Source organism: Rhodanobacter aciditrophus (assembly GCF_042679525.1).
GTDB lineage: Bacteria > Pseudomonadota > Gammaproteobacteria > Pseudomonadales > Marinomonadaceae > Marinomonas > Marinomonas aciditrophus.
This window is the reverse complement of the sequence record NZ_JBHTMN010000007.1, coordinates 167,401-225,071: the sequence shown is the minus strand read 5'-3', so window position 1 is coordinate 225,071 and position 57,671 is coordinate 167,401. Positions and strand designations below refer to the sequence as shown.

Annotated in this window: 52 protein-coding genes (2 of these 52 only partly in view); 31 read left to right on the top strand and 21 right to left on the bottom strand. The window is 48.8% G+C overall.

Annotated elements, in window-relative coordinates; translation table 11 throughout:
* Nucleotides 1-912, bottom strand: partial view of a nitric oxide reductase transcriptional regulator NorR gene (gene norR / locus ACFQ45_RS06400; protein ID WP_377366164.1) — the 5' portion only. Its footprint begins 666 nt before the window's first position; only the first 912 of its 1,578 coding nucleotides appear in the window; its start codon is at nt 910-912; its stop codon lies off the left edge, out of view.
* A gap of 218 nt (nt 913-1,130) precedes the next feature.
* Between norR and hmpA the strand changes: the two genes are divergently transcribed.
* A complete protein-coding gene (hmpA, locus tag ACFQ45_RS06395) occupies nt 1,131-2,324 on the top strand; it encodes an NO-inducible flavohemoprotein (RefSeq protein WP_377366163.1) in 1,194 nt (397 codons plus the stop codon).
* Between the two features lie 39 nt (nt 2,325-2,363).
* Here the strand turns inward: hmpA and ACFQ45_RS06390 are convergent, their stop codons facing one another.
* The 4 genes from ACFQ45_RS06390 to ACFQ45_RS06375 form a co-directional block, all read right to left on the bottom strand.
* Complete coding sequence (locus ACFQ45_RS06390; RefSeq protein WP_377366162.1) at nt 2,364-3,521, bottom strand: GNAT family N-acetyltransferase; 1,158 nt, start codon at nt 3,519-3,521, stop codon at nt 2,364-2,366.
* Nucleotides 3,522-3,543: 22 nt separating this feature from the next.
* Complete coding sequence (aroE, locus tag ACFQ45_RS06385; RefSeq protein WP_377366161.1) at nt 3,544-4,347, bottom strand: shikimate dehydrogenase; 804 nt, start codon at nt 4,345-4,347, stop codon at nt 3,544-3,546.
* 41 nt (nt 4,348-4,388) lie between these two features.
* A complete protein-coding gene (gene hemF, locus ACFQ45_RS06380) occupies nt 4,389-5,312 on the bottom strand; it encodes an oxygen-dependent coproporphyrinogen oxidase (protein WP_377366478.1) in 924 nt (307 codons plus the stop codon).
* Nucleotides 5,313-5,386: 74 nt separating this feature from the next.
* Nucleotides 5,387-5,989 (bottom strand): TetR/AcrR family transcriptional regulator, encoded by a 603-nt coding sequence (locus ACFQ45_RS06375; RefSeq protein ID WP_377366160.1) that lies wholly within the window; start codon nt 5,987-5,989, stop codon nt 5,387-5,389.
* Between the two features lie 139 nt (nt 5,990-6,128).
* On the opposite strand from ACFQ45_RS06375, the gene lpdA reads away from it, so the two are divergent.
* Nucleotides 6,129-7,550 (top strand): dihydrolipoyl dehydrogenase, encoded by a 1,422-nt coding sequence (gene lpdA, locus ACFQ45_RS06370; protein ID WP_377366159.1) that lies wholly within the window; start codon nt 6,129-6,131, stop codon nt 7,548-7,550.
* A gap of 21 nt (nt 7,551-7,571) precedes the next feature.
* Here the strand turns inward: lpdA and ACFQ45_RS06365 are convergent, their stop codons facing one another.
* Nucleotides 7,572-7,928, bottom strand: a complete 357-nt coding sequence (locus ACFQ45_RS06365; protein ID WP_377366158.1) for a hypothetical protein — start codon at nt 7,926-7,928, stop codon at nt 7,572-7,574.
* Nucleotides 7,929-8,136: 208 nt separating this feature from the next.
* On the opposite strand from ACFQ45_RS06365, the gene ACFQ45_RS06360 reads away from it, so the two are divergent.
* From ACFQ45_RS06360 to ACFQ45_RS06345, 4 genes are read left to right on the top strand one after another with little or no spacing between them, the layout of a single operon-like run.
* Entirely contained in the window at nt 8,137-9,108 is a 972-nt protein-coding gene (locus ACFQ45_RS06360) for a dihydrodipicolinate synthase family protein (protein WP_377366157.1), read from the top strand.
* Nucleotides 9,102-10,040, top strand: coding sequence for a 4-hydroxyproline epimerase (locus ACFQ45_RS06355; protein ID WP_377366156.1), 939 nt, complete (start codon nt 9,102-9,104; stop codon nt 10,038-10,040). Before ACFQ45_RS06360 ends, ACFQ45_RS06355 begins: the two co-directional genes overlap by 7 nt.
* Nucleotides 10,037-11,281, top strand: coding sequence for an NAD(P)/FAD-dependent oxidoreductase (locus tag ACFQ45_RS06350; protein ID WP_377366155.1), 1,245 nt, complete (start codon nt 10,037-10,039; stop codon nt 11,279-11,281). Before ACFQ45_RS06355 ends, ACFQ45_RS06350 begins: the two co-directional genes overlap by 4 nt.
* 28 nt (nt 11,282-11,309) lie before the next feature.
* Nucleotides 11,310-12,332: an Ldh family oxidoreductase gene (locus ACFQ45_RS06345; protein ID WP_377366154.1), complete on the top strand. Its 1,023-nt coding sequence runs from the start codon at nt 11,310-11,312 to the stop codon at nt 12,330-12,332.
* Nucleotides 12,333-12,462: 130 nt separating this feature from the next.
* Here the strand turns inward: ACFQ45_RS06345 and ACFQ45_RS06340 are convergent, their stop codons facing one another.
* Nucleotides 12,463-13,986, bottom strand: coding sequence for an aldehyde dehydrogenase (NADP(+)) (locus tag ACFQ45_RS06340; protein ID WP_377366153.1), 1,524 nt, complete (start codon nt 13,984-13,986; stop codon nt 12,463-12,465).
* A 174-nt stretch (nt 13,987-14,160) separates the two neighbouring features.
* Nucleotides 14,161-14,835: a GntR family transcriptional regulator gene (locus tag ACFQ45_RS06335; RefSeq protein ID WP_377366152.1), complete on the bottom strand. Its 675-nt coding sequence runs from the start codon at nt 14,833-14,835 to the stop codon at nt 14,161-14,163.
* A gap of 274 nt (nt 14,836-15,109) precedes the next feature.
* On the opposite strand from ACFQ45_RS06335, the gene ACFQ45_RS06330 reads away from it, so the two are divergent.
* The 4 genes from ACFQ45_RS06330 (at nt 15,110) to ACFQ45_RS06315 (ending at nt 18,900) form a co-directional block, all read left to right on the top strand.
* Complete coding sequence (locus ACFQ45_RS06330) at nt 15,110-16,576, top strand: NAD-dependent succinate-semialdehyde dehydrogenase (protein WP_377366151.1); 1,467 nt, start codon at nt 15,110-15,112, stop codon at nt 16,574-16,576.
* A gap of 73 nt (nt 16,577-16,649) precedes the next feature.
* Entirely contained in the window at nt 16,650-17,930 is a 1,281-nt protein-coding gene (gene gabT / locus ACFQ45_RS06325; RefSeq protein ID WP_377366150.1) for a 4-aminobutyrate--2-oxoglutarate transaminase, read from the top strand.
* A gap of 188 nt (nt 17,931-18,118) precedes the next feature.
* Nucleotides 18,119-18,298, top strand: a complete 180-nt coding sequence (locus tag ACFQ45_RS06320) for a YhfG family protein (protein ID WP_377366149.1) — start codon at nt 18,119-18,121, stop codon at nt 18,296-18,298.
* Entirely contained in the window at nt 18,298-18,900 is a 603-nt protein-coding gene (locus ACFQ45_RS06315; protein ID WP_377366148.1) for a putative adenosine monophosphate-protein transferase Fic, read from the top strand. Before ACFQ45_RS06320 ends, ACFQ45_RS06315 begins: the two co-directional genes overlap by 1 nt.
* Nucleotides 18,901-18,936: 36 nt before the next feature.
* On the opposite strand, the gene ACFQ45_RS06310 is transcribed toward ACFQ45_RS06315, so the two are convergent.
* A complete protein-coding gene (locus ACFQ45_RS06310) occupies nt 18,937-19,881 on the bottom strand; it encodes a LysR family transcriptional regulator (protein ID WP_377366147.1) in 945 nt (314 codons plus the stop codon).
* 366 nt (nt 19,882-20,247) lie between these two features.
* Between ACFQ45_RS06310 and ACFQ45_RS06305 the strand changes: the two genes are divergently transcribed.
* From ACFQ45_RS06305 to ACFQ45_RS06290, 4 genes are all read left to right on the top strand, one after another.
* A complete protein-coding gene (locus tag ACFQ45_RS06305; protein WP_377366146.1) occupies nt 20,248-22,134 on the top strand; it encodes a methyl-accepting chemotaxis protein in 1,887 nt (628 codons plus the stop codon).
* 441 nt (nt 22,135-22,575) lie between these two features.
* Nucleotides 22,576-23,601 carry a TRAP transporter substrate-binding protein gene (locus ACFQ45_RS06300; protein WP_377366145.1) on the top strand — a complete coding sequence of 342 codons (1,026 nt, stop codon included), beginning with the start codon at nt 22,576-22,578 and terminating at the stop codon, nt 23,599-23,601.
* Between the two features lie 68 nt (nt 23,602-23,669).
* Nucleotides 23,670-24,221 (top strand): TRAP transporter small permease subunit, encoded by a 552-nt coding sequence (locus ACFQ45_RS06295; RefSeq protein WP_377366144.1) that lies wholly within the window; start codon nt 23,670-23,672, stop codon nt 24,219-24,221.
* Entirely contained in the window at nt 24,221-25,540 is a 1,320-nt protein-coding gene (locus ACFQ45_RS06290; protein ID WP_377366143.1) for a TRAP transporter large permease, read from the top strand. The genes ACFQ45_RS06295 and ACFQ45_RS06290 overlap by 1 nt, the downstream gene beginning before the upstream one ends.
* Nucleotides 25,541-25,621: 81 nt before the next feature.
* On the opposite strand, the gene fabF is transcribed toward ACFQ45_RS06290, so the two are convergent.
* Nucleotides 25,622-26,893, bottom strand: coding sequence for a beta-ketoacyl-ACP synthase II (gene fabF, locus ACFQ45_RS06285; RefSeq protein WP_377366142.1), 1,272 nt, complete (start codon nt 26,891-26,893; stop codon nt 25,622-25,624).
* A gap of 134 nt (nt 26,894-27,027) precedes the next feature.
* Between fabF and ACFQ45_RS06280 the strand changes: the two genes are divergently transcribed.
* Complete coding sequence (locus ACFQ45_RS06280) at nt 27,028-27,627, top strand: TetR/AcrR family transcriptional regulator (RefSeq protein WP_377366141.1); 600 nt, start codon at nt 27,028-27,030, stop codon at nt 27,625-27,627.
* Nucleotides 27,628-27,629: 2 nt separating this feature from the next.
* Here the strand turns inward: ACFQ45_RS06280 and cysQ are convergent, their stop codons facing one another.
* Nucleotides 27,630-28,478: a 3'(2'),5'-bisphosphate nucleotidase CysQ gene (gene cysQ, locus ACFQ45_RS06275; RefSeq protein ID WP_377366140.1), complete on the bottom strand. Its 849-nt coding sequence runs from the start codon at nt 28,476-28,478 to the stop codon at nt 27,630-27,632.
* Between the two features lie 43 nt (nt 28,479-28,521).
* Between cysQ and ACFQ45_RS06270 the strand changes: the two genes are divergently transcribed.
* The gene (locus ACFQ45_RS06270) at nt 28,522-28,938 is read left to right on the top strand and encodes an RNA-binding S4 domain-containing protein (RefSeq protein ID WP_377366139.1); all 417 of its coding nucleotides are present in this window, start codon (nt 28,522-28,524) and stop codon (nt 28,936-28,938) included.
* An 11-nt stretch (nt 28,939-28,949) separates the two neighbouring features.
* Here ACFQ45_RS06270 and dprA read toward each other — a convergent pair whose 3' ends face one another.
* Entirely contained in the window at nt 28,950-30,143 is a 1,194-nt protein-coding gene (gene dprA, locus ACFQ45_RS06265; RefSeq protein ID WP_377366138.1) for a DNA-processing protein DprA, read from the bottom strand.
* A 203-nt stretch (nt 30,144-30,346) separates the two neighbouring features.
* Here dprA and def point away from each other — a divergent pair, with 203 nt between their 5' ends.
* From def to ybaK, 6 genes are all read left to right on the top strand, one after another.
* Nucleotides 30,347-30,856 (top strand): peptide deformylase, encoded by a 510-nt coding sequence (gene def, locus ACFQ45_RS06260; protein ID WP_377366137.1) that lies wholly within the window; start codon nt 30,347-30,349, stop codon nt 30,854-30,856.
* Nucleotides 30,857-30,960: 104 nt separating this feature from the next.
* Nucleotides 30,961-31,956 (top strand): methionyl-tRNA formyltransferase, encoded by a 996-nt coding sequence (gene fmt, locus ACFQ45_RS06255; protein WP_377366136.1) that lies wholly within the window; start codon nt 30,961-30,963, stop codon nt 31,954-31,956.
* Nucleotides 31,953-33,275: a 16S rRNA (cytosine(967)-C(5))-methyltransferase RsmB gene (rsmB, locus tag ACFQ45_RS06250; protein WP_377366135.1), complete on the top strand. Its 1,323-nt coding sequence runs from the start codon at nt 31,953-31,955 to the stop codon at nt 33,273-33,275. Before fmt ends, rsmB begins: the two co-directional genes overlap by 4 nt.
* A gap of 385 nt (nt 33,276-33,660) precedes the next feature.
* The gene (gene trkA, locus ACFQ45_RS06245) at nt 33,661-35,034 is read left to right on the top strand and encodes a Trk system potassium transporter TrkA (protein ID WP_377366134.1); all 1,374 of its coding nucleotides are present in this window, start codon (nt 33,661-33,663) and stop codon (nt 35,032-35,034) included.
* 80 nt (nt 35,035-35,114) lie between these two features.
* A complete protein-coding gene (locus tag ACFQ45_RS06240) occupies nt 35,115-36,563 on the top strand; it encodes a TrkH family potassium uptake protein (RefSeq protein WP_377366133.1) in 1,449 nt (482 codons plus the stop codon).
* Nucleotides 36,564-36,600: 37 nt separating this feature from the next.
* A complete protein-coding gene (gene ybaK / locus ACFQ45_RS06235; RefSeq protein ID WP_377366132.1) occupies nt 36,601-37,071 on the top strand; it encodes a Cys-tRNA(Pro) deacylase in 471 nt (156 codons plus the stop codon).
* Between the two features lie 38 nt (nt 37,072-37,109).
* Here ybaK and ACFQ45_RS06230 read toward each other — a convergent pair whose 3' ends face one another.
* Nucleotides 37,110-38,009 carry a lysophospholipid acyltransferase family protein gene (locus ACFQ45_RS06230; RefSeq protein ID WP_377366131.1) on the bottom strand — a complete coding sequence of 300 codons (900 nt, stop codon included), beginning with the start codon at nt 38,007-38,009 and terminating at the stop codon, nt 37,110-37,112.
* A 163-nt stretch (nt 38,010-38,172) separates the two neighbouring features.
* Between ACFQ45_RS06230 and gmhB the strand changes: the two genes are divergently transcribed.
* The gene (gene gmhB / locus ACFQ45_RS06225; RefSeq protein ID WP_377366130.1) at nt 38,173-38,730 is read left to right on the top strand and encodes a D-glycero-beta-D-manno-heptose 1,7-bisphosphate 7-phosphatase; all 558 of its coding nucleotides are present in this window, start codon (nt 38,173-38,175) and stop codon (nt 38,728-38,730) included.
* A gap of 102 nt (nt 38,731-38,832) precedes the next feature.
* On the opposite strand, the gene ACFQ45_RS06220 is transcribed toward gmhB, so the two are convergent.
* Complete coding sequence (locus ACFQ45_RS06220; protein ID WP_377366129.1) at nt 38,833-39,972, bottom strand: MFS transporter; 1,140 nt, start codon at nt 39,970-39,972, stop codon at nt 38,833-38,835.
* 160 nt (nt 39,973-40,132) lie between these two features.
* A complete protein-coding gene (locus ACFQ45_RS06215; RefSeq protein WP_377366128.1) occupies nt 40,133-40,522 on the bottom strand; it encodes a winged helix-turn-helix transcriptional regulator in 390 nt (129 codons plus the stop codon).
* 98 nt (nt 40,523-40,620) lie between these two features.
* On the opposite strand from ACFQ45_RS06215, the gene ACFQ45_RS06210 reads away from it, so the two are divergent.
* A complete protein-coding gene (locus ACFQ45_RS06210) occupies nt 40,621-41,475 on the top strand; it encodes an SDR family oxidoreductase (RefSeq protein WP_377366127.1) in 855 nt (284 codons plus the stop codon).
* 182 nt (nt 41,476-41,657) lie between these two features.
* Nucleotides 41,658-42,392 carry a siderophore ferric iron reductase gene (locus ACFQ45_RS06205; RefSeq protein ID WP_377366126.1) on the top strand — a complete coding sequence of 245 codons (735 nt, stop codon included), beginning with the start codon at nt 41,658-41,660 and terminating at the stop codon, nt 42,390-42,392.
* A 38-nt stretch (nt 42,393-42,430) separates the two neighbouring features.
* Here the strand turns inward: ACFQ45_RS06205 and gyrB are convergent, their stop codons facing one another.
* Genes gyrB through dnaA form a run of 4 tightly spaced genes read right to left on the bottom strand, consistent with a single transcriptional unit; the run spans nt 42,431 to nt 48,686 of the window.
* Nucleotides 42,431-44,854 (bottom strand): DNA topoisomerase (ATP-hydrolyzing) subunit B, encoded by a 2,424-nt coding sequence (gene gyrB / locus ACFQ45_RS06200; RefSeq protein ID WP_377366125.1) that lies wholly within the window; start codon nt 44,852-44,854, stop codon nt 42,431-42,433.
* Nucleotides 44,855-45,958: a DNA replication/repair protein RecF gene (recF, locus tag ACFQ45_RS06195; RefSeq protein ID WP_377366124.1), complete on the bottom strand. Its 1,104-nt coding sequence runs from the start codon at nt 45,956-45,958 to the stop codon at nt 44,855-44,857. It abuts the gene before it with no gap.
* 55 nt (nt 45,959-46,013) lie between these two features.
* Nucleotides 46,014-47,111, bottom strand: coding sequence for a DNA polymerase III subunit beta (gene dnaN, locus ACFQ45_RS06190; RefSeq protein WP_377366123.1), 1,098 nt, complete (start codon nt 47,109-47,111; stop codon nt 46,014-46,016).
* Nucleotides 47,112-47,144: 33 nt separating this feature from the next.
* The gene (gene dnaA / locus ACFQ45_RS06185; RefSeq protein WP_377366477.1) at nt 47,145-48,686 is read right to left on the bottom strand and encodes a chromosomal replication initiator protein DnaA; all 1,542 of its coding nucleotides are present in this window, start codon (nt 48,684-48,686) and stop codon (nt 47,145-47,147) included.
* Between the two features lie 529 nt (nt 48,687-49,215).
* Here dnaA and rpmH point away from each other — a divergent pair.
* The 4 genes from rpmH to mnmE all read left to right on the top strand — a co-directional run bounded on the left by rpmH (nt 49,216) and on the right by mnmE (nt 52,996).
* The gene (gene rpmH, locus ACFQ45_RS06180; RefSeq protein WP_452600449.1) at nt 49,216-49,356 is read left to right on the top strand and encodes a 50S ribosomal protein L34; all 141 of its coding nucleotides are present in this window, start codon (nt 49,216-49,218) and stop codon (nt 49,354-49,356) included.
* Between the two features lie 7 nt (nt 49,357-49,363).
* Nucleotides 49,364-49,759 carry a ribonuclease P protein component gene (gene rnpA / locus ACFQ45_RS06175; RefSeq protein ID WP_377366122.1) on the top strand — a complete coding sequence of 132 codons (396 nt, stop codon included), beginning with the start codon at nt 49,364-49,366 and terminating at the stop codon, nt 49,757-49,759.
* Nucleotides 49,760-49,853: 94 nt separating this feature from the next.
* The gene (gene yidC / locus ACFQ45_RS06170) at nt 49,854-51,509 is read left to right on the top strand and encodes a membrane protein insertase YidC (protein WP_377366121.1); all 1,656 of its coding nucleotides are present in this window, start codon (nt 49,854-49,856) and stop codon (nt 51,507-51,509) included.
* Between the two features lie 107 nt (nt 51,510-51,616).
* Nucleotides 51,617-52,996 carry a tRNA uridine-5-carboxymethylaminomethyl(34) synthesis GTPase MnmE gene (mnmE, locus tag ACFQ45_RS06165; protein WP_377366120.1) on the top strand — a complete coding sequence of 460 codons (1,380 nt, stop codon included), beginning with the start codon at nt 51,617-51,619 and terminating at the stop codon, nt 52,994-52,996.
* 62 nt (nt 52,997-53,058) lie between these two features.
* On the opposite strand, the gene acuI is transcribed toward mnmE, so the two are convergent.
* Nucleotides 53,059-54,048, bottom strand: a complete 990-nt coding sequence (acuI, locus tag ACFQ45_RS06160; RefSeq protein ID WP_377366119.1) for an acrylyl-CoA reductase (NADPH) — start codon at nt 54,046-54,048, stop codon at nt 53,059-53,061.
* A gap of 42 nt (nt 54,049-54,090) precedes the next feature.
* A complete protein-coding gene (gene acuR / locus ACFQ45_RS06155; RefSeq protein WP_377366118.1) occupies nt 54,091-54,717 on the bottom strand; it encodes an acrylate utilization transcriptional regulator AcuR in 627 nt (208 codons plus the stop codon).
* 706 nt (nt 54,718-55,423) lie between these two features.
* Here acuR and mnmG point away from each other — a divergent pair.
* Both mnmG and rsmG read left to right on the top strand, forming a co-directional pair.
* Nucleotides 55,424-57,313, top strand: coding sequence for a tRNA uridine-5-carboxymethylaminomethyl(34) synthesis enzyme MnmG (gene mnmG, locus ACFQ45_RS06150; protein ID WP_377366117.1), 1,890 nt, complete (start codon nt 55,424-55,426; stop codon nt 57,311-57,313).
* A 37-nt stretch (nt 57,314-57,350) separates the two neighbouring features.
* Nucleotides 57,351-57,671: the 5' portion of a 16S rRNA (guanine(527)-N(7))-methyltransferase RsmG gene (gene rsmG, locus ACFQ45_RS06145; RefSeq protein WP_377366116.1), read on the top strand. The gene runs 306 nt beyond the window's last position; 321 of the gene's 627 nt are visible here — the first part of the coding sequence; it begins with the start codon at nt 57,351-57,353; the stop codon falls past the right edge of the window.

Below are 57,671 nucleotides of genomic sequence, written 5' to 3'. Positions count from 1 at the left end.
AAGACTGCCTTGCGCTTCTAATGGCAATTCACCGACCTCATCCAAAAACAGAGTGCCTCCATGGGCCAAGGTAAACTTACCTACGCGGTCACGATCCGCACCGGTAAACGCCCCTTTCACATGACCAAACAATTCACTCTCAATCAAATTTTCAGGAATGGCGGCGCAGTTAACATACACCATGGGGGCCTGAGCTCGTTTGGAAGCTCGGTGGAGAGTGCGCGCCACCAGCTCCTTACCAACGCCCGTCTCACCTTCAATCAACACTGCTAAATCAGCAGGCGCGACCAGCTCCAAATGCTGCTTTAACGTTTGCATCGTTTGGCTTTCGCCGATCATGTCCATTGCATCTTTGTTCAACGCTTCTTCATTAAGCTCTACAAGCAGTTCTTCCGCGTGTTTCGACTTGGTTTCCAACCGAGCCAGCAACATAGCCGTATTTAAGCTCATTGCAGCCATGGTGCCGACAATTTCCAAGGCACGGGAGTCAATCGAGTCAAACGCACCAGGCGTCATACTGTCGAGGGTCACTACCCCAAGCATAGTGCCTTGAACGTACAAAGGAATGCCCATGCAGGCATGGACAGGCAGACCATCATCAAAGCCAGACACCATGCCATCGTATGGATCAGGCAAGTGACAGCCTGTAGGAAAGCGCACGGGCTGGTATGCAGCACAGATTTCAGTAAAACGCGGGTGCTCACGGATGGTAAAACGACGCCCCATGACATCGTCCATCAAACCTTGCTGAGCCAGTGGCAGTAGTTGATCACCTTTGCGCTCCAGTAACACCACCGCATCACACTCCACAGTTGCACGAATGGCATGAATAAGTCGTTCAAAACGATCTTCTAGGGTCACAGCACTGGCTAAATCTAGGGCAAAACGCAGCAGAGCGTCAGTAGAAATCATGCCTTCAGTCTCATTTATTCAATATGGGTCATTATGACTCGAAGACATAAAAATGACATTCTTTAAAACATGTCATTTTGACCTAAATCAGTTTGGATAAAAATTTAACTATATGTTTATTAAGGATTTTTATTCTTGGCATCCATTTCGCTATAAGCAGGACAACCGACTTAAATCACCGAGTCAAACACACCTAAAACTCATCATGGAGACATTAAATGCTTTCTCAAACTCACATCGATACCGTCAAGGCGACCATCCCTGTTCTAGCATCCGCTGGCACCGCCATTACTGAACACTTTTACAATCGCATGTTTACCCATAACCCTGAGCTAAAAGATGTGTTTAACATGTCGCACCAAGCGACGGGGCGCCAGCCTGCCGCACTGTTTGAGGCTATTGCGGCCTACGCAACCCATATCGATAACCTAGAAGTGCTCACTGGTGCAGTGATGCGCATCGCCCACAAACATACTAGCTTCAATATTCAAGCCAACCAATACGCCATCGTTGGCCATCACCTAATTGAAACACTACGGGAACTACTAGGTGACGCCTTCACCCCAGACATTGAAGCAGCGTGGAGCGCGGCCTACCAGCAACTGGCGGACATTTTTATCCAAATCGAAGGGAATCTGTACAAAGCCAATGCTGCAAAGAATGGTGGCTGGGAAGGCTTCCGCACATTCCGCGTAGCCAAGAAGCAAGCTGAATCTGAATTGGTCACAAGCTTTACCTTTGTACCTGTTGACGGTGGCAATGTAGTGGACTTCCAGCCTGGTCAATACCTAGGTATCAAGGTTCACCCGACCAATCATGAGTTTGATGAAATCCGCCAATACAGTCTTTCGACAGCCGCCAATGGTCAGAGCTATCGTATCAGCGTCAAACGCGAGCTAGGGGAAGTAAAAAATGGTGTAGTTTCCAACTATCTACACGACTGCATAGAAGAGGGTGATGAAGTAGAGTTGATGCCACCTGCAGGTGATTTCCACTACCAAGAGCGGGAGCGCCCAGTGGTACTGATCTCAGCAGGAGTGGGCTTAACACCAATGAATGCCATACTCGACACACTTTCAGCTCAAGGTCATCAAAACCCAATTTTCTATCTGCACGCGTGTCGTAACCTCCAGCAGCACTCGTTCGCAAAACATGTGGCAGGCCTAACTCAAACACTTAATCTAACTCACTACACTTGGTTAGAAAACGGGGCGCCAGAAAACGCAGAGCGTGTCTTCGCAGGACAAATGCAACTAGCACAAGTGGCTGAAATATTGCCGTTAACTGAAGGGGATTTTTACTTATGTGGTCCAGTGGGCTTTATGATGTTTATCAAAGAGCAGCTGCTTAGCCTTGGGGTTAGCGATGACCGTATCCATTACGAAGTCTTTGGCCCACACCAGAACTTTTAAACACACCTCCCCCTTACCAAGGAGGAGGCTGGGAGGGGGTTAACTCTGCTTAAAGGGCAATAGCTCGTGGGTATCTTGATGGTACTCACGGACCGCTTCAGCTTCTTCTTTGCAGAAGTGGCCGATGGCGTCGCGAAAGTTTGGATTGGCAATGTAATGCACGCTATGGCTGAAAACAGGCTCAAACCCTCGGGCGATTTTGTGTTCCCCTTGGGTACCCGGATCAAAATGCTGTAACCCTTTTTCGATACAGAATTCGATTCCTTGGTAATAGCAGGCTTCAAAGTGCAGGCAGTCAAATTCTTCGATACAGCCCCAATAACGGCCATAAAGTGAATGATCGTCGAAGAAACACCAGGAAGCCCCCATAGGCTTATCGTCTTTATAAGCCAAGACCAGCAAGATCTGATCCCCCATGGTGGAGACCAACTGCTGGAAGAAAGCTTCGCTGAGGTAACCCATCTGTCCCCGTTTCGCATAGGTGCTTTGATAGCACCCATAGAAAAAGTGCACGTCTTCTTCGGTCAGGTCAGATCCGAGCTTACGGACCAGATGTAGCCCCTGCTGGGTGATCTTGTCTCGTTCTTTTCGGGCACTTTTACGCTTACGGCTAGAGAAATGACTAAAGTAGTCCTCCATGGACTGGTAGCCCTTGTTAAACCAATGAAATTGGCAAGACACCCGATGGAGGTATTCGTCCGATTCAGACAGATGCTTTGCCAAATGCTCACGACAGAACAACAGGTGCCAACTGGAGAATTCCCGCTCATGGTTTGCCTGTGTCAGGAGCGGCGCCAGAGCAGCGTAGAGCGCCACGTATTCTTCAGAGTGTCCGGTCGGGTCAAGGTGGGTAAATAATCTTGGTCCAGTAACCGGCGAATAGGGCACTGCCCAAATCCGCTTAGGGTAATACTGGTAACCATAACGTTGATAAGCGTCTGCCCAAGACCAATCGAAAACAAACTCCCCTTGAGAGTGGGTTTTAAGAAAGGTCGGGGCAATCGCGAGGGGCGTGTCATCGTCGTCCATCACCAGCAGGTATTCTGGATACCAGCCGGTGCCATCCCCAAGACAGTCATGCTGCTCTAAGGCTTGGTAAAAGGCGTATTGCGCAAACGGATACTGGGTGTCACCGATGGCGTCTTGCCAACGTGCAGGGCCAATATCGGCCACGGATGCGAACCATTGCGCTTTCATATCACCTCGTAAAACGATCCAATTAACTCATTTCGGCACGCAGTTGCTCGATCACTGGCGCTTGTTCCGGACGCACATGCTGCCACAAGAAAAACGCTTCGGCCGCTTGGCACACTAACATGCCAAGGCCATCAGAGCCGCTGGCACCACGCTCAAGGGCCCACTGCATAAACACGGTCGGCTTGGTGCCATACACCATATCGTAGACCCAGGTGTTGCTGTTCAATAAGCTGTCTTTTAACGGAGGCAAATCACCACCCAAACTCGCGGAAGAACCATTTATAATGATATCGAAAGGCCCTTTAACGGAGTCAAAGCTGGCGTAATCACAGTTAAATTGGCGCGCCAATTCTTCTGCTTTCTCTAGGGTACGGTTCACCACGGTTAAGGAGTAAGGCTCTTGCAGTTGAATCGGACCAATCACCCCCCGTACCGCGCCACCAGCGCCAATCACTAGGATACGTTTGTTCTTCATTGGCTGGCTTTGTACTTTGACGATGTCACGCACCATGCCCGCACCGTCAGTGTTATCCCCATATAGCTCGCCGTTTTTACCCATCACTAGGGTATTCACAGCACCCGCTTGTTCGGCGCGTTTACTGAGCTTGTCACACATATCAAAAGCACGCTGTTTGAAAGGCACTGTCACGTTCATGCCCTGGCCGCCGTCAGCAAAAAAGTCGCGTACCTGCTGTTCAAAATTATCCAGATCCCCGAGCATCTTGACATATTTCACGTCTCGACCGGTTTGTACGGCAAACGCGTGATGAATCTCAGGCGACCGACTGTGTTCGATGGGGTTTCCAATAACAGCGTATAAATCCACTTTGAACCTCTAACTCTTTTTGGCAGATAAGATGTTGGGAATTAGCCTTGGCGGTTTAGCCAGTCACGTCCCGTTAAATAATAATCCGTTAGTAATGCCTCTGGCGTGCCTGCCTCAGGCTCATAACCATAGCTCCACTTCACCTCTGGCGGCAACGACATCAGGATAGATTCTGTGCGCCCAGCACCACTTTGCAAACCAAAGTGGGTTCCTCGGTCGAACACTAGGTTAAATTCCACATAGCGACCACGACGATGCAACTGGAAATCTCGCTCAGACTCACCAAATGGGTGGTCTTTGCGCTTCGCGAGAATCGGCTCATAGGCGTCAATATAGCCATTGCCAACCGCTTGCATCAACGCAAAGCTGTCATCGAAGGATAATTCGTTGAAATCATCAAAAAACACGCCGCCAATACCGCGATGCTCTTGGCGATGCTTCAAAAAGAAGTACTCGTCACACCAGCGTTTAAAGCGGTCATAATAGTCCTTACCAAAAGGGGCAAGCCCATCGGCCGCGGCTTGGTGCCATTGGATACAGTCTTCTTCAAAGCCATAATAAGGGGTCAGATCAAAACCTCCACCAAACCACCATACGGGTTCCATGCCTTCTTTGTGTACGACAAACAAGCGCACATTGGCGTGGGACGTTGGGGCATAAGGGTTTGAGGGGTGAATCACAAGGGACACGCCCATGGCTTCAAAGCTACCACCGGCCAGTTCTGGACGGTCAGCGGTCGCGGAAGGAGGGAGTTTGTCACCGTATACATGGGAGAAATTCACACCGCCTTTTTCGATCACGGAACCTGTGATCACGCGGGTCCGGCCCATACCGCCGTTCTCTCGCTGCCAAGCATCTTCGTGAAAGCGCGCCTCAGGCTCAAAGGCTTCCAAACGTTGGCAAATACGGTCTTGGAGATCCATCAAAAAGTGTTTAACGGACGCGATCTTTTCCTCGGTGAGCATGGACAAAACAAGACTCCTGATCCAATCTGATATGCAAGGCTCAAGAGTCTAACATCGAAGCACGCAACCCTGAACTAAAAGCGGTTACTCAAATCGCGCCAAGGGGCAACGGCATGCTCAAACAGCTCCGGATTGCCAGTGGCTTTCACCAAAACCGAAGCTCCGTGGAGACTCGCCAGGATCTGGCTGGCGTAGCTGTGGGCGTCTTCCGACGTGATCCACTCTTGGCTCATGTAGGATACAACCGTGCTGAGCCATTCCAATTTCAGGTCATAAAACGCCGCCACTTCGGCTTTCGCTTCTTCTTCTAATAAGGATTTTTCCGCCATCAAGATGGTACAGATGCTCATATTGTCTTGATCCACCACTTGGGCCTTAAACCCATCGATGAACTTATTCAGCGCCTTTTGCGCCGCGCTACGTTTCTTTTTCGGAAGGGTTAAACGTTCGGCAAAGTCCTCACGGTAGCGACGCATCACCTGTGCTACCAGATCCCCTTTAGTGGGGAAGTGGTAATGAACGCTGGCACTCTTGATGCCAACTTCTTCCGCTAAGTCCCTGAAACTCATGGCTTTATAACCATTTTTTAAAATGGAGCGCTCCGCAGCGTCCACCAAGGCCAGCTTGGTTGGGTTCTGCTTCTTAGCAACGGGCTCCACGACAGAATTCATTTCCATGGGGTGATTTCCTTTTTTCTTACCTATCAACTGATAGATATTTTATTGACCAGTTTGAAATACACAAGCTATATTCCACCTACCTAGTGATAGATAAATAACTCACGACCAGCTATTTTTTAACAGAGGGGATCAGAAAATGACTTACGATCTAGTGGTTTTAGGCAGTGGTCCAGGGGGGTACGCGGCGGCCTTTCGTGCAGCAGACTTGGGACTGTCCGTGGCTTTGATTGAGCGCCACAACAACTTAGGCGGCGTTTGTTTAAACGTTGGCTGCATCCCCTCAAAAGCCCTATTGCACGTGGCAGGGAAAATTCTAGAAGCGGAAGCGCCTTCCCATGGGGTTCAATTTGCCAAGCCAATGATTGATCTAGAGGCGATTCGTCATCACCGTCAAAGCACCGTGGATACTCTAACGGGGAATTTAAAGCTCATGGCTGAAGGGCGTCATGTGGCAGTGTTCCATGGAGAAGGTCAGTTTGATTCGAGTCACTCCATTGTCGTAAAAGGCGATACAGAACAGCGACTTGAGTTTAAGCATGCCATCATCGCGGTCGGCTCTCGGGCGATTCGTTTGCCTTTTATTCCCTATCAGGATCCGCGCATTTTAGATGCCACCAGCGCGCTACAATTAGAGCGCATCCCAAAACACATGCTGGTCATTGGCGGCGGCATTATTGGCTTAGAAATGGCCACTGTTTACCAGTCGCTTGGAGCACAAATCACCATCGCGGAACTGGGCGACCAGATCATGACCGGAGCCGATAAAGACTTAGTGCGCGTATTCGAAAAAGCCAATAAGTCACGCATGGACTTTTTAACTCAGACCCAAGTGACCGCCGTAGAGCCCACTCCTGACACGCTCAAAGTCCGTTTAAAAGACGCCCATGGAGAGCAAACTCTCAATGTGGATGCTGTCTTGGTAGCAGTCGGGCGTACGCCTAATGGCCGAAATGCAGGCATCCCAGAGATTGGCGTAAAACTGGATGAACGTGGGTTTATCTTAACCAATGACCAATGCCAAACCTCAATTCCAAACATCTACGCCATTGGCGATGTGACCCACGGACCTATGCTGGCTCACAAGGCATCCCATCAGGGGCACACGGCCGCAGAAGTGATTGCCGGCAAAGCTGTCGACTTCCAACCTTTGGCCATACCCTCCATTGCCTACACCTATCCGGAAGTCGCTTGGGTGGGATTAACCGAAACCTCTGCCAAACAACAAGGTATTGCGGTGAAAACCGCAGCCTTTCCATGGAGTGCCAGCGGTCGCGCCATAGCGTCTGGCGTCACCCAAGGTAAAACGAAGCTGATTTATGACCCAGAAACAGAGCGCGTATTAGGCGCAGGCATTGTTGGGGCCCACGCGGGGGAATTGCTCGGGGAATTAACTCTCGCCATAGAATTTGGCGCCACCTTAGAAGACATCGCTTTAACCATTCATGCCCACCCGAGCCTGCACGAGACCGTGGGACTTGCGGCAGAAGTGGGGGCAGGCACTATTACGGATTTACCTAATAAACAGGCGGTGAAACGCCAACCATCCGGCAGGGCTTAAGGACATTCGGCAGTGACCTGCTCAGCTCACATAAATAATGTGCTGCTCAGGGTCATAACGAAAGTTAAGACGAATGACGATTTGCTCTTCATTCATGTGCAGTTTCGAGGCGAGTGTCAATACGCCTCGATCTGCCTTACGGGCAAAGCCCTTTAATTGCTGTTCCAGCATCCGCCAAGCCACACTGTCCCGCTGCTCTCCATTTACCCCGGCCAAGTCCGGGGACAAACGCCTTAGAGACTGCAAATACACCAAGGTATTCGTGCGCACCTCGTCGTACTCAGGTTCCGCTGACTCTTGATATTCCAGCCCATTGGCACGCATTTCTTGTTTGAGATGGGCCTGCCACTGGCTTAGAAATTGGTTGAAATAGCTCACCACACGCTCCCAGCGAATTCTTGTCGTTGGCCTATAGTATCTCCTACCAGCACTGCCTAGGACATGAGTTTATTTTGCTTAGTGGCCCCCCGTTCATCATTATTTTCGGGATTAATTTACCCACTTATTGAAAGGTGATTGACTCTTTAAAAATCAGATTGTATTTTGTATCCAAACTACATATTAACGTCATTGAGGATCTATCCCTATGAACACACAAGTATTCAACGGCGTAATGCCAGCTCTAATGACTCCGTGCAAAGCAGATCGCACGCCTGATTACGACGCACTGGTAAAGAAAGGCCATGAAATGATCGCCGCCGGTATGTCCGCTGTTGTGTACTGTGGCTCCATGGGTGACTGGCCACTGCTGACCGATGAAGAGCGTATGGAAGGGGTAGAGCGCCTTGTCAAAGCAGGTATCCCAGTGGTGGTCGGTACCGGTGCTATCAACACTAAATCCGCTGTGGCCCACGCAGCACACGCTCAAAAAGTCGGTGCAGCGGGTCTGATGGTGATCCCACGTGTCTTGTCTCGCGGCTCTGTGATTGCAGCTCAGCGTAATCACTTCAAAGCCATCTTGGAAGCCGCGCCAGATGTGCCAGCGATCATTTACAACAGCCCTGTCTACGGCTTCGCAACCCGTGCTGATTTGTTCTTTAGCCTGCGTTCCGAACACCCGAACCTGATCGGCTTTAAAGAATTCGGCGGTGATGCGGATCTTCGTTACGCTGCGGAAAACATCACTTCTAAAGACGACGATGTCTTACTGATGGTGGGCGTTGATACGGCTGTGTTCCACGGTTTCGTTAACTGTGGTGCCGTCGGTGCCATCACGGGTATCGGTACGGCATTGCCAAAAGAAGTCTTGTTACTGGCGAACCTTTCTCGCATGGCGGCAAACGGCAACGCGGAAGCACGCGTTCGCGCAAAAGAGCTGGAAGAAGCCTTCAGCGTTTTGGCCAGCTTTGACGAAGGCCCAGAATTGGTGCTGTTCTTCAAATATCTACTTGTACTAAACGGTGAAGAAGAGTATCGCTTACATTTCAATGAAACAGATGAATTAAACGATGCCCAGCGCCATTACTGTGAACAACAATACTCATTGTTTAAAGCGTGGTTCGCTGATTGGTCAAAACAAGGCGGAGTACTTACTACTATGCAGGTAACGGAATGCTAAAAGTTGTCGATAGCCATACCGAAGGCGAGCCGACCCGAGTTGTGTTAGAAGGAGGCCCTGATCTTGGATCAGGGCCTTTGTCTGAACGGGCCAAACGTCTTGCAACGGAACACAAAGACTTTTACCGCTCTCTAGTGGTAGAACCCTACGGTCAGGAAGCCATGGTCGGGGCGCTCTTAGTAGAGCCCACAGACCCGAGCTGTGTCACCGGCGTTATTTACTTTGATGCTGCCGCTGTCATCGGCATGTGTGGCCACGGCACCATTGGCCTAGCCGCCACCTTGGCCCATATTGGTAAGATCGATGTGGGCACCCACAAGATCGAAACCCCAGTAGGTATCGTAGAAGTCACTCTGACGGATAAAAATACCGTTACGGTGCAAAACATCGAGAGTTACCGCTTTAAGAAAGGCGTCGAGCTGGACGTCGAAGGCGTAGGTAAAGTGGTTGGAGACATCGCCTATGGGGGCAACTGGTTTTTCATTGTAGATGACAGCCCAACCCCTGTGCTGCCGAGCAATATCCGCACCCTTACGGAAATTGGCATCAAGGTTCGAGAGACCATCTATGCCCATGGCATTGAAGGGGAAAACGGTGGCATCATCGATCATATCGTCTTCTATGGTCCAGCCCTAACGGACAAAGGCCACACTCGCAATTTCGTCCTGTGTCCAGACGATGCCTATGACCGCTCACCTTGCGGCACCGGTAGCTCCGCACGTCTATCATGCCTAGCGGCAGACCAGCGTCTTGCCCCTGGAGAAGCCATTTACCAAGAAAGCACCATTGGCAGTGGCTACACCTTAAGCTACCAACTGGGCAGCAAACCAGGTGGCATTATCCCATCGATTACAGGCCAAGCCTTTATCACCCGGGAAGCCAACATAGTCGTCAACCCAACGGACCCTCTGCGCCACGGTGTGCAGCTATGAGTCAGACATACGATGTCATCGTCATCGGAGCTGGCATCATAGGTGTGAGCACGGGACTGAAGTTGCAACAAGAAGGCAAGCGAGTACTCATCGTGGACAGCAAGGGCGTGGCAGCGGAAACCTCTGCGGGTAATGCAGGGGCTTTTGCCTTTGCTGATGTGATCCCCTTGGCGACCCCTGGGATTATGCGCAAAGCCCCAAAATGGTTACTGGATCCATTAGGGCCGCTTTCCATTCGTCCTGCCTATGGGTTAAAGATCCTGCCTTGGATGCTGCATTTTTGGCGCGCAAGCTGGAAAGATCGCTACGCTGCTGCCCTCAAAGCCCAAGCAGACCTGATGGCACTTTCTAAAGAGGCCCTTGAGCGCCAAATACAACAGGTAAATGGTGAGCACCTCATCCGACGTGAAGGTCAGTTGCAACTCTATGAAGGTGCGGAGGAATTTCAAGCCGCCATGGCCAGCTGGGAAGTGCGCAAAGCCCATGGGGTAAAGTTTGAACTACTAGAAAGCCCAGAGGCCATTGCCAAGATCCAACCGGGAATCGCCCCCCGTTTTACCCACGCAGGTTACACGCCTGAATGGAAAAACGTGGTACACCCGAAAACCTGGACAGAACATCTCGCCAATGGGTTCACGGATCTTGGTGGAGAGATCACTACACAGAAAGTCACGGCTATCACCCCCCAATCGGATCATGTGCAGATCGTCACTGATACCTCGACCTTGCAAGGCAAACATGTGGTCATCGCCACAGGAGCTTGGTCTAAGGCGCTCGCCGCGCAATTAGGGGACAGTGTGCCATTGGATACCGAACGTGGGTACAACACCACCTTACCAAAGGGTGCGTTTGAGCTGAAAACCCACATTACCTTTAGTAATCATGGATTTGTCGTCACCAAAGCAGGGGACGGAGTGCGCGTAGGGGGAGCCGTAGAACTGGGCGGATTACACCTTGCCCCCAATTACAAACGTGCCGACGTACTGCTGAAAAAGGCTAAGGACTTCCTGCCTGAGTTAAACGTCGAACACGGCCAACAATGGATGGGGTTTCGTCCATCTATGCCCGACAGCTTGCCGGTAATCGGCTTCGCTAAAAATAGCCAGCAAGTACTCTATGCCTTTGGCCACGGCCACCTTGGCTTAACACAATCTGCTGGCACAGCAGAGCTCATTGCCGACCTGATCCAAGGCCGAGACCCGAGCATTTCGACCCAACCTTACCGAGCACAGCGCTTTTAATGCTGTGACCACCACTATGGAGACCATCATGAGCGATACGATTACCCTTAGCCTTAACCAAGTTCGCGAGCTGAGTGAATCAACCTTGATCAGCAATGGCTTCAACGAACAACACGCCCAAGCCATTACCGATATCATCTATACCAACCAGATTGGAGATTGCCACTCCCATGGCTTGTATCGCCTGTTCATGTGTGTAGAAAGCATTCGCTCTGGTCGTGTGAACGGCACATCCGAACCCACCATCATTGATGCCGCGCCGTCTGTGGTACGTGCCGATGCGAACGATGGCATCTCGTTACTGGCATTGCGTGCCGCCATGCCGCTATTGATCGAGAAAGCAAAAAAGAACGGCGTAGCCGCCTTAGCGATTAATCGTTGTTTCCACTTTTCTGCCCTGTGGCCAGAAGTTGAAATGCTGTCAGCCGCAGGTCTTGCGGGCATGGCCATGTTGCCAAGTCACGCCTGGGTCGCCCCCGCAGGTGGCAGTCGCGGTCTATTGGGGACCAACCCCTTTGCCTTCAGCTGGCCACGACCTAACCAGGCGCCATTCACCTTTGATTTCGCTACCAGCCAGTTTGCTCGAGGTGAAATCGAGCTGTACCGCCGTGCTGGTAAGCCTCTTCCAGAAGGGGTGGCCATCGATAAAGCAGGACAACCTACTACGGACGCGGCTGCCGCCATGGACGGAGCCATGCTGACCTTCGGCGGTCACAAGGGCTCAGCGTTATCCTTGATGATTGAATTAATGGCAGGACCACTGATCGATGATTTGACCAGTAAAGAGAGCATGGACTTTGCCGAAGGCAAGCCAGAAGCCCCATACCATGGGGAGATCATCCTAGCCTTCGATCCAAATTTACTCAGTGGAGGCCGAACCGCTGAAAACAGCGAACGGGCTGAGCGCCTGTTCGCAGACGTTATCGATCAAGGAGCTCGCCTGCCATCTCAACGCCGTCAAGCAGCCCAGGCAGCCAACCAAGCCAAAGGCTCCGTTGACATCCCTAAAGCCCTCTACGAAGACTTACTCAAGCTGAAAAAGCCTAGTTAAAGAGTGCTTACAAGGTTCGTTGCTCTGGAAAGGTAGGAATGGAAGGGGCAACAAAAAAGCGGTGTTGGACAACCAACACCGCTTTTATTTTGCCTAATAACGTATATTTGCCTAACGGCAGGGGACTCGGTTATTGAGCAAGGTCTTTTGGCAACAGCATGTCAGGGATGTCTTGGTAACACACCGGACGCAGGAAGCGACGAATCGCCATGGTGCCCACTGAAGTAGCGCCAAAGTTCGTCGACGCTGGGTAAGGTCCACCGTGAACCATGCTGTCACAGACTTCCACACCTGTAGGGAAGGCATTCGCTAGGATACGCCCAGCTTTACGCTCCAATACCGGCATGAACTGCTGAGCTTCAATTACGTCTGCATCGTCAAGATGCAAGGTGCAGGTCAGCTGGCCTTCTAGGTTTTTCGCTACTTGCAGCATTTCCCCCACACTGGAGGCCAAGACCACAATGCCTAATGGGCCAAACACCTCGTGGGCCAGATCAGGGTTTGCTAGCCATTCACCTGCAGTGGTCGAGTACAAGTAGGGTGTCGCATTACGATCACTGCTTTCTGTGGCCACGACTTCACGCACTTCTGATAAGCCTGCTATCTGGGCTTGGCCTTGGCGGTAAGCTTTAGCAATACCATCCGTGAGCATGGTTTGAGGGGGTACAGATGCAAGCGACTCAGCCGCTTTGGCAACAAATGTATCCGCCTGTGGCCCCGCTAATAGCACGGCGACACCAGGGTTAGTACAAAACTGCCCTGCGCCCATGGTTAAAGAAGCCGCCCAGCCTGTCGCAAGGGCCTCTCCACGGCTGTCAACCGCATTAGGGAATAGGAACATAGGGTTCACAGAACCTAACTCACCAAAGAATGGGATCGGCTCAGGACGGGCAGCACACAAGTCATACAGGGCACGACCACCCCGTAGGGAGCCGGTGAAGCCTACGGCTTTGATCAGAGGGTGCTCCACTAGGGTTTGACCCACTTCAAAGCTAGCGCCGCTGTCTTGAATCACGCTGATCACACCGGCTGGCATACCGCAACGCTCCACTGCTGCTTTCAAGGCTTCGGCGACGATTTCTGCCGTACCTGGATGGGCAGGATGGCCTTTCACCACGACAGGACAGCCTGCCGCCAATGCTGAGGCGGTATCACCACCAGCGGTTGAGAAGGCCAGAGGGAAGTTGGATGCCCCGAATACCGCAATAGGGCCAATAGGACGTTGCATCAGACGCAGTTCCGCGCGAGGTAACGGCTGACGGTCAGGCAAAGCACTGTCGTGACGACGATCAAGATAGTCACCCTCTAGAATATGCTGAGCAAACATTCGCAGTTGACCGCAGGTACGGCCACGCTCCCCTTGTAGGCGGGCTTCTGGCAGACCTGTCTCGGAAGAACCAATGGCGGTGATCGCGTCAGCACGGGCATCGATTTCATCCGCAATGACGTTTAGAAACTCAGCACGCGCTTGGCGCGACTTACCGCTGAACTCATAAAAGGCGTCTTCGGCCGCTTGTACCGCTTGATCCACTAAGGCTGCCGAGCCACTCGAAAACGTATGCGCCTCTCCATGAGCTGGAGAGGAGGTAAAAGTGTGCTCCGATTCGATCCACTGGCCTGCAATCAAATGTTTACCATGGGGTTTGAAAGACATAGGTTGGTCACTCCAACGATAAATGTATTTTGTATCCAATTTAATTGAACACTATTTCATGATGTCAGACAAGGCTAGGACACATGTCATCTGAGATGGTGAAATAAAGGTTCAAATAGCAGGGAGATAAGCCGCTGGCGGGCTTATCTCAAATCAAAATGGCAGGAAAGTGGGCTACTGGGCTGCCCGGGTGGCTTCGACCAAGGCGATCACTTGCTCTTTAGTGCTCACTAGGTGGTCGCGCAGACATTTGGTCGCCCCTTCAATGTCCCTCGCTTTGGCAAAATCCAGCAGCATTTGGTGGTCATAACTGGCACGGTCACGGTTGTCCAGCTTATCTATGTGCATACTTACGTAGCGATTGGCTTGTAAGGTGACGCGATCGAGTAGGTTTTCCGTCATATGTCGGCCTGCTGCGCAGTACAGTAAACCGTGGTATTTTGCGTTTAGTGGCCCCCATTCAGCGATATTGCCAGCCTCATAGGAAGCTTTCATTTCCGCAAGGATGTCATCGCACTCGGCGAACAAAGCGTCCGTCATTTTGGGAATCGCTCGAGCAAAGAGATCCACTTCTAATAAGGTACGCACATCAAAAATCTCAGCGATTTCTTCCAATGAGTGCTTGGTAACGGTGGCGCCACGGTTATTCTGAAACACCAGTAAGCCTTCGGCGTCTAGGCGTTTGAGGGCTTCACGTACGGGCATACGAGACACATCATATTCTTCAGCAAGTAACTCCTGACGGATTAAGGCCCCTTCAGCCAAGTCTCCAGACAAGATGCGTTTGCGTAGATCCTCGACAATCACATCGGGCAAACTTTGACGTACTACTGCTCTCTTTGCGGCCAACTTTACTCACCTCATTTATGGAATCATTGACGGTATATGGGGGTTTCTCCCGCAACAGACCGTGGTCGCTCATAGGGCGACATTATACCCCATTCCGGAAAAGATAAATCCAACCATGCAAAATCCATGGAAAAGTTTGAACAACACCAAACAAAGCATTGATAGCTTCACATTTTCCAACCATGGTGGATCTCCTACTATCCATTCATCACGTTGCTTCTATGGTTAATAGAACCTCGTACCAATATTTCTCAAGTTTGAGTTTGGAGTTTGTATGCAAGTCACGTTAGCGCAACCAAGCCTGTTAAAAAGCCAGTCTTACATCAATGGCGAATGGGTCGCAGCCGATTCAGGTAAAACCTTTGCCGTTACTAACCCTGCCAACGGTGAGCACATCGTCGACGTAGCGGATCTAGCGGCTGACGAAACCACACGTGCTGTGGAAGCGGCCAATGCAGCACAAAAAGCATGGCAAGCCAAAACAGCGAAAGAGCGTGCCACGCTTCTACGCAAGTGGAACCAGCTCATTCTTGATAACCAAGAAGACCTCGCCAAGCTGATGACCCTAGAGCAAGGTAAACCTTTTGCTGAAGCGAAAGGCGAAGTGCTGTACGGCGCGTCTTTCATTGATTGGTTTGCGGACGAAGCCCGTCGCCTAAACGGTGATGTGATTCCTTCTTTTGCACCAGACAAACGCGTTCTGACCATCAAGCAGGGCATTGGTGTGGTGGCAGCGATCACCCCTTGGAACTTCCCAATCGCCATGATCACCCGTAAAGCGGGCCCAGCGTTAGCAGCAGGCTGTACTATTGTCATCAAGCCTTCTGACGAAACCCCTTTGTGTGCATTGGCATTGGCGGAGCTTGCAGGACAAGCTGGTATCCCAGCAGGTGTTTTAAACGTTGTTGTGGGTAAAGATGCAAAAGCCATTGGCGGTGTTCTGACGGGCAACCCAATCGTACGTAAATTGAGCTTCACTGGCTCTACGCCAGTAGGCAAGCTATTGCTTTCCCAGTGTGCGCAAACGGTAAAACGTACCTCTATGGAACTAGGTGGCAACGCGCCGTTTATCGTGTTTGACGACGCCGACCTAGACGCAGCGGTAGAAGGCGCTATTGCTTCTAAATACCGTAACGCGGGTCAAACCTGTGTTTGCGCCAACCGCATCTTGGTTCAAGACGGTGTGTACGATGCGTTTGCTGAAAAACTTGCGAAACGCGTTGCAGAATTCAAAACCGGCGACGGCTTTAGCGAAGGCGTTACTATTGGCCCACTGATCAACCAAGCGGCCGTAGATAAGGTCGAGACATTGGTGTCTGACGCAGTGAGCAAGGGTGCAAAAGCCATCACGGGCGGCGCTAAGCTAACCTCTGCTGGCGCACAGTTCTTTGAACCAACGATTTTGACCGGTGTAACAGACGACATGGACATCTTCTCTAACGAGATCTTTGGCCCTGTTGCTCCGCTGTTCCGATTCTCTACCGAAGAAGAAGCCGTTGCCATGGCAAACAATACCCCATTTGGCTTGGCGTCTTACTTCTATTCCCAGAATTTGGGCCGCATTTGGCGTGTTTCTGAAGCTTTGGAATACGGCATGGTCGGTATCAATGAAGGCATCATCTCCAGCGAAGTGGCACCTTTTGGCGGTGTGAAAGAGTCTGGCAGTGGCCGCGAAGGTTCCCAGTACGGCATCGATGAGTACGTGGAAATCAAATACCTATGTATGGGCGGCCTTAAATAAGCCAGCTCCGAGTGAGTACAGGCACGCCGGATCTGCTCCCGTGCCTGCTGTCTAATTCAGTGAGAACGATACAATGATGAACAATGCAAGCTTACAAGAACGCAAAGTAGCCGCGATCGCTCGCGGTCAAGGTAACATGGCTCCAGTGTATGTGGACCGTGCTCAAAACGCTGAAATCTGGGACGTTGAAGGCAAACGTCACATCGACTTCGGTGCGGGTATTGCGGTAGTGAACACAGGTCACAACCACCCGAAAGTAAAAGCTGCGGTACAAGCCCAGCTTGAGCGTTTCACTCACACTTGTGTGATGGTAAGCCCATACGAATCAGCGGTCGCTCTGGCTGAGAAACTTAACGCAGCAGCCCCAGGTAACACTCCGAAGAAATCCATCTTCGTTACCACAGGTGCGGAAGCGGTAGAGAACTGTGTGAAAATCGCCCGTGCCCACACTGGCCGTCCAGGTATTATCGCGTTCAACGGTGGTTTCCATGGCCGTACCAACATGACCATGGGGCTAACGGGTAAAGTGAACCCTTACAAGATTGGCTTTGGTCCATTCCCAAGCGATATCTTCCATGTACCGTACCCGAATGAGTACCTTGGCATCACTGAAGAGCAAGCACTTGCTGACCTTCAAATGCGCTTTACATGTGACATCGAGCCTTCTCGCGTTGCTGCGATCATCATTGAGCCAGTTCAAGGTGAGGGCGGTTTCTACATGGCGTCTGCCAGCTTCCTACAGAAGCTACGTGCGTTGTGTGACGAGCACGGCATTCTATTGATTTTGGACGAAATCCAAGCAGGTTTTGCCCGTACAGGGACTATGTTCTGCCACGAGCAAGCAGGTATTGAAGCAGACCTAATGACGGCTGCAAAAGGCATCGCGGGCGGTTTCCCAATCGCAGCGGTGGTCGGTAAAGCTGACATCATGGATGCACCAATCCCTGGTGGTCTAGGCGGTACTTACGGTGGCTCCCCAGTGGGCTGTGCAGCCGGTCTTGCGGTATTTGACGTGATCGAAGAAGAAGGTCTATGCGAACGCGCTAACCAAGTGGGTGCACGTTTTGTTGAACACCTAAAAGGTCTGCAAGCTGACTACCCACAGATCATCGGTGATGTACGTAATGCTGGTGCCATGATTGCAGTGGAATTCGTTAAAGACGGTGACGTGAACAAACCTTACCCAGAATTGGCGAAAAACCTGTCTGCGAAAGCGGCAGAAAACGGTCTAGTACTGCTTTCTTGTGGTATTCGCGGCAACGTTATCCGCTTCCTACCAGCCTTGACCATCGAGATGGACATCATCGATGAAGGCATGGAGATCTTCAAGCGTCTGTTTAAAGAGCTTGTTTAAGAGTCCAGTTTTGACGGTCAAGCAATCCCAGGCTTCCGTTTGCAAGAGTGATTGACATCTTGCTTTTTGAGCCCCGCTCCCTAGCGGGGCTTTTTTATGCTGAGTGTTTTTTAGACACTGTAGAGCTTCTAATGAGACTCAGATATACTGAATGTTAATGTGAAGTCGTATTTGACCTAGGAAGCAGCATGAAGCCAACAAGACTGAGTCATGAGCAAAAATGCAGTGTGTATACTCAAAGAAAAGCGGAGAACTTTGTCGAGAGTATGCGCTTAGAAGGTTACTCTGTTGACGCCTCACTTCTGGCTTTAACGCCCAATGAACGCAAACAGAAAAAGGCTGAGTTGATAAAACAATTCACCAAATAATGGACAAATATGGCACAGGGCAAGACCCTTATACTTACCCAGATTCCTCCATCTTAAGAAATAAACTCAATATCTCTAACGAGAATGAGCTCAACTTTGCTGAAAGCCAACTCGTCACATTAGCGCTCCAAGATATCGACTTTCAGCCACCTCCTTACAACTTTTCTTACCTTTGCACGCTTCATTTTCAATTATTTGGGGATGTGTATGACTGGGCAGGCCAACCTAGAACCATTGCAATCTCGAAACAAGACACTCGCTTTTGTCAGCCTGAATTTATTGTAAGAGAAGCGAACAAACTCTTCGCTCAATTGGAACAAGAGAACTATCTGATTGAGTTAAGTTTTGATGCGTTTTGCTTAAAAATGGCCGAGTTCTACATCGAACTGAATATGATTCATCCTTTTAGAGAAGGAAATGGCAGGGGGCAGCGTTTGTTGTTCGAACATTTGGCCATTTTCTGTGGCTACAATTTAAGCTTCAAGAACATCACCAAGGAACAATGGGTACAAGCCAATATCCTTGGGTGCTTAAAATGTGACTATTCTGAAATGAAAGACATTATGGCTAAAAGCCTGACAGCGATTAAAGATCTACTCTAAGCGCTAACACTCTTCTACTCTTACACTTACACTCTTCTAATAGGGCGCTGCGTCGGATTTGGTGCCGCTGAAATGTTCGCGAATCACTTTTAAAAACAGTTCACGGGGCTTATTAGGCTGAGCTGTCTTCTTATAAATCACGGCCATCCCTAAAGAATAGGAACGTTGCTCGGTTGCCACTGAAACAATCTGTCCATTCGCCACATAGGGTGCGGCGTATTCCTCTGGTAGAAAGCCGATAAAGCGGCCAGATAAAATCAACGACAAACGGGAGTCATAAAAGTAGGAGATCGCAGACAGATTCATATTCGAAATCTGCTCACTGACCCCTTCATGGGGCTTCAAACCTGCGTGGGAAGCAGGGAAGACGTCTACTTGCTCCGCTTGCTGCTCCGCCGTCATGGTCGCCAGTGGATGATCTTTCGATACATACACATAACAGCGGTCACTGTATAAATGAATGTACTCAAGGCCATCTAACTTTCGGTGATAGGGGATAAAGCCAATGTCCGCCTCATCATTCAAAATGGTCCGTTCAATCTTGGCCATGGACGACACATTGGTGGTGATGGAGACTTCTGGCGCTGCGTCATAAAAGTCACGAATCAAGTCTGGCAAACGACAACGGGGGTCAAGGCTCACTTTATCTGAAAGGGTAATCCGCAAGCGTCCGGTCAAACTGGCATTTAAGTTATTCACCGTGGTACGAAAGGCGTCTAGGGACTCCAACAAGGATTCCGTCATCTTATAGATGATTTCCCCTTCTTGGGTCAGAGAAAACCCACCCCGTCCACGTTTACACAAGGTGAGGTTCAATCGCGCTTCAAGGTTGGAGATGTGTAGACTGATGGTAGAGCGGCCAATATTCAGCACCGTTTCCGCCGCAGAGAAACCGCCGCAGTCCACTACGGTTTTAAATACTTTAAGCTGTTTGATCTCATAATCACCCACTTGACCGAGTGAGTAGTTTTTCAAGCTCATCGAGCCTCCTACGCCGCCATACTCATTAGTGCTTCAAATAGTACGCCCAGTATATCCGATCACAGCAAGTGAGCGCAGTGCTACCTTGGGGGTATTTTGATCAATTTTACCCCATTGGCCACGATTGTTTGTTGACCACCTAACTTTAGATTGAAGCAACAGCGTTTCAATCCCAAGCGCCGTTATTTAAGGTGAGGGCACTGAATAGCATTGATTGCATCACCCTTGTTAATCACGTTCAGTGCTCTTGGAACCGCAGAGAACTGCAGCATTCTTAGAGAATTTTTCAAACGTTCCTTGCCCTAGCCCTCGCTAGGGCTTTTTTTTTAATTCTTTTGCCTTACCCTTGATTCGGAGCTTCCCTTCATGCCCATGTCCCTATCGGTTCGCCAAAAATTAATCGCCATCTTGGTATTAGTCTGTTTGGGTTACGCTGGATTTGGCCTGTACGCCATTGTTAACTTTCAACGTATGCAGGAAGCAGGCATGCGTGCCAATGCTATTGCGGCGTCCCATGTGGACATCAGCGAATTAGAAATCGCTTTATTGAAGCTGGAACAAGCCAGCCAAAAACCATCTCATCACAGCTTTGCTGGACTAACAGCACAACTAGGTAAGTTGTCACAGAGTGATACCTTGGCACGTACCTTGAAAAACCCTTACCTAGATGACACCGCACGAGAAAACCTTCATCACGTTCAAGAGGCGTTACCAGGTTACTTCAACGCCCTAACCAAACGCCTGACCTTGCTTAAGACCTTAGGTACAGATGAAAAGAGTGGCGCCATAGGGGTACTGAATCAATCAGCCGCCCAAGCGGATGAAAAGCTGAAGATGTTTGAAGCCTTTGCCGCAGGGTTTAAAGATATCCGTGCCAAGGAAAAAGAATTTTTAGCCTACCCAAGTGCCGGGACCCAAGCTGACCTAAACGCAGCACTTCAAGAGCTATACGGCAAGATCAACGATATAGGCTTTGGAGATGTGTTTAATCCCTTACTAGATGAGTATCAAGCGGCGCTGACACCCGTTACAGAATCCGCTTTGGCATTGGCCGATTTAAGTCAGCAACTGACAACACTACGGGAGAAAAGCGACCAAGCCTTATCGGATACCACGTCCTATTTACAAACGCCTTTACTCAGCATGGCCCAGCAGGAAGCTCATGATACCGCTAACCAGGCTCGTATCTCGTTGATCATTGGAGGGATTGCCCTGACCTTGCTGATCGGTGTGGTCATGGCAACCGTCATCATTTCGTTGAACCGAAGCATAGCGTTAATCTTGGCCCAGCTAAAAGCCGTTGCCCAAGGTCAGCTCGTACCTTCCAAACACAAGGGATCAAATGACAAGGATGAGTTTAACCAGCTGTTAGCGACTTCCGATGCCATGACCTTAAGTCTACGAGAGCTAGTGATGCGTCTGCAGCAAAGCAACCAAGACTTGGTGACCACGGCGGATCAATTAGGGGATGATGCCTTTAGCATCGTATCCGGCAGTGAACAGATCCGTGACCGCAGTAACGCTTTGGCCACCGCCACAGAGGAAATCTCTCAAACCGCTCTGCATGTGGAAGACATGACCCAGCAGGTGACTCAAGCCACCAATGACGCTCACCAGTCCGCTCAATCCAGCGCCAATGTGATCACGGATGCTATCCAATCCATCCAAACCGTTGCCCAGTCCATCGAGGCAACTCACCAAAGCGTGGCCAGTCTAGGGCAACGCTCTAAGGAAATTGATTCGGTCATTGACCTGATTGTAGGAGTGGCTGAGCAAACGACCTTGTTGGCCTTAAACGCGGCCATTGAAGCGGCACGCGCCGGAGAAGCAGGCCGTGGCTTTGCAGTCGTCGCAGACGAGGTTAAAGCACTTGCGGAGCAGACCGTTAAAGCAACCGGTGACATCACGCAAAAAGTAGAAGGCATTCAGCTGGAGACCAAGCAAGTAATTGAGTCTATGAGTCGTAGCTTGGAGCAGGTTGAAAGTGGCCGAGCAAAAGGCGAAAGTGCCATTGCTTCGATTAACAGTGTGGAAGCTCTCACCCAGCAAGCCGCACAACAGACGGATGCCATCCGCTCCGCCATTCGAGATGTGGCACAAACCACTCAAGTAATGGCTCGAGACATGGACGAAATCGCCCAAAGTATTGAGCATAACCATGGTGCCACGGAAAACATCCAGCGCTCTGGTCGGGACATCCATGGGCACGTGCAATCTTTGTCTCAACAGGTGTCTCAATTTCAGCTCGATTAGCCATTCAAAATTGAGAAGCCATCTGCCTTACAAAAGAGAAGCCAAGCTTCTCTTTTTTTGTCTTTCGAGCAACATTTCGCACCAAAACGAAACACAACGACATAAACACAAGTTACAAATCTGAATCAGAGGGAGATGACAGGCAAATTAATTGATAAAATGTCTTATGAATCAACTTTCTATAGAACAGCCTTAGTTCTTCCTCTCAGTAATCACATCTGCACCAGTTTGGTTCAATAGAATCAAAAACGCACCTTAAAAATCAACTAGTTAACTGATTTATAAGCGCTTTTAGCTAGGGCACTTTGTTTGGTCAACACAAAACTTTAGGGTGATTCGGCACGGTTTAATTTGTGCAAGCTTTTTGAAAGTATCGTTCCGCGGCGCCACTGTCGGGGAGGACGTGGCTTGTTTAAGAAATACTTAATCAAGAGGTTATGCATGTTAAAAGCGCTACAAAAAGTTAAAAAACAGCTGGTGACGGGCTCTCTAGCTATCGCACTTGGCGCAAGTGCCGTGGCAACATCTGCTCAGGCAGCCGACCACAACTGGCGTTTTGCCAACCTATACGGTCGTGGCACAGCATTCGGTGAAATCTACGAAAACCTAGCGAAAAACATTGAAACCAATACAGACGGCGCAGTTCGCGTACAAGTTCTGTACTCTGGCGAAGGTGTCGGTACAACAGGCATCCTAGGTGCAGTGAAATCTGGTCTTGTGACTATGGGCGCACCATTCCAATCTATGCACGCCGGTGAATTGCCAGCAGGTGTAGTGGAGATCGGTCTACCTGGTGGCACCGACAACACTGACGAACTACATGAGTTGTTCTACGACAAAGGCTGGGGCGAGATCCTGAAAGAAGCCTACGGTTCTCAAGGTCTAGTATGGCTTGACCCATACATCCAACCACCGGTTTACATCATCACGAAAGAGCCAATCAACTCTGTTGAAGATTTCAAAGGCTTAAAAATCCGTGCACCTGGTGCATACGGTAAATTCCTACGTAACCTAGGCGCATCACCTGTATCCCTAGCATGGTCTGAAATTTACACATCTCTATCTACTGGCGTTATCGACGGCTCTATCGGTTCTAACATGATCGATCACCGCGATGGTAACCACGTTGAAGTTGCAAAATACATGTACAAACTGCCTCTAGCTGGCGCTCAAGTATTGCCAATCATCGTGAACCGTAACGCTTGGAACAAGCTGACTGACGAACAGAAAGAAGAAGTTCGCGCAGCCACTAAAACTCACGCAGCAGAGCAGCTAACCAAGTCTAAAGAATGGGAAGCAGAAGCGGTTGCAGAGATGGAAGCGAAAGGCTTGCAATGGTCTCCTGAGCCAAGCGAAGCGGACAAAGAAGCATGGGCTGCTGCCGGTGCAGGTCTTTGGGACGAATACGCTGCATCAGATGCCTACAGCAAACGTCTAATCGATGTACTTCGCGCAGAGCAGAAGTAATCATTAGTCTCTATAGAGGCGAGCGCTAAGCGCTCGCCTTTTTTCGTTTATTCTCGAGGTACATTTCCATGTTATTGACTGCGATGAGGCTTTATTGCCAGGCGGTACACCATGTGGTGGCATTCGTCGGCAAATCTGTTTCCTATGTCATGCCAGCCTTGGCGTTTGTCGTAGCTTTCGAAGTATTTTCTCGCTACTTCTTAAATAAGCCAACCATTTGGGCTTATGACCTGTCTTTGTTTATGTTCGGCTATATTGCTGCCCTAGGCGGTGCCTACGCTCAGCAGCGCCGTGGACATATCAACGTTGATATTCTTTACAACAAGGTGCCACCTCGGGTGCGTAGCTTGTTTAACCTGCTGTCTTTTGCTCTGGGTATCTTCTTCTTGGTGATTGTTTGCAAGATGAGCCTAGGCAAGTTCGAAGAAGCCATTGAATTTAATTACCGCCGTCAGAGTGAGTGGGCGCCACACATGCACCACTTTTGGGTGATGATCTGTATCGCCAGCGTGCTGCTGATCGCACAGTTATCCAGCGACTGGTTAGACGATGCCGTCCACCTAGTAACAGGCAAACGCTTGTTACCTGAACAAAATTTTGACGACGAGGACGATGCATAATGATCAGTATCGAACTGTTAACCGGCATCCTGCTGGTCTGTATTTTGGTGACCTTTGCTTTGGGGGCACCGGTTGGCCTAGCGCTTGGTGGTATCGCCATGGGCGTGGGTTATCTGACCTGGGGCGATGCCCTGTTTAATGTGATTCCAACCACTCTGGAAGGCACTTATTTTAGCTTTATCCTGTTGGCCATCCCTTTGTACATCTATATGGGTCAGCTGCTGACACGCTCTGGTATCGGTGATGCCATGTTCAGCGCAAGTCAGCTAGTGATCGGTAAAATCCGTGGCTCCCTAGCCATCAGTGTAATCATCGTGTGTTCCATGATTGGTGCCATGGTAGGGATCATCGGTGCAGGCATTATGACCTCTGGCAGTATTGCTTTGCGTCCTATGTTAGAGCGTGGTTATGACAAACGCCTAGCCCTCGGCGTCATCATGGCAGGCGGTGGTTTGGGTATTTTGATCCCACCCAGTATCCCTATGATCATGTTTGCGTCTTCTACGCAAAACTCTGTGGGTCGTATGTTCATCGGTGCTTTGATTCCGGCTTTGATCACGATCGTGCTATTGATCACTTACGTGATCATCTCCTGTAAGCTGAACCCGAAGAAAGCGCCGTTAGATCCGACACCAGAAGTCCCTAAGACTACGAAAGAGAAACTCCTGACGGCCCGTGACGGTGGTTTGTCATTACTGCTTATCGTGGCGGTATTGGGCAGTATCATTATGGGTATCGCGACGCCAACAGAATCCGGTGCCATCGGTGTGGTGGGTGCCATTATTCTGGCGATCTTCTTTAAGCGCTTTAAACCCAAGATGGTACGCAGCGCGGGTATGCGTGCGGCCGTGCTGGTCAGTGTGGCCATGTGGATCATCTTCGGTGCCACCGTGTTCAGTAACTTCCACCTATTGATGGGAGTACAAAACATGGTCGCGGGCTTTACTCAGGATCTAGGCTTACCACCTATGATGGTGATTATCCTGTTCCAGATCATCATGCTGTTGCTAGGCTTCATCATCGACGAGTTCATCATCGTTCTGATGTGTGCGCCAATCTTCACACCGATCGCTGTGTCTTTGGGATTTGATCCGATCTGGTTTGGTATCTTGATGATTCTGAACATCGAGATTGCAGTGCAAACGCCACCCTACGGTTTTGCCTTGTTCTATCTAAAAGGCATCGCGCCTCCAGGTATCACCATGTTGGACATCTACCGTTCGGTGACACCGTTCGTATTGATCAAGCTATTGGTATTGATCATTGTAATGTTCAACCCTGAACTGGTGACTTGGTTGCCTAACAAGCTAATGAATTAGCCAAGCTCGCATCTGTACCCTATAAACGAAAAAGCCACTTAGTGTCCCTAAGTGGCTTTTTTGTTATGTCTTAACATGCTGTTATGTATAGCGTTTTAGTAACAGGGCAGCATTCACTCCACCAAAACCAAAACCGTTACAGAGCACATAGTCCACCGCTTTTTGCCGTGGAATTAAGGGAATCAAATCCAGATCTCCCATGTCGTCTTCCGGTTGGTGAAGGTTCAAGGTGGCGGGCAGGGTGTTGCTGAGTATGGCTTTAGCACTAAAGATGGTCTCCACACCCCCAGCCGCACCTAACAAATGTCCGGTAGAGGATTTGGTGGAGGAGATGGCCACTTGCGTCACCCCAGCTCCAAACACAGAGCGCAGGGCGTTGATTTCACCTCGATCTCCCACAGAGGTCGAGGTGGCATGGGCGTTCACATAGCCAATGTCAGATGCTTCGATACCGGCCATGTTTATGGCCTGCTGCATGGCGCGGGCGGCGCCTTCCCCGGATTCTGGCCCTGCGGTGAGATGGTAGGCATCACCACTGGTGCCATAGCCCACGATTTCTGCCAAGGGTGTTGCACCACGAGCAAGAGCATGTTCTAGGGTTTCTAACACCACCAAACCTGCGCCTTCGCCCATGACGAAGCCTTCTCTATCCTTGTCAAAGGGACGCGACGCCTTAGTCGGATCATCGTTTCGAGTAGACAAGGCTTTCAAGGCCCCAAAGCCTGCTAGGGACAAAGGATCAATACAGGCTTCCGTTCCGCCAGCTAAGGCCACTTTGGCTTCCCCTGTTTTTAACAAGCGTAGGGCATCACCAATGGCTTGCACTCCGGCAGCACAGGCGGTCACTGGAGTACCAATAGGGCCTTTAAAGCCATGGCGGATGGACACATTGCCGGCCGCCAAATTGGCTAAGAAAGCCGGTACAGTAAAAGGTGACAGTCGCTTTGCGCCTTTGCTGATACGAGTTGCTTCAGCATCGGTGATGGTTGGTAAGCCACCGATACCAGTGGCAATGATGGTAGCGGTTTGCTCCTGCTCTTGGTTCGTTTGCGGTGCCCATTGGGCTTGTTTTAACGCTTCATCCGCCGCGGCGATGGCGTATAAGGTAAACAGATCAATGCGCTTTCTATCTTTTGGGGACAAATAGTCGTCTTCGTTTAAACCATTGTCCGCCTCTGTGTGGGAGGGAACTTGTCCAGCAATGTGGGTTTGCAGGCCTTCTGATAGACTCATAGGTAAGGGCCGAATGCCAGATTCGCCTTTAATCAGTTTGTTCCATACTGCATCGACGCCGACTCCTAGCGGCGTGACCAGCCCCATTCCGGTTATCACATATCGTTGTGCTGTGGTCATTGTGTCGTCCTCACATGGGTTCTTGTCTCACGTGGGACCTATGCTAGAGTGGCACTTTATATGATCAAGATAATATTCTGAGGCTTGTTATACTGATCATTCACCCATGCAGTTGAGCACGTCAGGAGGAGATCATGCCGTATTCACCGCAACATAAAGAGCAATCCCGTCAGAAGATCCTGCAAGCCGCAGCTAAGTTGTTTTGCGCCCATGGTTTTGATCGAGTCACCTTGAATCAAATCATGAAGAAAGCCAATCTGACCCACGGGGCCTTCTACGGCCATTTTTCTGGTAAGAGTGCCCTCTATGAGGCTGCTCTCAAGTTCGCCACGGACCAAGGTTTTTGGGCACGCAGTGAAAAGCAAACAGAAGCTAAGCCGTCACATCTAAAAGCCCTTGTTGCCCGCTACCTGAGCTGGAGTGAACCAAACCCTAAGTTGCCGTCACCGCTAGAATTCTTGGTGACGGATGCCGCCCATCAAGATGAAAAGGTACGTCAAACTTATCAAGAATGCTTCGACAGCTTGGTGGATCGTTTGGCGGCTATTTTAGATAAACGTGGGGTGAAGCAGGCTAGAAGCCTATCAGAGGAGACCGTGGTGTCTTTGGTAGGAACGGTCAGTATTGCTCGATCTATCACCCAGCCATTACGAGCAGACTTCGTCGAGCGCGCGAAGCAGCGGATTTTAAGCAGAATTCAACAGGGCTTAACACAAGACACAGCTAACCCGTAACGTTAGGCCTTGTCGTCGCTCTGCTGATACCAGTCCAACACTACTGGGGCAATCTCTGGCCCAGCGACAATGAAGTGGCCATTAAGTAGGGTTTCCCTTTGGTTGTAACGGAATGGCTCACCATTGGGTGCGATCAACATGCCTCCAGCCGCTTCGATAATGGCTTGCTGAGCGGCGGTGTCCCATTCGCTCGTCGGGCCACGACGCAAATGCAGGTCAGCGATACCTTCTGCAATACGACATCCTTTGATGGAGCTGCCTTTGGGCAACTCACGGACTTGTTCGTAGGTGTCTTTTAAAGTTTCTTTTAAATCTTCTGGCAGGGCAGGGCCATGGCTGCGGCTGGTCATAGCCACCAAAGGCTCTCGAGGCGCACGAACAGAGATGGATTCGTAGTTGTCACCGTGCCATTTAATGGCACAAGGCTCGATATCTTGCCAGGTTTCTGTCACGCCAAAGTAGCCTTCACCAGTGGTGGGTAAGAAGACAATCCCTAAAATTGGAGCTCCTTCAGAGACCAAAGCTATGTTGATGCTGAACTCACCATTACGTTTGATAAACTCCTTGGTGCCATCTAACGGGTCCACCACCCAAAGAGATTGCCAGTCTTTACGCTCATCAAAAGGTACCACCGCTTCTTCCGATAACACCGGAATATCTGGCGTCAGTGCTTGCAACCCAGCCATAATGACTTTATTCGCAGCAATATCAGCAGCCGTCACAGGGCTATCATCAGATTTCTGCTCGACCCCTAGGTCGGCTTTCTGATAAATCTCCATGATCGCATCGGCAGCATTGTGTATGATTTGTTGCAACGCCTTGAAGGTTGGGTGACGACTTACATCCAGCATAAAGGTACTTTTCTTTCGATTTTATAATTCGTGTGTCCAACTTATGAGTAAAGCAGAAAAACAGTCGCAATCACAAGCAGTAAGATTAGATAAATGGCTTTGGGCAGCGCGCTTCTTTAAAACCCGCAGTCTTTGTAAAGAAGCCATCGATGGCGGTAAGGTCATGTACAACGGTGCCAAAGGTAAAGCCGCACGCAATGTAGAGCTGGGGGCATTGATCACTATTCGTAAGGGATGGGACGAAGTCACTGTGGAAGTTCTGGGGTTAAGCGAACAACGCCGAGGGGCACCTGAAGCCCAACTCTTGTACCAGGAGACAGGGGATTCTATCGAAAAACGCGAGCGCCGTGCCGCGGAGCACAAATCCTTTGGCGGTCGCATCATGTCTGACCATCGACCGACAAAGAAAGAGCGTCGGGACATCAAGCAACTCAAACGAGACATTTTCAATTCCAATTGATCCTGTCAGGCCTAAGGGGCAATCTGGTATTGCCCTTGGGCATTTATAAGCACGCCTGCCAATTCCAGCTCCATCAGTACCTGGGATAGATCCGGTGCCTGCCACTTTGTAAGCCGAATTAAAGCATCAAAGTCCATCCCTATGCGTTCCTTTTGCAAACAGTTAAACAACCATTGTGCCTCTTCAGACCCCTCTGGTAGGGCTTTATGTTTTGCCTCTTGATGGGCATTTGCTAATGGCAGACGCAAGGTTCTAGGCAGTTCAGACAGGATATCGTCCACACAGGTCACCAGTGAGGCTCCCTGGCGGATGAGTTGATTCGTACCGGCAGCCTGGGGCTCGCCAATACGGCCTGGCAAGGCAAATACTTCGCGATTTTCCTCTAAGGCATAGCGTGCACTGATCAAAGAACCGCTACGTTCTGAGGCTTCCACTACAAACACTCCAGCACTCATGCCGCTGATGATGCGATTTCTTGGTGGAAATAGCTGTGGCCTAACCTCAGTTGTTAGTGAATATTCACTAATTAAAGCACCGTTGTGATCTAAAATTGACTCGAATAGATCTTTGTTTTGACGGGGATACCAGGTGTTTAGGCCAGCTCCCATTACCGCAACCGTGGGCCCATTGCCCGCAATTGCGCCACGATGGGCAAAGGTATCGATACCCCGCGCGCCGCCACTGGTGATAGTGAAGCCTGCTTCCGAGAGCTGCTGTGACCAGTGCTCTGCCACTTGCCGCCCATAGGCTGATGCTTCCCTTGCACCAACCACTCCAAGAGTTGGCTGAGCCCATGCTTTAGGGTTTCCGTGTACATAAAGCAGAGTGGGCGGTACCGAGATTTCATTCAGTAAACTGGGGTATTCCGGCGTCCCACGAAAGACAATCCTGTGATCGGGGGCCTGCAACCAGTTCTGAGTTTGCTCCAGCTGTTGCGCCACATCAGGACATAAAACGCCTCGGTCTAAGAAGCGCATCACAGCATTCGCCCCATGTTCTTTCCAGCCTAGGGCTCGCAGAGTCTTGTAATCAATTGAGGCGATCGTATCGGGTAACTCATCAAACAGTAATTGCTGCTCAGCATTTTCTGTTTCTAGGGTCTCAAGATAAGTCCATAGTCGAGCAAGACGACCGGTTCCTACCCCTGGAATGAGACTGAGAGTAAGCCATGACTCGGTGGGCAGACCGAATAACAGATCTTTCATGCGGCAATCCTTTGCGGGCACTGAGTGAGAAGGGAAGTGTTATCTCATAAATTTCGCGGCGCATTTAACCATATTGCACAAAATTTAGCCAGACAAATACGCCCCTTTCATCAATCTTGAGTTACAATAGAGGTATTGAAAACGCCTTTGTACGCCCTAATCCTACAAAGGCAAGACCATGCAAAAGATAACCGGATACCAATATGGCTGTACTACCCGTTTTAGAATACCCAGATCCGCGCCTGCGTAAGGTGGCTGAGCCTGTCACACAATTTGATGACCCAGCACTGCAGACAAAGATCGATGACATGTTAGATACCATGTACGAAGAGCAAGGTGTTGGCCTTGCGGCAACACAAGTGGACTACCACTACCGCATCGTCGTGATGGACTTTTCGGAAGAGCGTAACGAGCCAATCGTCTTCATCAACCCAGAGTTTGATGTACTTGATGATGAGCCAAACGAATTCCAAGAAGGTTGCTTGTCTGTACCAGGCTACTACGAGCACATCTACCGTGCTGCAAAAGTAAAAGTGAAAGCGATTGACCGTCACGGTAAGCCATTTGAAATGGATACGGACGAGCTGATGGCAGTGTGCGTACAACACGAGATCGACCATCTTGATGGTAAGCTCATGGTGGATTACTTGTCTCCACTTAAGCGTAATCGCATTAAGTCTAAGCTTCAGAAGCTACAGAAAAAACGTGCCTAAGGCACACAGAAGTTAAGCCGAGTTGAGTGCAAACCTCGCCTCTCGACATTTCTATAAAAGATCAGGCTACGGCCTGATTTTTCGTTGTAAGAGCACATGACCCAATGACCACACAGCACACAGCACCATTACGCATTGTCTTCGCAGGCACCCCAGATTTCGCTGCGGCCAGTCTCCAAGCATTGATCGATACGAAAGCACAGAATGATTATGAGCTGGTTGCGGTTTACACCCAACCAGATCGTCCAGCAGGACGTGGCCAAAAGCTCGTCGCCAGCCCAGTGAAACAACTTGCCCAGCAGCATGATATTCCTGTTTACCAGCCGGTAAACTTCAAAGCTGAGGAAGACCGCCAAGCGCTGGCTGACTTGAATGCAGACATCATGATTGTTGCCGCCTATGGCTTAATCCTGCCTAAGGCGGTATTAGATACTCCTAAACTTGGCTGCATTAACGTCCACGCCTCACTGCTGCCTCGTTGGCGTGGTGCTGCACCGATCCATCGTGCAGTCATTGCTGGTGACACCATCACAGGCATTACCATTATGCAGATGGATGTGGGGCTAGACACCGGGGACATGCTGCTGAAGAAAGAGTGCGACATCAAACCCACGGACACTTCCGGTTCACTTCATGATCGCCTAGCGGTGTTAGGAGGCGAAGCCTTAGTGGCTGCATTGGAGCCTTTGCGCGTTGGTCAACTGAAAGGAGAATCTCAAGACGAGGCCTTAACTTGCTACGCAGACAAGCTCACCAAGCAAGAAGGGGAAGTGGACTGGTCTCAGGACGCTCTCACTATTAGCCGTAAGATCCGTGGTTTATTACCTTGGCCGGGGGCATTTACAGCAACCCCAGCCGGCACTATGAAGATCCATGCTGCGACCTTGCTCAGTACTGACGAACAAGAATTTGAGAACGGTGAAATCACCATGGTCAGCAAAGAAGGCTTGATCGTTGCGACAGGCATGGGATCTATCTTGATCACAGAATTGCAGTTCCCCGGCGGTAAACGTATGTCTGTACAGGACGCTCTTAACGGTAAATTCAAAGACCAATTACAAGTGTCTAAACGACTCGGTGTGACAGGAGATAACCAATGAGCGGTTCGTCTCCACGACTCGTCAGTGCCAAGATCTTAGAACAGGTACTGCTGCAGCGGGGGTCCTTATCCACTCACCTTAACAAACACATAGGTGAGGTAGCCGGAGACCAACAGGGTTTGGTGAAAGAGCTTTGTTTTGGTGTTTGTCGTTTTTACCCGCAGCTAAATAGTGTGGCACTCAGCTTGCTCACTAAGCCATTCGAAGAAAAAGACTTTGATGTGTACGCCACCTTATTGATGGGCTTGTATCAAATCACCCATATGAACACCCCTGATCATGCGGCGGTGAATGAGTCCGTTGAGTTGTGTCGACAGCTCAACAAAGACTGGGCCACCAAGTTGATGAATGCCATTTTGCGTCGTTACCAACGGGAGCAGGATGAGATTTTTGAATCCCTTGAAGCTCAACCTTCCGTGGAGTACAACCTACCTAAGTGGCTGGTTAAGCGCCTGCTAAAACATTGGGATGCTGATTTCGAACAGATTCTCGAAGCGACGAATGCTCATCCACCCATGTGCCTTCGCGTAAACACCGCCAAGGTTTCACGTGAAACATACTCAAAAATGCTTTCCGAAGAGGGCATTGTTTCACATGAAACGCCATTTTCAGACTCAGGTCTGTATCTTGAAAAGGCAGCTTCCGTAAATGCGTTACCTAAATTCTTTGATGGATTCTCAAGTGTTCAAGATGAGTCAGCACAACTGGCCGCTATGATCTTGGCACCTGAAAAGGATGAAAGAATCTTAGACGCCTGCGCAGCACCAGGTGGTAAAACAGGGCATCTGCTTGAGCGAGAGGCAGGGCTTGATCTGACCGCTGTAGAGTTAGAGTCTTGGCGATTAGAACGAATCGAAGCAAATCTAGAACGTCTTGGCCTGAGTGCAAAACTCATTTGCGGTGATGCAAGTGCTACTCAAGATTGGTGGGATGGCAATGCATTTGACAAGATTTTGCTCGATGCACCGTGTTCCGCAACGGGTGTTATTCGTCGTAACCCTGATATCAAGATCAACCGAAAACCTGGGGATATTGACGCACTGGCTGGCATCCAAAAGTCCATCTTAGAAGCCACTTGGAAAACCCTGAAGCAAGGAGGCTATTTACTGTATGCCACTTGCTCCTTAATGCCAGAAGAGAATGAGCAACAGATAGCGGCTTTTTTAGAAGCTAATTCAGATGCAGAAGAAGCCCCACTTAACCTACTCAATGCTAAGGTCAACTCCAGCATAGGAAAGCAGGTAAGTCATGGTGTTCAGATCTTTCCTGATCACAAAGGGCAGGATGGGTTCTACTACTGCTTGCTGAAAAAGCATTAAAAATACAAGCAGCAGACTCTTATCAGTCCAGCTTAAAACAAATCACTGTGCCACGATTAACATCTGGCACAGTGATGTTTCATGTGAAACATTGCGCGCCCTACCTAAACTTAACCATCAGCCCCAATAAACATCAGCTCCAATCCCTCAAATAAAAAAGTCTTAATCTATGTCTAAGAATTCGATATTTGATGCTTTTCAACTGAGCACTTGTCTTAATTTGCCTATCTCAAAAATAAATCAATAAATATCCGAATCAACGTTAAATATTCAGACAATCACGTTTAGAATGTGAACAATATTTGCGATAAATTTTTGGCGTGGTATCTGCTATAAACTGACCGCGCTTTTCGACATTGAGCGCCCGTGTGCGCTAAGGCAAGCAATGAAGATCATTATAATTGGCGCGGGCCAAGTAGGGGCAACCCTTGCAGAAAACCTGGCTAACGAAGACAACGACATCACGGTAATCGATACGGACCCTAACCGTTTACGAGAGCTTCAAGATCGCTTGGACATCCAAACGGTACAGGGCAGTGGTGCCCATCCAGATGTATTAGATCAAGCTGGGTGTAATGATGCAGATATGCTCATTGCAGTAAGTAACCAAGACGAGACCAATATGATCGCTTGTCAGGTAGCCCATACTCTCTTCAAAACCCCGACAAAAATTGGTCGTGTTCGCTCTAGCGCTTATTCAAAATATCCAAAGTTCTTTGGCGATAACGCCATGCCCATGGATGTGCGCATCAGTCCTGAGAAAGAAGTGACTAAGCATTTAAGCCGATTGATTCGCTATCCTGGCGCGCTACAAGTCATGGAGTTTGCTGAAGGTAAAGTGCAGCTTGTGGTGGTCAAAGCGGAAAAGGGCGGCCCACTGATTGATCGCCCAATCAGTTATTTAAAAGAACACATGCCTTCCATCCAAACTCGAATTGCAGCCATCTACCGTAACGGCCAATCCATCAAGCCAGACGGTAATACCCTGATTCATGCCAACGATGAAGTGTTCTTCCTGACGGCTCAGCGAGATGTGCTAGATGTGATGAGCGAGTTACGTCCCTTGGATACACCCTACCGACGGGTCATCATCGCGGGGGGCGGTAACATAGGTGAGCGTTTAGCCCAGAGTCTTGAAAAAGAGTATCGGGTTAAGATCATTGAACGAGATCCAGAGCGCTGTCGTTATTTGTCTGAAACCTTAAATAACACCATAGTGCTCAATGGCGATGCCTCTAAACAGGAGCTTCTGCTGGAAGAGAACATCGAGTCTACGGACGTATTCTGTGCCATCACTAACAATGATGAAGCCAACATCATGTCGTCCATGTTGGCAAAAGTGCTTGGGGTACGAACGGTTATGACCATCATTAATAACCCCGCCTATGTGGACATTGTTCAAGAGGGCATGATCGATATCGCCATCTCACCACAACAAACCACCATTAGTTCTTTGCTGACGTATATCCGTCGTGGTGACGTGGTAAACGTTCACTCTATGCGCAAAGGGGCCGCTGAAGCCTTAGAAGCCGTTGCCCATGGGGATTACCGTTCCTCTAAAGTAGTCGGCCGCAGCATTGCGAATCTGAACCTACCAGAAGGGGCCACCATAGGTGCCGTGGTGCGAGGGGATGAGATCATCTTGGCAACAGGAGATGTGGTGATCCAAGCGGAAGACCATGTGATCATCTTTGTTTCTAACAAGAAGCAGATACCTGCAGTAGAGCAGTTGTTCCAAGTAGGGCTGACCTTCTTTTAAATAATTCTATAACACTATTTTGATACCTGATGAACCGGCAGCTTAGCCAGTTTTGTCTCAGACACGGATACTAAACACCCATGCATATTCAGGTCATTTTGCGCGTCATCGGTTTGCTGATTATGATCTTCAGCATCGCACTAGTACCGCCGATTATCGTCTCTTTGATTTACTCAGACGGTGCCCTAATGGCGTTTATTTATGCGTTGATCATTAACTTGGTCAGCGGCTTCTTGATCTGGTTGCCGTTTCGAAAATACCGGGGCGACTTAAAAATCCGAGATGGATTCTTGGTAACGGTTTTGTTCTGGACCACCCTCGGCTTGTTTGGTTCGGTACCCTTTGCTTTAACATCGTCACCAGACCTGACCTACACAGACGCCTTGTTTGAATCCATGTCGGGCCTGACAACGACAGGGGCAACCATACTCACGTCTATCGATAATCTTCCCCAGTCCATCCTGTTCTACCGCCAATGGTTACAATGGTTAGGGGGTATGGGTATCATCGTATTAGCCGTGGCCATCATGCCTATGCTAGGGGTCGGGGGCATGCAGCTCTATCGTGCTGAAACACCAGGACCTGTAAAAGACTCCAAGCTGACCCCGCGAATCGCCGAAACCGCAAAAGCCCTTTGGTACATTTACGCCACGTTAACAGCCCTTTGTACCTTAGGTTATTGGATCGCGGGGATGAGCTTTTTTGACGCCCTGTGTCATAGTTTCTCTACGGTTGCTATCGGTGGCTTCTCGACCCATGACGCCAGTATTGGCTACTTCGACAGTGTCACCATCGAAATCATTTGTACGGTGTTTATGGTGATCTCGGCGATTAACTTTGGTATGCACTTTTACGCGTGGCGTACCCGTAGTATTTGGCACTACTTTAGGGATCCTGAAGCGAGGTTCTTCTTCTTAATGCTAGGGAGCACCATTGCTTTGGCGACCTTGGTGTTGATTCTAACCTCAACATTTAACTGGCAAACGTCCCTTCGTTACGCGGTCTTTGAAAGTGTATCCATTGCTACAACGGCAGGTTTCAGTACCTCTGATTTCTCTGTGTGGCCGCACTTCTTACCTTTCTTGCTGATCGTTACTTCCTTTGCTGGGGGCTGTGCTAGTTCCACTGGGGGCGGTATGAAGGTGATTCGTATCCTGTTGATCTTGAAACAAGGCTTTCGTGAGATCCAACGTTTGGTACACCCGAATGCGGTCATTCCCGTTAAGGTGGGCGGTAAGGCCATCCAAGAGCGAGTGGTCTCAGCGGTATGGGGATTCTTCTCTGCTTACTTGTTGGTGTATGTGATCCTTATGATTGGCCTTATGGCCACAGGCATTGATCAGGTCACCGCTTGGTCAGCCGTAGCAGCCACACTTAACAACCTAGGTCCAGGTCTTGGGGAAGTGGCAGCAAACTTCTCGTCTATTAATGATCCCGCTAAATGGATGCTCTGTGTGGCCATGCTATTAGGCCGTCTGGAAGTATTCACCTTGCTGGTATTATTTACGCCAATGTTTTGGCAGAAGTAACCTTAGATAAGAATTAAGACAGTTAGCGAGTATACCTATGACACCCGCAGTGCAGGCGTTAAAAAAGCAAAAAGTCGCCTTTACTCAGCACGAGTATGACCATGATCCAAGCTGCCATAACTTTGGGGAAGAAGCGGCCACTAAGCTTAATTTAACCCCAGAGGAGGTCTTTAAAACCTTATTGGTAACGGATGATAAAAACGTCTTTGTGGCCATTGTGCCTGTCACAGGGAAGCTTAATCTTAAACGCGCTGCAGCGGCGCTCAAGGTTAAGAAGTTACACATGACGGATCCCAAAGATGCGGAGCGACTCACAGGTTACATCGTGGGAGGCATCAGTCCTATCGGCCAAAAAAAGGCACTGGTCACTGTGATCGATGAAACCGCATTAGGATTTGAAAAGATTTATGTGAGCGGAGGGAAGCGGGGCTTTGATATAGGTCTGGCAGCAAAGGATCTTGCTAAGGTGTGTCGTCAGACGGTGTTTGCTGACATTGCAGAGGCCTAAATTTCGCCTCTGCAAATCATGATCCTATTTAGGCTCTTCTATGAAGTGTGTTCTTTATACAAACTCAGTGCGCCGTCAGGTTGCAGTTTGAAGCGTTTGTACTCCCACTGATATTGCTCAGGGCGAACCCTTACCAAGCGCTCAACCGATGCATTGAGGCCTTTCACAGACGTCTTAATGTCTTCTGAATAAAAATCTTCATCCACTTCCACAGAGACAATTTCGAACCCCTTACTGGTTTGCAGTGCCCCTACAACAAACACACTCGCACCTGTCTTACGAGCTAACTGACTCGCTAAGGTCATAGTATAAGCCTGATGGCCAAAGAAGGGTGCAAACTCGCCACTGCCTTGCCCAGGTACCTGATCTGGCAGCATGCCTACCACACCGTCACTTTTCAATGTTTTGACCGTTTGCAGTACACCGCGACGATCCGTTGGGACTAACACGGAGCCAGACCGTTCACGGGCAGCCAAAATGAAAGCATCTAAACTCGGGTCTTTGCTCGGACGGTACATGGCCGTTAATGGTCGAATCGAGTTTATATAGATGTTCATGATTTCCCAGTTGCCGATATGGGGTGCCAAGACAATCACACCACCTTCGGCTGCCACAGCATTACGAAAGGACTCTGAGCCTTTCCCTTCACGACACATGGCAAGAATATCCTCAGCAGGCTTAGTCCACACATGGCTCATTTCGGCAAACGTCTGACCTATGTGTCGCAGGCGTGAATTACGAATACGCATACGTTGCTCTTTATCCATCTCAGGCAGACATAGGGCTAGGTTTTGGTCAATCGCTTTACGGGTTCTTCGATCAAAGCGAAGTCCCCAAAAACCCACTAATCGGCCTAGGCCACGCACCCAAGAGAAGGGCAAGAAGCTTAGAGTTTTCAGCAACCGAACAATTGGTGAAGATGGAACAGATTCAGACATAGACTCACTATTAACCTATTAATTACATGGCTCCATTGTAACGCAAATTTAGTTTATCCAAGGAAACAGCCGAGACAAAAACTCTGTTTCACGTGAAAACACAGCACAAAGAAGGTGAAAACATTATACTAGCGCCCATTGATTCGATATTGAGGCAGTCACTATGGCACAACCTAAGCCAGTCATCCTACTTGATCGAGATGGCGTCATTAACCAAGATTCAAAAGAATATGTGAAGTCCGTAGATGAATGGATTCCATTGCCAGGTAGCATCAAATCCATTGCCGCACTGAGCAAAGCAGGCTTCAAAATCTTCGTTGTTACCAACCAGTCTGGTATCGCTCGGGGCTATTACGATGAAGTCACCCTAGGACACATGCACAAGAAGATGACGGATTTGGTGGAGGCAGAAGGGGGTGTCATTGATGGTATCGAATATTGCCCACACGGCCCTGACGACGCCTGTGACTGCCGCAAACCTAAAAGCGGCATGATCGAGCGTATTGAAGCTAAACTCGGCGTAGACTTCACCCAGAGCCCTGCCATCATGGTTGGCGACTCTCTGCGAGACCTTCAGGCTGGGATAAACCGTGGATGCGCCCCTGTATTGGTCCTAACGGGTAACGGCCGCGACACCCAGTACAAGGACATCGACTTCCATTTCGATATCTACACAGATTTAGCCGCATTTACTGTCGCAACCATTTATAAATACACATGATAGAAACCCCTAAAGGTAAGTGAGTATTTACATTTAGTTACGTTCAGAAACCAAAAAGCCTCTTTTAAAGAGGCTTTTTTATGGCTCAAAACCTGTCTCAGGCTAACCTTGAGCCACCTTAACCAACACATGCCAGCGCCATAACAAAAGTAACGCCAGACCAAGTAACAACACAGGGAATGCAGACACCCCAAGACCTTCAATAATTGGCCCAGACAAGGAAGGCGCAACCAAGGCACCAGAGCCACAGCAAACAAAGACGATACCGGTACGACGGCCAGTGAGGGTCAATATGCTGTTGGCGAACGCAAACAACATAGGAAACAAAGCCGAGCAACCTAAGCCCAGCCCAAGCGCCACCCATGAAAGATGAGAAGTAGGTAGCACATTCAACAGTAGAGCGAACCCAACACTGATCCCCATAAAGCCATAAATACAGACTTTTTCAGACAACCAAGATTGCAACGGCACGGCCACTAAGCGACCAACCGATAAGGCCAGAAAGAACCATGTGGAGAGAATCGCTGCCTGGTCTTGGTGCCAGCCCTTCAATACACCGTATGTAGAGATCCATCCGGCAATCGTGATCTCAAAGCTAACATAGAGAAACACCACCCAAAGGTACGCAATATAACGGGATTGCTGTTTATCACTGGCAACACTCTCGGTAGCGCCAGAAGCTTGAAATGTAGGACTCTTTTGACGCACTAATAAAAAGGGAAACAACAACCCGTACACAGCGATCATCCAAAAGCCCACACCAAAATCGCCACTCAGGCTCATAGACACCACAAAAATCAGCGGCGCAATCATGGCACCAGCGCTGTAGCAAAGATGCAGAAAGGTCACATAGGAACCAACTTTTTCCCGATGCAGCCATAGCATCATCAGGTTACCACCGGTATTCAGGGACACTTCACTGGCCCCCAGCAAAAAGAAAATCACCACAAGAACAGTCAAACTGTCGGCATTGGGAATACCTACTAAACCGGTAATCACGATCACCAACATGGCAATGAGATAATGATGCCCTTGAAAGCGATCGTACATGCGTGACGCCAGTAGGGCACCCAGAATATTACCGATCCCTCGGGCCATAAAAAGCACTGAGATTTGGCTCACTGACGCCTGGGCGATATCGGCAAGATACACCAGACTGGGGCCCAGCATCCCGCTGACGGCACCACAAAGGATGAACATGGCGTAATAGGTAGCGGTACGCTGCCATTCGTTTATTGTCATTATTAGAGTACTCGAAAAAGCCTGCGAACGCAGAAGCCAGAACTTGGGAAGCATCCCTTCATAGGGCAAAATTTAATCATGCAACATGCCCTAAAGATAGGCAGGGCAAGACTTAATTCTGGCTTAAAAATGCTCGATATCGATACTCTTTTAGCGCCTATTAAGCTTGTTGGCGCTGATCCATAATCGTCACTAGGTTGTCTTCAAGCCAACCGATCAGATCAATGACACGCTCAGCAAACTCTACCCCTAACGGGGTTAATTGATATTCCACATGGGGCGGCACTACAGGAAAAACCACGCGATTAATAAAGCCGTCTCCCTCAAGCTGCTGCAAGGTTTGGGCAAGCATTTTCTCACTGACACCTTTAATGGTGCGACGCAACTCGCTGAAACGGTGGGACTCACCATCACGTAAGGCAAAAAACACCAACATTCCCCAACGCCCCGTCACATGACGAAGCACTTCACGGGAAGGGCACTGATCTGAAAACACATCGCCACGGTCAAATGTTGCGTCGAAGTTTGTAATGGGTTCAATTTTTTTCATACTTACCTTTTTGTACGTACTTACTAAAAGTAAGTTTATAGTCTAACCTAGGTTTTACTTTCTTACCAATCAAACTTATCCAGTTGAAGGAGAACATTATGATCTTAGTAACAGGTGCTTCAGGACAGCTTGGCCAATTGATCGTTTCTAGTCTGCTTGCCCGTGGCGTAGCAGCTGACAGCATAGTAGCGGCGGTACGCAGCCCAGAAAAAGCCACCAATCTAAAAGACCTAGGTGTGCAAGTTCGTAAAGCAGACTACACAGATACCGCTTCTTTAAGCGCAGCTATGGAAGGGGTTAAACGTGTTGTGCTGGTGTCTTCCAGTGAAGTGGGACAACGAGCGGTACAACATCAAAATGTGATCAATGCCGCCAAAGCCGCTAACGTAGAGTTGTTGGCGTACACCAGTATTCTGCATGCGGACACATCTCCACTTGCCTTGGCAGAAGAACACAAACAAACAGAAGCGGCCCTTAGCGCTTCAGGCATCCCCCATGTCTTACTACGCAATGGCTGGTATTCAGAAAACTACACCATGTCAGCGGGTATGGCTGTGGAGCACGGGGCCGTACTAGGGAGTGCGAGGGAAGGCAAATACGCCACAGCGACCCGTGCTGATTATGCGGACGCAGCGGCAATCGCCATCACTTCTGAAGAGCAAGCTGGCAAGGTTTATGAGCTAGCAGGGGATGAAGCCTTCACTTTGGCAGACTATGCCGCTTACATCGCTCAAATCAGCGGTAAAGAGGTGGTTTACCAAGATCTACCGGAAGCAGAGTATGCAAAAGTATTAGTCAGCGTTGGCTTGCCTGAGGGCTTTGCGGCAATTCTTGCAGACTCAGACGTGGGAGCATCAAAAGGTGGCTTATTCGACGACAGTCACACCTTGTCCAAACTGATTGGTCGTCCAACCACACCAATTCAAGATACCCTAAAGCTAGCGCTTCTTTAATCTTAGCTTTATAAGCGTTTCAAAAGCCCCATAGCATCCAGCCATGGGGTTTTTTTATTAACGGTCAATAAGTGAAAAAGGAATTTGGCGTCTCCCTATTGCAGGCAAATTAATATTTAATGATAATCATTGCTATTAAATACAGGTTATCCAAGACATTTTTTACGCCCTGTAGGCCAATTTTGAACCAAACAACGCAAGTACTTACCAACTACACAAGCACTATTGTAGAGGCATTTTGCCAACGAGATCAGATAGAAGATGATGCCTTGATCCGACCGCATCAAGACGACGCTGGCTGCGTGCGTCTATTAGAGGCTATTGAAGCTCAAGCTCCGGAAGCTGGGATGCCATATTGGCGAACACGGGCGTGGGGATTACTACTTTGGCAGCCCCTTTATATTGCGGTATTTAGTGTTTATCAGGTGAAAGCCATCCCCAACACCTTGCGCCAATTAGTTCAGCGACAGCAGGGTAACTTCACCCTTGGCTACCAATTACCAAACAACACCATTTGGCAGACATACCCGACGACCCATGCTGCTATTGAAGCATTATCTCTTCAACTGGATGCATTATTTGAGCACTATGCCCAAAGTTTGGAGCAACATACCTTCGCTAGACGTCCCCTGTTAAACGCACTGCTCGCCGACCAAATACTGACCACCCTCGAGCGCTTCGCGCCCACTCTGGCGCCAGATCAGCCCTCTCAATGGCTCTATCAAGAAGGCAAACGATGGTGTGATGCCATAGGTGTCTCACTTCCTAAAAATGCTGAATGGGTGCTACAGGATGACTCCCCATACCAGCGTAAAAGCTGCTGTTTAGTGTTTCGCTGTAAAACAGGGGTGGAATGCGCCAATTGTCCTAGGTTGGCAAAAGCCAAGGCCCATAAAAAAGGGCTTAACTGTCGTTAAGCCCTTTTTGAAGACCTATGTTAGCTCAGGAACTCTAATTAAACGTCCAAGTTCGCCACAGACAAGGCATTGTCTTGGATAAAGTTACGACGTGGTTCTACTTCGTCACCCATCAAGGTGGTAAACATCTGATCCGCTGCCACCGCATCATCAATGGTCACGCGCAACATACGGCGAGCATCTGGGTCCATCGTGGTTTCCCAAAGTTGCTCAGGGTTCATCTCACCCAATCCCTTGTATCGCTGGATCGTCATGCCGCGGGACGCTTCTTTCATCAACCAAGCTTTCATACCATCAATGGTCGACACTGGCTCTTTACGCTCACCACGTTGGATGAAAGAGTGTTCGTCAAACAATTCATGAACCACCTCAGACATGGCCACAATGCGCAAGTACTCAGGTGATGTGAAGAATGAAGACTCAAAGCGGTAACGGGTACTCACACCGTGGGACATGATGTCGACCACAGGTAGGAATACATTACGCTCTGCGTCTTTCTCTACGCCGAAGTCAAAACGGAAGCCAGTACGTACATCCACAGGCATTTGACCGCTCAAAGCTTCGACCCAAGCAGACACGGCAGCTTCATCAGCTAATTGCTCAGTAGTCAGCTGTTTGCAGTACAGTAGCTTGTTCATCACATCTTTTGGATACACACGGGACATACGATCGATGTCTTCTTCGATACGAATGTAGTCACGCACAAGCTTAGACAGGCCTTCACCTTGGATACCAGGAACGTCTTCGTTGGCATAAAACGCAGCGCCATCCAGAGCAACTTCAATTAGGTGCTGCTCCAGTGCTGGCTCATCTTTAATGTATTGCTCTTGCTTACCGCGTTTGATTTTGAACAGCGGTGGTTGGGCGATAAAGATGTGACCACGTTCGATGATTTCTGGCATTTGACGGAAGAAGAAGGTCAAAAGCAGAGTACGAATGTGGGAACCGTCTACGTCCGCATCGGTCATGATAACGATGCTGTGGTAACGAAGCTTATCAGCGTTGAACTCGTCACGGCCGATGCCACAGCCTAGAGCTGTGATCAAGGTGCCAACTTCAGCAGAAGACAGCATTTTGTCGAAACGGGCTTTCTCAACGTTCAGGATCTTACCTTTCAGCGGTAGGATCGCTTGGGTACGACGGTCACGACCTTGTTTTGCAGAACCACCTGCAGAGTCACCCTCCACTAGGTAGATTTCTGAAAGCGCTGGGTCTTTCTCCTGACAGTCTGCCAATTTACCTGGCAAACCAGCGATGTCTAGAGCACCTTTACGGCGTGTCATATCACGAGCACGACGGGCCGCTTCACGGGCACGGGCCGCATCCAGCATCTTGTTGACGATGATTTTGGCTTCGTTTGGTTTCTCGAGTAGGTACTCAGAGAAGCGCTTCGCCATTTCTTGCTCAACGGCAGTCTTCACTTCGGAAGAAACCAGCTTATCTTTGGTCTGCGAGGAGAACTTAGGATCCGGTACTTTTACCGATACGATAGCGGTCAAGCCTTCACGGGAGTCATCACCTGTGGTGGCCACTTTTTGCTTCTTCGCAAGGCCTTCAGACTCGATAAAGTTGTTCAAAGTACGTGTCAAAGCACCACGGAAACCTGCTAAGTGGGTACCGCCGTCACGCTGTGGAATGTTGTTGGTGTAACAGTAAATGTTTTCTTGGAAGCCTTCGTTCCACTGCAGCGCCACTTCCACCGCAATCCCATCATCTAGGTCATCACGCTGACAGATGAAATGGAAGATATCGTTGATCGGGGTTTTATTGGTGTTCAAATGCTCTACGAAGGATTTCAAACCGCCTTCGTAGTTAAAGAATTCTTCTTTACCAGAACGCTCATCTTTTAGATGGATCGCCACACCGGAGTTTAGGAATGACAGCTCACGCAGACGTTTCGCTAGAATGTCGTAGACAAACAGAATATTCGAAAAGGTCTCAGCAGAAGGTTTGAAGTGTACCGTAGTCCCTGCACCATCTGATTCGCCTACCACAGCCAAAGGCGCTTGTGGCACACCATGGGCATAGCTTTGCTCATAGATTTTACCATTCTTACGAATGGTCAAGGTCACGGTTTCAGACAGAGCGTTTACAACCGATACACCAACACCGTGCAAACCACCGGATACCTTGTAGGAGTTATCGTCAAACTTACCACCAGCGTGTAGTACCGTCATGATCACTTCTGCGGCAGATACCCCTTCTTCAGGGTGCATTTCCACAGGGATACCACGACCATTGTCCGACACGGAAATGGATTCGTCTGGATGAATGATGACCTTGATGGTGTCACAGTGTCCTGCCAACGCTTCGTCGATGGAGTTATCAACCACCTCAAACACCATGTGGTGAAGGCCTGTACCATCATCTGTATCACCGATATACATACCGGGACGCTTACGTACCGCGTCTAGCCCTTTGAGCACCTTGATACTGGACGAATCGTAATTATTTTCACTCATTTAACTCTCCTGCAAACCTTTGCTCGCTTGGGACAATTCGCCTTGATTCATGGAGAAATGACGAACGTCTGTCTGATCAGACCAACTAAAATCCATACTGTCTGGTCCGACGCTGGTTATAAATATTTGGCTGTCCAGTGATTCCAGCAACTGGCACAGCTTACGTCTATGATTCGTGTCCAGCTCGGCAGGCAAATCGTCCACCAAGAACACTAACTGACGGCCTCGTTCAATCAATAATTGGCCTTGGGCAATCTTAAGCGCAGACACCACCAGCTTTTGCTGCCCGCGAGACAAGGTATCTAAGGCATCCCCAGTAGGGGTTTTGACACGAAGGTCGGCACGCTGGGGGCCGGTATTCGTGTAACCAACATCAATGTCTCGCTGATAACTGTGCTCAATTGCTTCACTCAGTGATTTTTGTGCATCCCAACCCTGGAAAAATTGAAGCTGCACACTGAGTCCTGACGCCAACTGCTGCAAAACCGACTCAAAATGGGGCGTTAACGCCGTCACATAGGCTTTTCGTGCCATATTGACGTGCTCCCCTAAACGAATCAGCTCCTGATCAAACGCAGCTAGTAAATTGGCAGATATTTTACCACGTCTGAGCAAGCTATTCCGCTGTTTTAATGCTTTTTGCCAGTCTCGCCAGGCATTTATAAAACGATCATCAAAATGGAACACGCCCCAGTCTACAAACTGACGTCGAATCTTAGGTGAGCCTTCCAGCAGACGGAATGCATCAGGGTTGATCAGCTGTACCGGCAAACGCTCTGCAAGCTCCACCACAGACAGGGCGGCACGCCCTTGTATTCGAACTTCCACGGCACCATCACGACCACGCTTGATCCCCATTGGTACCCGTAAGCTATCCTGAGCAAGATGAGCGAAGATGACGCATTCCTCCTGCTCGTGCTGAATGTAGGTTTTGTGCTTATGACTGCGAAAAGAGCGACCAAAGGACAGTAAGTGAATGGCTTCTAAAACAGAGGTTTTGCCACTGCCGTTTTCGCCCACAATGATATTGACCTGTGGTGACGGATCAAAACGTACAGTACTGAGATTACGCAGACGGGAAATGTCGAGGCGGACCAACGGCATATAGATCGGGGCCTAAATAAGAATAGGGCGCCTGTTACAGGCGCCCAGATGTCTATTACAGACGCATTGGCATGACAACGTATTGAGAAGCGTGGCCTTGGCCTTCTTCGATCAATGCGCTGCTGTTGGCATCGTTTAAGGAGATGCGCACTTCTTGGGAGTCCACCACGCCCAGTACGTCCAATAGGTAACCCACGTTGAAACCAACTTCTAGGTTGTCACCTTGGTATTGAACCAAAACGGATTCTTCCGCTTCTTCTTGCTCTGGGTTGTTGGCAAACACTTGCAACATGCCGTTAGACAAGATCAAACGCACGCCACGGTATTTTTCATTGGAAAGAATGGATGCACGCAAGAACACTTGACGTAGCTCCAAACGGTCCGCCGTCACTAACTTCTCGTTATTACGGGGGATTACTCGGTGATAATCTGGGAACTTACCGTCAACAAGCTTAGAAGTGAAAGTGTAATCCGCTACTTTCGCACGAATGTGGTTAGCGCCAATGGTCAATTCAACCAGCTCATCACTGTCGTTCAATAAGCGGTTTAATTCCAATACCCCTTTACGAGGTACGATCACTTGAGTCAGGTCGCCGGACACCTGAGCGTCTTCAATGGCGGTAGCAAGACGGTGACCGTCGGTTGCCACAACACGCAGCTGGCCGTCAGCCACTTCAAACAGCATACCGTTTAAGTAGTAACGTACATCTTGGTTCGCCATGGCGAAGCCAGTACGATCGATCAGTTTGCGCACGCTCACCTGAGGAATGTTCACCACCAAGTCACCTTTCATGTCTTGGATATTGGGGAACTCTTCTGCTGGTAAGGTCGATAGAGTAAAGCGTGAACGACCAGAGCGTATTAGGGCTTTTTGCTCATCAAGGGAAAACTCAATCACAGCACTGTCTGGCAGACTCTTACAGATGTCCATCAACTTACGTGCAGGAATGGTGATGCGACCTTCTTGGCACTCATCTAACGGGACTTGACCCACGAGTTCAACTTCGAGGTCAGAACCAGTCAATGTCAAAGTTTGGTCCTTTACTTCTACCAAAACGTTCGCCAGTACAGGCATCGTTTGTTTACGCTCTACAACGCCAGCCACCAACTGAAGTGGTTTTAATAGCGTTTCGCGGACGACTGAAAATTTCATTCTTTTCCTCGTTAATTCAAAGTCTTAGACCAATTAGGTGGTCAGAATGCGCATCAATTGTTTGTAATCTTCACGGATATCCGAGTCGGTATCCTGTAACTCTTTAATCTTGCGAATCGCGTGCAAGGCTGTCGTATGATCTCGACCACCAAAGGCTTCGCCGATTTCTGGCAAGCTGTGGTTGGTCAGCTCTTTCGCCAAAGACATGGCCACCTGACGAGGACGAGCCACTGAGCGACTACGACGCTTAGATAACAAGTCACTGATCTTAATTTTGTAATACTCAGCAACGATTCGCTGAATATTATCAATGTTCACCAACTTATCCTGCAAGGCCAAAAGGTCTTTTAATGACTCACGGACAAAATCAGGTGTAATAGCACGCCCGGTAAAATGAGAGTTGGCGATAACACGTTTCAAAGCACCTTCTAGCTCACGCACATTAGAGCGGATTTTCTGGGCAATGAAAAACGCAGAATCATAGGACAATTTCACACCGCTTTCTTCTGCTTTACGCATCAAGATTGCCACTCGGGTTTCCAGCTCTGGCGGCTCAATGGCCACCGTTAAGCCCCAACCAAAGCGAGATTTCAAACGGTCCTCTAGACCTTGAATCTCTTTTGGATAGCGGTCACAGGTTAGGATCATCTGCTGACCGCCTTCTAACAAGGCATTAAACGTATGGAAAAACTCTTCTTGGGTACGGTCTTTGCCTGCAAAGAACTGGATATCATCGATCAATAGAGCATCTACCGAACGGTAATAACGTTTGAAGTCATTGATAGCGTTCAATTGTAAGGCTTTAACCATGTCCGCCACAAAGCGCTCGGAGTGCAAGTACACGACTTTCGCATTGGGATTGTGGCGCATCAGCTCAGTGCCCACGGCTTGCATTAAGTGGGTTTTACCAAGGCCTACACCACCATAAATAAATAATGGGTTGTAAGCGCCACCAGGGTTTTCAGCCACTTGTTGAGCTGCCGCATGGGCCAGCTGGTTCGACTTACCTTCAACGAAGTTTTCAAAGGTAAAGGAGTTATTCAGATTGGCACCGTGATTAATCCCCCCTTCGACTTCCACTTTACGATTCGGTGGATTCAAAGGCAGTTGGCCTTGCTCATAAGGCTCCGGCTCAATGCGAGCAGGGCTATCGGATAAACTTAAAGGCGCTTCAAATTCAATCTCCGGCCCATCACGGGTGTCATCATCCATTAGGCTAAAGCCTGGTGAATAGCCCGACTCAAAACTTGGCTCTGCAGCCGTCAGCACAGAAGCAGGCTCAGGAGATTTAGGGGCTGGCGCTGGCGGCGGAGGGGTTGGTTTAGTAAACCCCGCTTGGCGAACCCCAAACAATAAGTTCGGCGCTGGCTCATCACCCGCGAATTCAGACAACAGCTCTCTGATTCGTGCTTGGTATTTATTGCTTACCCAATCCAGCACAAAACGGTTAGGTGCATAAAGGCACAGATCCCCGTTAGTCTCGATTTCAGCTTTGAGCGGACGAATCCAAGTATTGAATTGCGATGTGGAAAACTCCTCTTGCAACCTTGCAAGACAGTGCTCCCAGTACTGCAAAGACACGATAGACGCTCTCCCTGATCAATTTCCGAAGAATGGTGAAGAATAAATAAGAAGGGGATTCTAACGTGCTGAATTTGAGTTATCCACAAAAAATTACATTCTCACGTTAGGATTTACTATTTTTAAATTTGTTAATAACAGTTGAAGTTATTAACAGCAGTGAATTAATGGTTAGGTTTGTGAATAAAACAACACTTTATCAACATATTAACAAGCCCTTAAAAATCCATTTATGCACAAAAAAATATCCATCTAAGCTATTGTTAATAAAATAGTTATTCTATGTAAGCATAAGTAATGTGGATAAACCTTTTAGGTTCTTGGATTTTTTATTCACAGAGTAGTGGTAACCTTGTGTATAATAGGTTGAATGGTTTTGTGGTTAATTTTTTCACAGAAAAGCCCGCTAGATAGATTGAATTAGCTTTGCAAACCCTCTAGAATTCGCGCCCTGATTTCGTGAACGGAGTCAGGAGGCTTGGCGAACGCTAACCCTCACATGTACACACTGATTCAGTGAGATATAGAAATGAAAAGAACTTTCCAACCAAGCGTACTAAAGCGTAAACGCGCACACGGTTTCCGTGCTCGCTCTGCAACTAAAAACGGTCGTAAAGTATTGGCTGCTCGCCGTGCTCGCGGTCGTAAGCAACTGTCTGCTTAATACGTTGATGGCAAGCTATTGTTTTCCCCGGCAGGTCAGACTCCTGAATGCCGGGGATTATCAATCCGTCTTTAATGACACCTCCTCCAAAGTCTTCGCTGGCGAATTCCTCCTACTGGCTCGAAAACAATCACATCCCGCAAAATTAGGGTTGATTGTGTCTAAGAAAACAGACAAACGTGCTGTGGGTCGTAATCGCATCAAACGCGTGGTCAGAGACTCCTTTCGTCACCACCAAGAGCTGCTCGATGGCCTAGAAATCATCTTCTTAGCACGCCAAGGAATTCGTGACGTAGACAATGCTGATTTACATAAGCGGTTAGAAAAAGCCTGGAAACAATTAGCGAAGAAGGCTCAAAAACCACATTCTGAGCAAAAACAACGCAACTCTTCTAAGAAATAGGCTGAAAAATCGGCTAAAGGCTGGTTTAATACGGCGTGATTTTCAAAAGGGTGCTTTCACCCCATTGTCCAACCAAACAAACTAGTTGAATACCATGGATTTCAGACGTTACTTTTTATGGGGAGCTCTGTTTGTCAGTGGCTACCTACTGTTCCTACAGTGGAACCAAGACTACGGCAACGCAGCAACTAACCAAACGGTAGCAACGCCAAGCGAAAACGTTGTGGCCGATGCAAACTCCGATCTTCCAAGCACAGCGAATACACCTGCCTCTGCGGCAAACAGTGAGATTCCAGACCAAGCGACGCCCGTTGCTGCAGGTCAGCTAATCCATGTGAAAACAGACACATTGGATGTTGCCATCAACCCAGTTGGCGGTGACCTAGTCGAAGCATCCTTACTGCAATATATGAAAACCAACGAAGGTAACGAGCCTTTTGTCATTTTGGACAATGGCGACGAGCGTACCTACGTGACTCAAAGTGGTTTGATTGGTCGCGATGGCCCTGATGCAAACAGCGAAGGTCGTCCTGTTTACCAAACAGAACAAACGTCTTACACCTTAGCTGACGGCGAAGACACCCTTGATGTGAACCTGTACTACACCGACGCTCAAGGTGTTAAGTACACTAAAACCTTCCGCTTCACGAAAGGTCGTTACAGCATTCGTCAATTGATCACCGTCGATAACACGTCGGCTGAAACGTGGCGTGGTAACCTGTTTGCCCAGATCAAACGTGACAACAGTGAAGACCCAAGTACTGCCACTAACATGGGCTTACAGCCATTCATTGGTGGTGCGATCTCCAACGAAGAAACCAAGTACAGCAAGATCTCTTTTGACGATATGGCAGAAGAGCCAGTCAAAGTGGCGACCACCAAAGGCTGGGTTGCTTTGCTGCAACATTACTTCGTTTCTGCTTGGGTACCTGAACAGGGTCAGAAAGTAACCATTCAAGCTCGTACAAATAATGGCTTTAACCTAATTGGTTTTACTGGCCAAGCAGTAGAAGTAGCAGCGGGCCAACAAGGCACCTTGAGCTCCACTTTTTACGTAGGTCCTAAACTGCAAGACCAGTTAGAAGCAACCGCAGAAAACCTAGACCTAACGGTAGACTACGGTTGGTTGTGGTGGTTGGCTAAGCCACTTTTCTGGTTGCTAACAGCGATTCAATCTGTAGTGATTAACTGGGGTGTAGCCATCATCTTGATCGTTGTCTGTGTGAAGGCGATTTTCTTCAAATTGTCTGCGACCAGCTACCGTTCAATGGCGAAAATGCGTAAATTTGGCCCAGAGCTAGCGCGTCTTCGTGAGCAACACGGTGACGACCGTCAAGCCATGTCTCAAGCCATGATGAGTCTATACAAGAAAGAGAAGATCAACCCATTGGGTGGCTGTCTTCCTATCTTGGTTCAGATGCCAGTGTTCCTAGCCCTATACTGGGTATTGATGGAATCCGTTGAATTGCGTCACGCGCCATTCATGTTGTGGATCACTGACTTATCTGCCATGGACCCTTACTTCGTACTGCCGATCCTAATGGGTCTAAGTATGCTTGGTCAGCAGATGTTGAACCCAACTCCGCCAGACCCAATGCAAGCCCGCATTATGAAGATTATGCCTATCGCATTTACCTTCTTCTTCTTGTGGTTCCCTGCAGGTCTTGTACTTTACTGGGTAGTGAACAACACCCTATCTATCGTACAGCAGTACATCATTACTAAGAGCATTGAGAAGGGCGGAAACTAACCTTCCCCTGACCTTGATGGATTGTAAAAAGGCTTCCTTCGGGAGGCCTTTTTGTCGTTTACGACATAGACTAAACTTTCTTTCTTTAACACGTTAAATGAGCCGTTATGTCCGAATTTCAGCACCTAATTGATCAAGATACCATTGCCGCACAAGCCACCGCTCCAGGCCGTGGAGGCGTGGGGATTATTCGCTTATCCGGACGTAAAAGCTTAGCCATCGCGAAACAAATCATTGGCTTTGAACCCAAACCACGCTATGCCCACTATGTTCCCTTCCATGATGAAGAGGGAGAGCAGCTGGATATGGGGATTGCCTTATATTTCCCAGGGCCAAACTCCTTTACCGGAGAAGACGTATTCGAATTACAAGGCCATGGGGGCCCTGTGATCATGGATATGCTACTGAGCCGTTGCGTTAAGCTTGGGGCGCGTCTGGCGCGTCCAGGGGAGTTCTCAGAGCGGGCATTCTTGAACGACAAGATGGATTTAACCCAAGCGGAAGCCATTGCCGATTTGATCGATTCCTCTTCGGAGCAAGCGGCCAAATGTGCCTTACGTTCTTTGCAAGGGGCGTTTTCCAAGCGGGTCGATGAATTGGTCGAAGCTTTAATCCATTTGCGCATCTACGTGGAAGCGGCCATCGACTTCCCAGAAGAAGAAATCGACTTCATTGGTGATGGCAAAGTTGCAGCACAGTTAGAAGACATTCGCTCCAAGCTTCGCGCAGTTAAAAAAGAAGCCAATCAAGGGGCCTTGCTCCGGGAAGGCATGAGTGTGGTCATAGCTGGTCGTCCTAATGCGGGTAAATCCAGCCTATTGAATGCACTTTCAGGCAAAGACTCCGCCATTGTAACTTCTATTGAAGGCACCACTCGAGATGTATTACGGGAGCACATCCACCTAGATGGCATGCCACTGCACATTATTGATACGGCCGGTTTGCGAGACAGCCCTGACGAGGTAGAACGTATTGGTATTCAACGGGCTTGGGACGAAATTCATAAAGCCGATCGCATCCTATTGATGGTAGACAGCCAATCAGTGGATTCCAATGATCCCAACCAAATCTGGCCAGAATTTATGGGCCAGCTGAAATCCCGTGAGCATTTGACCCTAGTCCGCAACAAGGTGGATCTGACCAAGGAAAGTGTCGGCATAGAAGAGGTCAATGGCTTACCAGTGATCTCCTTGTCGGCAAAAACATCTGATGGCATTGATGCCCTGACTCAGCACTTAAAATCCATTATGGGCTTTGACAGCACCACAGAAGGGGGCTTTATCGCCCGTCGCCGCCATTTGGAAGCACTGGACAAAGCCAGTGGATTCCTTGAAGCGGGCTTTGAGCAGCTAAACGGCTATGGAGCAGGGGAATTGTTGGCAGAAGATCTAAAAGAAGCTCAGGAAGCCCTCAGCGAGATCACAGGAGCCTTCAGCAGCGATGATCTCCTAGGACGCATCTTCGGCTCATTCTGTATCGGTAAATAGGCTTTCCCGTTCAGAGCATTAGGCGTAATAGATGTTTTTCTATTACGCCTTTTAGTTAGGTTTTAACCATCCTGTAATGAGACAATCACACGTCCGCGCACTTTACCATCCAATAAGGAATGAGCCATATCAATCGCTTGGTTAAGGGGTATCTCGTGACCAATGTGCTGGAAATCTTCCGGTTGTAATAACTCACTTAGGCGCTGCCAGGCTTCCAAACGATCCGCTTTGGGTCGCATCACGCTATCAATGCCAACCAATGTCACACCGCGCAGAATAAAGGGCGCAACCGAAGCAGGAAAGTCCATCCCTTGGGCCAAACCACACGCAGTTACCACACCACCGTACCGAGTGGTGGCACAAGCATTCACTAAGGTATGACTGCCAACACAATCAACAACGCCAGCCCAACGCTCTTTTTGCAAAGGTTTACTCGGCTCTGACAAGGTCCCTCGATCAATGACTTCGCAAGCGCCAAGGGACATCAGATACTCACTTTCTTCTGGACGCCCTGTGGAAGCAACCACCTGATACCCTAAGCGGCTCAATAATCGAATCGCAAAGCTGCCCACGCCGCCATTAGCCCCTGTTACAAGAATCTCACCATCAGAGGGTTTTATTCCGTGTTTTTCCAGCGCTAATACCGACAACATAGCCGTGTAGCCAGCGGTCCCTACGGCCATGGCTTGCTTTGGTTCCACCTTATGCGGCAACGGAATGAGCCAATCACTGTTTAAACTCGCTTTTTGCGCTAAGCCCCCCCAGTGCTTTTCACCCACACCAAAGCCATTAAGCAAAACAAGATCTCCAGTAGAAAAGTCGTCCGTATCACAGTGAGTCACTTTGCCCACCAAATCGATACCAGGCACCATGGGAAATGAGCGAACAACAGGAGATTTGCCCGTGATAGCAAGGGCATCTTTATAATTCAAAGTGGAATACAGTACCTCAATTTGAACCTCTCCTTTGGGCAACAGGGATTCATCAAGGCTGACCAGTTGGCAGTTTTGAAGACGGTCTGCATCTTGATCTATAACGATGGCTTGAAACATGTTTCCTCCTTTTAGACCACTCGTCTAAAAATAGTTAAATAATTACCGAGGCAGTCCTGTTAAATAAAATGCCTCGAATTGCTGCAAGGGGCTGCTGGATTTTAATAAGCGCGCTCTGGACACGGCACCTTCCCAGCCCACCCAAAAAACATGGGCAAGTGCCTCTATATCAGCGGCTTCTGCTAATGTTCCTTGGCGTTGAGCAAGGTATAGGCAAGTGCTGACCTTGTCCTGCCAACTTTGGTATGTCTGGCACAAGGCAAAGCGCATGGCATCAGATAAAAAATGCGCTTCTTGCTCTAGGTTGCCCACCAAACATCCTCGTTCAAAGGCGTACTTTTCCATTCCTTGTCGAGCGTCGTCCATAAAGTTTTGCAATCTGGCCAATGGGGGAACAGCACCATTGAGCAAATGTTTATCAAGTTTGTTTTCAAAGTAGCTGCGATATCGGCTCAAAAGAGCTAAACCAAACGCTTCTTTACTCTCGAAGTAATGATAAAAAGAACCTTTTGGGATTTTGGCCTGGCGCAACATGGGTTCTAAACCAGTCCCCACAAATCCAGTACTGGTTAATGCCACCAGACCAATCCGCATCAGCTCTTCTTTTGTGTCGTCGTAACTCAGATCCGTTTGTTTAGGACGACCTCGTTTTAATCCTGTTGTACTCATCAGAACACCTTTTAGACCAATCGTCTAAAAATAGTTAATCACAGATCTGGTTTCAAGTGAGGATTTGGTAAAAAAGCGTCATCGCGACAAAACTACCCACAATGTCAGCTAAATTCGACCTGTTTGAGTTATTCACAAAAAAGCGAAGGGCGGGGGATTGGCTTTTGTTATTCACAAAAAAGCGAGATTCCTAAAAATTCGATCTAAAAAAATATAAAAAATAATCGTGTGGATTAAATTTTTTAAAAAGACCTGTATGGATACCCAATTAAACGGATATTTTACTTATAAAACATTAAGTTAATAACAACCAAGACAACAAAAACGCTTGTGGACAAAAACGGTAATAAGTGAATAAGAAGTTTTGCACAGGTTTTAACAACTCTTCCTTAAAAATTCCCTTCTGTATAACTTACCTTTTTATTAACAGGATTACGTTATCCACATCACAGGGATGTACGTGTGTCCTTAACAAGTTGTTTCTCTAATAAAGCTATGTAATTTATAGTTTTTTTTATCTTATCCACTGATTTTCATGTCCTATATAAATAACTTAACTTTAAAAAAGACATATAATACTACTTTATTCTTATTAATGATGACCGGGAGTAAGCGCGGGGAGTCTCTTTTAATTTGAGAATTAACCGATATACTAGGCGCCCTAAATCATGAACTGTTCGTTTTTTATTCATTTATCGAGGTCTGTGTGGATTTCCCGACTCGCTTTGATGTGATTGTGGTTGGCGGTGGCCATGCTGGTACCGAAGCCGCTCTCGCTGCAGCACGCATGGGTGTTAAAACCCTTTTATTGACTCACAATATTGAGACGCTGGGACAAATGTCCTGTAATCCGGCTATCGGTGGTATTGGGAAGTCCCACTTAGTCAAAGAGATTGATGCGCTAGATGGCGCTATGGCGCTTGCTACGGATAAAGCTGGCATCCAATTTCGTACTTTAAACAGTCGAAAAGGTCCCGCTGTTCGAGCGACCCGTGCTCAAGCTGATCGTATCCTTTATAAAGCTGCGGTTAGAGAGATGTTAGAAAACCAAGAAAACCTATGGTTATTCCAACAGTCTTGTGAAGATCTAATTGTAGAAGATGGTGCTGCACGAGGGGTCATTACCCAAAGTGGTATCCAATTTCGTGGTAAAACAGTCGTACTGACGACGGGTACCTTCCTGGGTGGTCTCATTCACGTAGGTATGCAAAATTACTCAGGTGGTCGTGCTGGAGATCCTGCTTCTATTGGCCTGGCACAAAAACTACGTGAGTTACCATTTCGAATCGATCGTTTGAAAACCGGTACACCACCACGTATTGACGCTCGATCTGTTGATTTTTCAGTAATGCAGGCGCAACCAGGTGATGATATTACTCCGGTAATGTCTTATTTAGGCCATCGAGGTCTGCACCCACAACAGATCAACTGCTTTATAACCCATACTAATGAACGCACCCACGACATCATTCGTGCGGGTATGGATCGTTCACCTATGTACTCAGGGGTGATCGAGGGTATTGGTCCACGTTACTGTCCTTCCATCGAAGATAAAATCGTACGTTTCGCGGACAAGGACTCTCACCAGGTGTTCATTGAACCTGAAGGTTTAACCACTCACGAGTTATATCCAAATGGGGTCTCGACTTCATTGCCTTTTGATGTTCAGTTGGAATTAATCCGCTCAATGAAAGGGATGGAGAACGCTCACATTACCCGTCCTGGTTACGCGATTGAGTACGATTATTTTAATCCTCAAGATTTGAAGTACTCTTTAGAAACCAAACACATGGAAGGTTTATTCTTCGCAGGTCAAATCAATGGCACTACCGGTTACGAAGAAGCGGGAGCACAAGGCCTATTAGCTGGTATGAATGCTGCGTTACAAGCTCAAGGGAAAGAAGCTTGGACACCACGTCGTGACGAAGCGTATTTAGGTGTATTGGTAGATGATCTGATCACCATGGGCACCAAAGAACCGTACCGTATGTTCACTAGCCGTGCTGAATACCGCTTAATTTTGCGTGAAGACAATGCCGACATGCGCCTGACAGAAAAAGGTCATGAAGTAGGCTTAATCTCTGAAGAGCGCTGGGCGGCATTTTGTAAAAAACGCGAAGCGATCGAGTTAGAGACGCAACGGATGAAATCTTCTTGGATTGTGCCAAATACCCCAGAGGCTGAAGCCATTAATCCTAAATTGGAAACGCCCATTAGCCATGAATACAGCTTACTGGACCTATTAAAGCGTCCAGGTGTGGAGTATGCGGATGTTGCCCATCTGAAAAATGCACCTGAAACCCCAGTGGATGAGCAGGTATCTGAGCAAGTACAAATCTCGGTGAAATATGCCGGTTATATTACCCGCCAAGCGGATGATATTGAGCGTATGCGTCGCCAAGAGAATACCGCATTGCCGGAAGACTTGGATTACACCAAGATTGATGGGCTTTCAAATGAAGTGAAACAAAAGCTTCAAGAAGCACGTCCGGCCACACTCGCAGCGGCATCTCGGATTCAAGGGGTAACCCCTGCTGCAGTATCTTTACTGTTAGTTCATTTGAAAAAACGTGCCATAAGCCGCAAAAGTGCCTAGAATCAGCGACCACTAGATTGCTTTTCTGGGAATGAATGTGAGTTATTTTGATACCCTCAAGTGGGGCGCCGATAAAATGGGCGTCTCACTTTCTGATCATACACTTGAGCAGCTGGTTCATTATCTGAACATGCTGCAAAAGTGGAACAAAGCCTACAATCTGACAGCGATTCGTGATGCCGAGAAAATGGTGTCCCTACATTTGCTCGACAGTTTGGCCACTTTACCCTTTATCACAGGGCAAAAAATCATTGATGTCGGTACAGGACCTGGCTTGCCTGGTATGGTGCTTGCTATCTGTTTGCCGGATAAAGAGTTTACCTTGCTCGACAGTAACGGAAAAAAAACGCGCTTTTTA

What these genes read in the sequence shown, in the direction of transcription:
- ACFQ45_RS06310 (WP_377366147.1), bottom strand. Translation starts at nt 19,881, where the DNA reads ATGAGCTTGAAAAACTACTCACTCGGTCAAGTGGGTGATTATGAGATC.
- fabF (WP_377366142.1), bottom strand. Translation starts at nt 26,893, where the DNA reads ATGACCACAGCACAACGATATGTGATAACCGGAATGGGGCTGGTCACG.
- ACFQ45_RS06360 (WP_377366157.1), top strand. Translation starts at nt 8,137, where the DNA reads ATGAACACACAAGTATTCAACGGCGTAATGCCAGCTCTAATGACTCCG.
- ACFQ45_RS06345 (WP_377366154.1), top strand. Translation starts at nt 11,310, where the DNA reads ATGAGCGATACGATTACCCTTAGCCTTAACCAAGTTCGCGAGCTGAGT.
- ACFQ45_RS06270 (WP_377366139.1), top strand. Translation starts at nt 28,522, where the DNA reads ATGAGTAAAGCAGAAAAACAGTCGCAATCACAAGCAGTAAGATTAGAT.
- cysQ (WP_377366140.1), bottom strand. Translation starts at nt 28,478, where the DNA reads ATGCTGGATGTAAGTCGTCACCCAACCTTCAAGGCGTTGCAACAAATC.
- dprA (WP_377366138.1), bottom strand. Translation starts at nt 30,143, where the DNA reads ATGAAAGATCTGTTATTCGGTCTGCCCACCGAGTCATGGCTTACTCTC.
- lpdA (WP_377366159.1), top strand. Translation starts at nt 6,129, where the DNA reads ATGACTTACGATCTAGTGGTTTTAGGCAGTGGTCCAGGGGGGTACGCG.
- trkA (WP_377366134.1), top strand. Translation starts at nt 33,661, where the DNA reads ATGAAGATCATTATAATTGGCGCGGGCCAAGTAGGGGCAACCCTTGCA.
- ACFQ45_RS06350 (WP_377366155.1), top strand. Translation starts at nt 10,037, where the DNA reads ATGAGTCAGACATACGATGTCATCGTCATCGGAGCTGGCATCATAGGT.
- ACFQ45_RS06280 (WP_377366141.1), top strand. Translation starts at nt 27,028, where the DNA reads ATGCCGTATTCACCGCAACATAAAGAGCAATCCCGTCAGAAGATCCTG.
- dnaN (WP_377366123.1), bottom strand. Translation starts at nt 47,111, where the DNA reads ATGAAATTTTCAGTCGTCCGCGAAACGCTATTAAAACCACTTCAGTTG.
- ACFQ45_RS06300 (WP_377366145.1), top strand. Translation starts at nt 22,576, where the DNA reads ATGTTAAAAGCGCTACAAAAAGTTAAAAAACAGCTGGTGACGGGCTCT.
- rnpA (WP_377366122.1), top strand. Translation starts at nt 49,364, where the DNA reads ATGGCAAGCTATTGTTTTCCCCGGCAGGTCAGACTCCTGAATGCCGGG.
- ACFQ45_RS06340 (WP_377366153.1), bottom strand. Translation starts at nt 13,986, where the DNA reads ATGTCTTTCAAACCCCATGGTAAACATTTGATTGCAGGCCAGTGGATC.
- yidC (WP_377366121.1), top strand. Translation starts at nt 49,854, where the DNA reads ATGGATTTCAGACGTTACTTTTTATGGGGAGCTCTGTTTGTCAGTGGC.
- ACFQ45_RS06390 (WP_377366162.1), bottom strand. Translation starts at nt 3,521, where the DNA reads ATGAAAGCGCAATGGTTCGCATCCGTGGCCGATATTGGCCCTGCACGT.
- recF (WP_377366124.1), bottom strand. Translation starts at nt 45,958, where the DNA reads ATGCCGTTGGTCCGCCTCGACATTTCCCGTCTGCGTAATCTCAGTACT.
- acuI (WP_377366119.1), bottom strand. Translation starts at nt 54,048, where the DNA reads ATGTTTCAAGCCATCGTTATAGATCAAGATGCAGACCGTCTTCAAAAC.
- gmhB (WP_377366130.1), top strand. Translation starts at nt 38,173, where the DNA reads ATGGCACAACCTAAGCCAGTCATCCTACTTGATCGAGATGGCGTCATT.
- rsmB (WP_377366135.1), top strand. Translation starts at nt 31,953, where the DNA reads ATGAGCGGTTCGTCTCCACGACTCGTCAGTGCCAAGATCTTAGAACAG.
- ACFQ45_RS06305 (WP_377366146.1), top strand. Translation starts at nt 20,248, where the DNA reads ATGCCCATGTCCCTATCGGTTCGCCAAAAATTAATCGCCATCTTGGTA.
- ACFQ45_RS06295 (WP_377366144.1), top strand. Translation starts at nt 23,670, where the DNA reads ATGTTATTGACTGCGATGAGGCTTTATTGCCAGGCGGTACACCATGTG.
- ACFQ45_RS06315 (WP_377366148.1), top strand. Translation starts at nt 18,298, where the DNA reads ATGGACAAATATGGCACAGGGCAAGACCCTTATACTTACCCAGATTCC.
- ACFQ45_RS06320 (WP_377366149.1), top strand. Translation starts at nt 18,119, where the DNA reads ATGAAGCCAACAAGACTGAGTCATGAGCAAAAATGCAGTGTGTATACT.
- gabT (WP_377366150.1), top strand. Translation starts at nt 16,650, where the DNA reads ATGATGAACAATGCAAGCTTACAAGAACGCAAAGTAGCCGCGATCGCT.
- gyrB (WP_377366125.1), bottom strand. Translation starts at nt 44,854, where the DNA reads ATGAGTGAAAATAATTACGATTCGTCCAGTATCAAGGTGCTCAAAGGG.
- ACFQ45_RS06220 (WP_377366129.1), bottom strand. Translation starts at nt 39,972, where the DNA reads ATGACAATAAACGAATGGCAGCGTACCGCTACCTATTACGCCATGTTC.
- ACFQ45_RS06290 (WP_377366143.1), top strand. Translation starts at nt 24,221, where the DNA reads ATGATCAGTATCGAACTGTTAACCGGCATCCTGCTGGTCTGTATTTTG.
- def (WP_377366137.1), top strand. Translation starts at nt 30,347, where the DNA reads ATGGCTGTACTACCCGTTTTAGAATACCCAGATCCGCGCCTGCGTAAG.
- ACFQ45_RS06330 (WP_377366151.1), top strand. Translation starts at nt 15,110, where the DNA reads ATGCAAGTCACGTTAGCGCAACCAAGCCTGTTAAAAAGCCAGTCTTAC.
- ACFQ45_RS06375 (WP_377366160.1), bottom strand. Translation starts at nt 5,989, where the DNA reads ATGGAAATGAATTCTGTCGTGGAGCCCGTTGCTAAGAAGCAGAACCCA.
- ACFQ45_RS06210 (WP_377366127.1), top strand. Translation starts at nt 40,621, where the DNA reads ATGATCTTAGTAACAGGTGCTTCAGGACAGCTTGGCCAATTGATCGTT.
- ACFQ45_RS06215 (WP_377366128.1), bottom strand. Translation starts at nt 40,522, where the DNA reads ATGAAAAAAATTGAACCCATTACAAACTTCGACGCAACATTTGACCGT.
- mnmE (WP_377366120.1), top strand. Translation starts at nt 51,617, where the DNA reads ATGTCCGAATTTCAGCACCTAATTGATCAAGATACCATTGCCGCACAA.
- hmpA (WP_377366163.1), top strand. Translation starts at nt 1,131, where the DNA reads ATGCTTTCTCAAACTCACATCGATACCGTCAAGGCGACCATCCCTGTT.
- hemF (WP_377366478.1), bottom strand. Translation starts at nt 5,312, where the DNA reads ATGCTCACCGAGGAAAAGATCGCGTCCGTTAAACACTTTTTGATGGAT.
- fmt (WP_377366136.1), top strand. Translation starts at nt 30,961, where the DNA reads ATGACCACACAGCACACAGCACCATTACGCATTGTCTTCGCAGGCACC.
- ACFQ45_RS06240 (WP_377366133.1), top strand. Translation starts at nt 35,115, where the DNA reads ATGCATATTCAGGTCATTTTGCGCGTCATCGGTTTGCTGATTATGATC.
- ACFQ45_RS06355 (WP_377366156.1), top strand. Translation starts at nt 9,102, where the DNA reads ATGCTAAAAGTTGTCGATAGCCATACCGAAGGCGAGCCGACCCGAGTT.
- ACFQ45_RS06230 (WP_377366131.1), bottom strand. Translation starts at nt 38,009, where the DNA reads ATGTCTGAATCTGTTCCATCTTCACCAATTGTTCGGTTGCTGAAAACT.
- acuR (WP_377366118.1), bottom strand. Translation starts at nt 54,717, where the DNA reads ATGAGTACAACAGGATTAAAACGAGGTCGTCCTAAACAAACGGATCTG.
- ybaK (WP_377366132.1), top strand. Translation starts at nt 36,601, where the DNA reads ATGACACCCGCAGTGCAGGCGTTAAAAAAGCAAAAAGTCGCCTTTACT.